Source organism: Micromonospora sp. NPDC049102, from assembly GCF_043197485.1.
Taxonomy (GTDB): Bacteria; Actinomycetota; Actinomycetes; order Mycobacteriales; family Micromonosporaceae; genus Micromonospora.
Genome location: NZ_JBICTE010000017.1, coordinates 1 through 57,671 on the forward strand (window position 1 = coordinate 1; position 57,671 = coordinate 57,671).

Annotated in this window: 49 protein-coding genes and 1 tRNA gene; 17 read left to right on the forward strand and 33 right to left on the reverse strand. The window is 71.0% G+C overall.

Going from position 1 to position 57,671, the window contains the following annotated elements:
• Positions 1-83: 83 nt before the first annotated feature.
• Positions 84-428, reverse strand: a complete 345-nt coding sequence (locus ACGFH9_RS17755; protein ID WP_393220238.1) for a sugar nucleotide-binding protein — start codon at positions 426-428, stop codon at positions 84-86.
• A 2,312-nt stretch (positions 429-2,740) separates the two neighbouring features.
• Here ACGFH9_RS17755 and ACGFH9_RS17760 point away from each other — a divergent pair.
• The 10 genes from ACGFH9_RS17760 (at position 2,741) to ACGFH9_RS17805 (ending at position 14,487) form a co-directional block, all read left to right on the forward strand.
• A complete protein-coding gene (locus tag ACGFH9_RS17760; RefSeq protein ID WP_393220240.1) occupies positions 2,741-3,367 on the forward strand; it encodes a tetratricopeptide repeat protein in 627 nt (208 codons plus the stop codon).
• 9 nt (positions 3,368-3,376) lie between these two features.
• On the forward strand, positions 3,377-4,642 hold the full coding sequence (locus ACGFH9_RS17765; protein WP_393220243.1) for a glycosyltransferase: 1,266 nt from the start codon (positions 3,377-3,379) through the stop codon (positions 4,640-4,642).
• Between the two features lie 245 nt (positions 4,643-4,887).
• Positions 4,888-5,532, forward strand: a complete 645-nt coding sequence (locus ACGFH9_RS17770; RefSeq protein WP_393220246.1) for a class I SAM-dependent DNA methyltransferase — start codon at positions 4,888-4,890, stop codon at positions 5,530-5,532.
• A gap of 90 nt (positions 5,533-5,622) precedes the next feature.
• Positions 5,623-6,480: a patatin-like phospholipase family protein gene (locus ACGFH9_RS17775; protein ID WP_393220248.1), complete on the forward strand. Its 858-nt coding sequence runs from the start codon at positions 5,623-5,625 to the stop codon at positions 6,478-6,480.
• Positions 6,481-6,674: 194 nt separating this feature from the next.
• Positions 6,675-6,929 carry a hypothetical protein gene (locus ACGFH9_RS17780; RefSeq protein WP_355235421.1) on the forward strand — a complete coding sequence of 85 codons (255 nt, stop codon included), beginning with the start codon at positions 6,675-6,677 and terminating at the stop codon, positions 6,927-6,929.
• Positions 6,926-8,254, forward strand: a complete 1,329-nt coding sequence (eccD, locus tag ACGFH9_RS17785; protein WP_393220251.1) for a type VII secretion integral membrane protein EccD — start codon at positions 6,926-6,928, stop codon at positions 8,252-8,254. The genes ACGFH9_RS17780 and eccD overlap by 4 nt, the downstream gene beginning before the upstream one ends.
• Before the next feature lie 13 nt (positions 8,255-8,267).
• Positions 8,268-9,206 (forward strand): hypothetical protein, encoded by a 939-nt coding sequence (locus ACGFH9_RS17790; RefSeq protein WP_393220253.1) that lies wholly within the window; start codon positions 8,268-8,270, stop codon positions 9,204-9,206.
• A 15-nt stretch (positions 9,207-9,221) separates the two neighbouring features.
• On the forward strand, positions 9,222-13,178 hold the full coding sequence (gene eccCa / locus ACGFH9_RS17795) for a type VII secretion protein EccCa (protein ID WP_393220256.1): 3,957 nt from the start codon (positions 9,222-9,224) through the stop codon (positions 13,176-13,178).
• Positions 13,178-13,537: a hypothetical protein gene (locus ACGFH9_RS17800; RefSeq protein ID WP_393220259.1), complete on the forward strand. Its 360-nt coding sequence runs from the start codon at positions 13,178-13,180 to the stop codon at positions 13,535-13,537. The genes eccCa and ACGFH9_RS17800 overlap by 1 nt, the downstream gene beginning before the upstream one ends.
• A complete protein-coding gene (locus tag ACGFH9_RS17805) occupies positions 13,534-14,487 on the forward strand; it encodes a DUF6177 family protein (protein ID WP_393220261.1) in 954 nt (317 codons plus the stop codon). The genes ACGFH9_RS17800 and ACGFH9_RS17805 overlap by 4 nt, the downstream gene beginning before the upstream one ends.
• Positions 14,488-14,717: 230 nt before the next feature.
• On the opposite strand, the gene ACGFH9_RS17810 is transcribed toward ACGFH9_RS17805, so the two are convergent.
• The 7 genes from ACGFH9_RS17810 to ACGFH9_RS17840 form a co-directional block, all read right to left on the reverse strand.
• Positions 14,718-15,410: a hypothetical protein gene (locus ACGFH9_RS17810; RefSeq protein WP_393220264.1), complete on the reverse strand. Its 693-nt coding sequence runs from the start codon at positions 15,408-15,410 to the stop codon at positions 14,718-14,720.
• A gap of 251 nt (positions 15,411-15,661) precedes the next feature.
• The gene (locus tag ACGFH9_RS17815) at positions 15,662-16,354 is read right to left on the reverse strand and encodes a hypothetical protein (RefSeq protein WP_393220267.1); all 693 of its coding nucleotides are present in this window, start codon (positions 16,352-16,354) and stop codon (positions 15,662-15,664) included.
• Positions 16,351-18,687, reverse strand: a complete 2,337-nt coding sequence (locus ACGFH9_RS17820) for a hypothetical protein (protein WP_393220269.1) — start codon at positions 18,685-18,687, stop codon at positions 16,351-16,353. The genes ACGFH9_RS17815 and ACGFH9_RS17820 overlap by 4 nt, the downstream gene beginning before the upstream one ends.
• A complete protein-coding gene (locus ACGFH9_RS17825) occupies positions 18,684-19,043 on the reverse strand; it encodes a DUF6507 family protein (RefSeq protein WP_355049251.1) in 360 nt (119 codons plus the stop codon). The genes ACGFH9_RS17820 and ACGFH9_RS17825 overlap by 4 nt, the downstream gene beginning before the upstream one ends.
• 38 nt (positions 19,044-19,081) lie before the next feature.
• Entirely contained in the window at positions 19,082-19,384 is a 303-nt protein-coding gene (locus ACGFH9_RS17830) for a pore-forming ESAT-6 family protein (protein WP_355049252.1), read from the reverse strand.
• A 17-nt stretch (positions 19,385-19,401) separates the two neighbouring features.
• Positions 19,402-19,737 (reverse strand): hypothetical protein, encoded by a 336-nt coding sequence (locus ACGFH9_RS17835; protein ID WP_393220272.1) that lies wholly within the window; start codon positions 19,735-19,737, stop codon positions 19,402-19,404.
• Positions 19,738-20,060: 323 nt separating this feature from the next.
• A tRNA-Thr gene (locus tag ACGFH9_RS17840) sits at positions 20,061-20,134 on the reverse strand.
• Positions 20,135-20,280: 146 nt separating this feature from the next.
• Between ACGFH9_RS17840 and ACGFH9_RS17845 the strand changes: the two genes are divergently transcribed.
• Complete coding sequence (locus tag ACGFH9_RS17845; RefSeq protein ID WP_393220275.1) at positions 20,281-22,017, forward strand: metallophosphoesterase family protein; 1,737 nt, start codon at positions 20,281-20,283, stop codon at positions 22,015-22,017.
• Positions 22,018-22,160: 143 nt separating this feature from the next.
• Here ACGFH9_RS17845 and ACGFH9_RS17850 read toward each other — a convergent pair whose 3' ends face one another.
• The 6 genes from ACGFH9_RS17850 to tmk form a co-directional block, all read right to left on the reverse strand.
• Positions 22,161-23,000, reverse strand: a complete 840-nt coding sequence (locus tag ACGFH9_RS17850; protein WP_393220277.1) for a stage 0 sporulation family protein — start codon at positions 22,998-23,000, stop codon at positions 22,161-22,163.
• A gap of 340 nt (positions 23,001-23,340) precedes the next feature.
• Complete coding sequence (locus ACGFH9_RS17855) at positions 23,341-24,021, reverse strand: hypothetical protein (protein ID WP_393220279.1); 681 nt, start codon at positions 24,019-24,021, stop codon at positions 23,341-23,343.
• Positions 24,021-24,326 (reverse strand): hypothetical protein, encoded by a 306-nt coding sequence (locus ACGFH9_RS17860; RefSeq protein ID WP_355235477.1) that lies wholly within the window; start codon positions 24,324-24,326, stop codon positions 24,021-24,023. The genes ACGFH9_RS17855 and ACGFH9_RS17860 overlap by 1 nt, the downstream gene beginning before the upstream one ends.
• A gap of 1 nt (position 24,327) precedes the next feature.
• Positions 24,328-24,657: a YbaB/EbfC family nucleoid-associated protein gene (locus ACGFH9_RS17865; RefSeq protein WP_203122400.1), complete on the reverse strand. Its 330-nt coding sequence runs from the start codon at positions 24,655-24,657 to the stop codon at positions 24,328-24,330.
• A gap of 123 nt (positions 24,658-24,780) precedes the next feature.
• A complete protein-coding gene (locus ACGFH9_RS17870; protein WP_393220282.1) occupies positions 24,781-26,055 on the reverse strand; it encodes a DNA polymerase III subunit delta' in 1,275 nt (424 codons plus the stop codon).
• Positions 26,055-28,118, reverse strand: coding sequence for a dTMP kinase (gene tmk / locus ACGFH9_RS17875; RefSeq protein ID WP_393220470.1), 2,064 nt, complete (start codon positions 28,116-28,118; stop codon positions 26,055-26,057). Before tmk ends, ACGFH9_RS17870 begins: the two co-directional genes overlap by 1 nt.
• Before the next feature lie 344 nt (positions 28,119-28,462).
• Here tmk and ACGFH9_RS17880 point away from each other — a divergent pair, with 344 nt between their 5' ends.
• The gene (locus tag ACGFH9_RS17880; RefSeq protein ID WP_393220284.1) at positions 28,463-29,668 is read left to right on the forward strand and encodes an amino acid deaminase/aldolase; all 1,206 of its coding nucleotides are present in this window, start codon (positions 28,463-28,465) and stop codon (positions 29,666-29,668) included.
• Between the two features lie 31 nt (positions 29,669-29,699).
• On the opposite strand, the gene ACGFH9_RS17885 is transcribed toward ACGFH9_RS17880, so the two are convergent.
• Positions 29,700-30,290, reverse strand: coding sequence for a TetR family transcriptional regulator (locus ACGFH9_RS17885; RefSeq protein WP_393220472.1), 591 nt, complete (start codon positions 30,288-30,290; stop codon positions 29,700-29,702).
• 226 nt (positions 30,291-30,516) lie between these two features.
• Here ACGFH9_RS17885 and ACGFH9_RS17890 point away from each other — a divergent pair, with 226 nt between their 5' ends.
• Positions 30,517-31,833, forward strand: coding sequence for a D-arabinono-1,4-lactone oxidase (locus ACGFH9_RS17890; protein ID WP_393220286.1), 1,317 nt, complete (start codon positions 30,517-30,519; stop codon positions 31,831-31,833).
• Between the two features lie 43 nt (positions 31,834-31,876).
• Here ACGFH9_RS17890 and ACGFH9_RS17895 read toward each other — a convergent pair whose 3' ends face one another.
• From ACGFH9_RS17895 to ACGFH9_RS17925, 7 genes are all read right to left on the reverse strand, one after another.
• Positions 31,877-33,091, reverse strand: a complete 1,215-nt coding sequence (locus ACGFH9_RS17895; RefSeq protein WP_393220289.1) for a CapA family protein — start codon at positions 33,089-33,091, stop codon at positions 31,877-31,879.
• A 79-nt stretch (positions 33,092-33,170) separates the two neighbouring features.
• Positions 33,171-36,008 (reverse strand): type I DNA topoisomerase, encoded by a 2,838-nt coding sequence (gene topA / locus ACGFH9_RS17900; protein WP_393220292.1) that lies wholly within the window; start codon positions 36,006-36,008, stop codon positions 33,171-33,173.
• Between the two features lie 335 nt (positions 36,009-36,343).
• A complete protein-coding gene (locus ACGFH9_RS17905; protein ID WP_393220295.1) occupies positions 36,344-37,153 on the reverse strand; it encodes a hypothetical protein in 810 nt (269 codons plus the stop codon).
• The gene (locus tag ACGFH9_RS17910; protein WP_393220297.1) at positions 37,144-37,686 is read right to left on the reverse strand and encodes a hypothetical protein; all 543 of its coding nucleotides are present in this window, start codon (positions 37,684-37,686) and stop codon (positions 37,144-37,146) included. The genes ACGFH9_RS17905 and ACGFH9_RS17910 overlap by 10 nt, the downstream gene beginning before the upstream one ends.
• A gap of 101 nt (positions 37,687-37,787) precedes the next feature.
• Positions 37,788-40,136: a sodium-translocating pyrophosphatase gene (locus ACGFH9_RS17915; protein ID WP_393220299.1), complete on the reverse strand. Its 2,349-nt coding sequence runs from the start codon at positions 40,134-40,136 to the stop codon at positions 37,788-37,790.
• Positions 40,137-40,458: 322 nt separating this feature from the next.
• The gene (locus ACGFH9_RS17920) at positions 40,459-40,896 is read right to left on the reverse strand and encodes an ATP-binding protein (protein ID WP_393220301.1); all 438 of its coding nucleotides are present in this window, start codon (positions 40,894-40,896) and stop codon (positions 40,459-40,461) included.
• The gene (locus tag ACGFH9_RS17925; RefSeq protein WP_355618246.1) at positions 40,893-41,249 is read right to left on the reverse strand and encodes an STAS domain-containing protein; all 357 of its coding nucleotides are present in this window, start codon (positions 41,247-41,249) and stop codon (positions 40,893-40,895) included. Before ACGFH9_RS17925 ends, ACGFH9_RS17920 begins: the two co-directional genes overlap by 4 nt.
• Before the next feature lie 131 nt (positions 41,250-41,380).
• Here ACGFH9_RS17925 and ACGFH9_RS17930 point away from each other — a divergent pair, with 131 nt between their 5' ends.
• From ACGFH9_RS17930 to ACGFH9_RS17940, 3 genes are all read left to right on the forward strand, one after another.
• Positions 41,381-43,723, forward strand: coding sequence for a DEAD/DEAH box helicase (locus ACGFH9_RS17930; protein WP_393220305.1), 2,343 nt, complete (start codon positions 41,381-41,383; stop codon positions 43,721-43,723).
• Between the two features lie 102 nt (positions 43,724-43,825).
• Positions 43,826-44,029: a hypothetical protein gene (locus ACGFH9_RS17935; protein ID WP_355235508.1), complete on the forward strand. Its 204-nt coding sequence runs from the start codon at positions 43,826-43,828 to the stop codon at positions 44,027-44,029.
• A 234-nt stretch (positions 44,030-44,263) separates the two neighbouring features.
• Positions 44,264-44,842 (forward strand): hypothetical protein, encoded by a 579-nt coding sequence (locus ACGFH9_RS17940; protein WP_355235511.1) that lies wholly within the window; start codon positions 44,264-44,266, stop codon positions 44,840-44,842.
• Positions 44,843-45,212: 370 nt separating this feature from the next.
• Here ACGFH9_RS17940 and ACGFH9_RS17945 read toward each other — a convergent pair whose 3' ends face one another.
• The 11 genes from ACGFH9_RS17945 to ACGFH9_RS17995 form a co-directional block, all read right to left on the reverse strand.
• Positions 45,213-45,590 carry an Rv3654c family TadE-like protein gene (locus tag ACGFH9_RS17945; protein WP_393220475.1) on the reverse strand — a complete coding sequence of 126 codons (378 nt, stop codon included), beginning with the start codon at positions 45,588-45,590 and terminating at the stop codon, positions 45,213-45,215.
• 191 nt (positions 45,591-45,781) lie between these two features.
• Entirely contained in the window at positions 45,782-46,159 is a 378-nt protein-coding gene (locus tag ACGFH9_RS17950) for a TadE family type IV pilus minor pilin (protein WP_393220478.1), read from the reverse strand.
• Positions 46,160-46,290: 131 nt separating this feature from the next.
• Entirely contained in the window at positions 46,291-46,458 is a 168-nt protein-coding gene (locus ACGFH9_RS17955; protein ID WP_393220307.1) for a DUF4244 domain-containing protein, read from the reverse strand.
• A gap of 22 nt (positions 46,459-46,480) precedes the next feature.
• Positions 46,481-47,119 (reverse strand): type II secretion system F family protein, encoded by a 639-nt coding sequence (locus tag ACGFH9_RS17960; protein WP_393220310.1) that lies wholly within the window; start codon positions 47,117-47,119, stop codon positions 46,481-46,483.
• Entirely contained in the window at positions 47,119-48,279 is a 1,161-nt protein-coding gene (locus tag ACGFH9_RS17965) for a type II secretion system F family protein (protein ID WP_393220313.1), read from the reverse strand. The genes ACGFH9_RS17960 and ACGFH9_RS17965 overlap by 1 nt, the downstream gene beginning before the upstream one ends.
• Positions 48,276-49,487, reverse strand: coding sequence for a TadA family conjugal transfer-associated ATPase (locus ACGFH9_RS17970; protein ID WP_393220315.1), 1,212 nt, complete (start codon positions 49,485-49,487; stop codon positions 48,276-48,278). Before ACGFH9_RS17970 ends, ACGFH9_RS17965 begins: the two co-directional genes overlap by 4 nt.
• The gene (gene ssd, locus ACGFH9_RS17975) at positions 49,484-50,584 is read right to left on the reverse strand and encodes a septum site-determining protein Ssd (RefSeq protein WP_393220317.1); all 1,101 of its coding nucleotides are present in this window, start codon (positions 50,582-50,584) and stop codon (positions 49,484-49,486) included. The genes ACGFH9_RS17970 and ssd overlap by 4 nt, the downstream gene beginning before the upstream one ends.
• Before the next feature lie 222 nt (positions 50,585-50,806).
• Positions 50,807-51,802: a CU044_5270 family protein gene (locus tag ACGFH9_RS17980; RefSeq protein WP_393220320.1), complete on the reverse strand. Its 996-nt coding sequence runs from the start codon at positions 51,800-51,802 to the stop codon at positions 50,807-50,809.
• A complete protein-coding gene (locus ACGFH9_RS17985; RefSeq protein WP_393220322.1) occupies positions 51,802-52,353 on the reverse strand; it encodes an RNA polymerase sigma factor in 552 nt (183 codons plus the stop codon). Before ACGFH9_RS17985 ends, ACGFH9_RS17980 begins: the two co-directional genes overlap by 1 nt.
• Positions 52,354-52,695: 342 nt before the next feature.
• Entirely contained in the window at positions 52,696-55,098 is a 2,403-nt protein-coding gene (locus tag ACGFH9_RS17990; RefSeq protein WP_393220325.1) for a tetratricopeptide repeat protein, read from the reverse strand.
• Positions 55,095-55,520 (reverse strand): hypothetical protein, encoded by a 426-nt coding sequence (locus tag ACGFH9_RS17995; protein ID WP_393220327.1) that lies wholly within the window; start codon positions 55,518-55,520, stop codon positions 55,095-55,097. Before ACGFH9_RS17995 ends, ACGFH9_RS17990 begins: the two co-directional genes overlap by 4 nt.
• A gap of 521 nt (positions 55,521-56,041) precedes the next feature.
• On the opposite strand from ACGFH9_RS17995, the gene ACGFH9_RS18000 reads away from it, so the two are divergent.
• Complete coding sequence (locus ACGFH9_RS18000; protein WP_088986731.1) at positions 56,042-56,419, forward strand: carboxymuconolactone decarboxylase family protein; 378 nt, start codon at positions 56,042-56,044, stop codon at positions 56,417-56,419.
• Positions 56,420-57,671: the final 1,252 nt, after the last annotated feature.

Below are 57,671 nucleotides of genomic sequence, written 5' to 3' on the forward strand. Positions count from 1 at the left end.
CAAGAGGGTGTCGAGGTCTTGCGTCACAACATGATCATCGGCACCCTCCCTTCATGCCCAGACATCGACCCCTGACATCGGAACTACTCGTCTAGTGCCGCACCTGCCGGGACCGTTCTCGCAGCCCCGGCCAGCTTCGCGAGCCCGGAGCCACGCAGGGCGGCACGAAGCTGGGCACGCCAGCCGTCCATCAGCTCAAGGCCGGCTTCCGCCCACCGTCGGCGGGTGAGCACGCTGAACGCCGGCCGGCGAGCCAGTCGCGGGAACGGGCCGGTGGTGATCGGCCGGACGCGGTTCGGGTCCAGACCGCACTCCTCGTATACGGTGCGGGCCAGGCCGTGCCAGGTGGTGTGTCCGCCGCCGACGTGTTGCGCGCCCGACCCGTCCGACAGGAGGCGCTGGGGTTCGCCAGCGCGAGCAATGGGCACGGCCCCCAGCGCCAAGACAGTGGTCGATCATCGTGCCCGGTAGGTGTGACACCGCACGGTCCTGCCATCAGACCCGCGCCAACGACCCGGCCAGATCCTTTGAGGGGAATCAGCCAGACCCTCGCGGAGCCTGCGCACCTCGACCACGTCCATAGTGGGAACGAGGCGGATTGCATCTCAACCCAAGCCGGTGCAAATCTCGTCCGGCAGAACGCTTGCGCGCTGATCGAGCCCCGGCCCGTTGGTAGGTAGCGCAGAGGCTCACCCACGGTGCGACTCAGAGGGGCCGCCGTATCCGGCGGTGCCAGAGCGTATGCGCTACCAGCGAAGAAGAATCGCATTAATCCTAATCCTACCCAAATGCGGCATAACGCGCTCATGCCGTAGGCCTGCCGCATACTCTGCAACTCGCCGACAACCGTGCGTTATGAGTAAGTAGCTCTGGGTGTATCTGGGGTGGCTCTGGAGGGGTCATGAGCAAAGACCGACGGCTACGGCGAGGACTTAAACATGGCCGCGCCGCTTCAGGGTTGAGTTCCGCCCTGCTTGTCTTCGGCATGACCGGTGGACCCGCAGCCGCTGCGCAACCTCGGGAAGCGGAATCGCCTCCCCAGGGCATACGCGTCGGCACCCCCAGTCCAGTCGGCCAGTTCGGCGGACTGCCGTTGTACTGGCCGACTGCCTACCGAGACGACGGCGAATCTGACGATTCGTGGAAACCCTCCCCCGACACGACAACGGACTGCGGCCCGCAGGGCTGGCAGGGCCCGTGGAGTGGGCACGACAAGGGCGGCAAGCAGCCGGATCGGGCCCACCCACATAGCCCCAAGGGCAAGAAGGGCCCCCAGGGCCCGCAGGGCCCGCAAGGCGACACCGGTGCCCAAGGAGACACGGGCGCGCAAGGCTTCCAAGGCGACGCCGGCGCCCAAGGCGCGCAGGGCAGCACCGGCGCCCAGGGCACCCAAGGTACCCAGGGCGCCACCGGTGCCCAAGGCGCGCAGGGCGAGTCCGGCGCACAGGGCCTGCAGGGAACCCAAGGTTTCCAAGGCAGCCAAGGCGACACCGGTGCACAAGGCGTTCAGGGAGCTCAGGGTTTCCAGGGAACGCAGGGGAACAGCGGTGCCCAGGGAACACAAGGCGCCCAAGGTTCGCAGGGAGTACAGGGCAACACCGGCGCCCAGGGCGCCCAAGGCACCCAAGGCGACACCGGTCCACAGGGAGCACAGGGCTTCCAAGGTGCACAGGGTGCCAACGGCGCACAAGGCAGCCAAGGCGCGCAAGGAAACACGGGCGCCCAAGGCACCCAAGGCGACAGCGGCGCACAAGGCGCACCGGGAAGCCAAGGCACCCAAGGCACCCAAGGCGACAGCGGCGCACAAGGCGCACCGGGAAGCCAAGGCACCCAGGGCGCACAAGGCCTCCAGGGAGCGCAGGGCGACACCGGCGCACAGGGCGCCCAGGGAGCGCAGGGAGCGCAGGGCGACACCGGCGCACAGGGCGCCCAGGGAGCGCAGGGAGACACCGGCGCACAAGGGGCGCAGGGAGTCCAAGGCGACACCGGCGTCCAAGGCGCACAAGGTTTCCAGGGCCCACAGGGCAGCCAAGGCGAGACCGGCGCTCAAGGCACCCAAGGCGACACCGGCGCACAGGGCACACAGGGCAACACCGGCGCTCAAGGCACGCAGGGCAACACCGGCGCTCAAGGCACGCAGGGCAACACCGGCGCACAAGGTTTCCAGGGCGCACAGGGCAGCCAAGGCGAGACCGGCGCACAAGGGGCACAAGGGGCACAAGGTTTCCAGGGCCCACAGGGCCCACAGGGCCCACAGGGCAGCCAAGGCGAGACCGGCGCTCAAGGCACACAGGGCGACTCCGGCGCACAAGGCTCACAGGGAGCACAGGGAGCCCAAGGCTTCCAAGGCGCACAAGGCGACACCGGCCCTCAAGGACCGCAGGGCCCTCAGGGTGTGGCGGGCAACGGGATTCAGGCTGCCTACATTCAAGGGCCGCTGACTGTAATCGCGGATACCCCCGTTGATTTCGGATGCCAAGCCGGAGACATTGCTGTCGGAACCGGATATCAGCTGTCAGGCGCGGGTGTCAATCCGGTGCTGATCCAGCCGCTATCGGTTAGTGGCTACCAGTTCACTTTCACTGGCGGAGGCGCGGACATCTGGGTGTCCTGCATTTCACTCGACACACCGGTCGCCTTTGGGCTTGGTGCCAAGACGTCAAGCAGCTCGGCCAACAGTGGTAGAGCCGCTACGACGAACAGTGAGTCGGACCGCCCCGTAACCGTTGAAGGAGAATAAATGAGCACGCGTCACATACTCGGGTCACTTGCCTGTGGTGCGATTCTGCTGACCGGGGCCGCGTCATGCAGCGATGAGCCCCCTGACAAGACGCAGCCAAGCAACTCCGGCAACAGCGACAAGGCCAAGAGCGGCACAAACACCGGGACCGCGCCAGCGGAGCTGCTGAAGCTCGGTGTCGAACAGGGCCAAGCTGGAAACCTCGACGCGGCGAAGGCCACGTTCGAGAAGGTGCTGGACGCCGACGCCAACAACAAGTTCGCCTGGTTCAACCTGGGCTTCATTGCCCAGTCACGCAACCAGAACGACGAGGCAATCAGCAGCTACGACAAGGCACTGGCCGCGGACGCCAGCTACAAGCCGGCTCTTTACAACAAGGCCATCGCACTGGAGAGTACGCAGCCGACGACGTCGGTGGACATTTACCGCAAGGTCGTGTCGATCGACAACAAGTCTTCGACCGCTTACCTTCGGCTGGGCATGCTGCTGTCCCAATCTGGTGACACCACCGAAGCGCGCAACGCGTTCAACGCGGCGATCCTGCTGGACAAGCGGCTCGCGTCGTCAGTTCCGGAGAAGTACCGACCGGTTCCGGCCGCTTCGTCCTCGGCGCGGGCTGGTAGGTGATTGAGGCCCATGCGTACACCGCGCGTAACGGTTTTCACAGGTAGCAACCGCACTCGTTTCATCGACGAGTGTTTCCAAGCGCTGGTCGCGCAGACCTTCACCGACTGGGAATGGGTGGTCGTGCTCAACCAGGGGTCCCGTTGGCGGCCCGAGAGGCACGACGATCGGGTCCGGCTGATTGTCCAGGACGATCTGAACGGCGTCGGCGCCATCAAGGGGTACGCCTGCGCCGAGGCTGCCGGGGACATCCTGGTCGAGCTGGACGACGACGATCTGCTCAGCAGCGACTGCCTGCAAGAGATCGTCGATGCGTTCGACCTCCACCCGGAGGTGGGGTTCGTTTACAGCGACACCGCGCAGATCCAGGAGGACGGCAGTCGCTGCGAAGACCGCTTCGCGAGTTCGTTCGGCTGGCGACACTACGACGAGAAGGTGGACGGCCGCGAGGTGCTGGTCTGCCGGGCGATGCCGCCGACCCCACACAACGTCAGCTACATCTGGTACGCCCCGAACCATGTGCGCGCCTTCCGCCGCGACATCTACGAGAAGGTTGGCGGGTACGACGAGTCGCTCGACGTGGCGGACGACGCCGACCTCATGGCCCGGATCTACCAGGTCAGCGAGTTTCACCACATTCAGAAGTGCCTGTACCTACAGCGCATGCATGCCAAGAACACGCAGCGCATCCCGGAAGTCAACGCCCGCATCCAGCAACGCACCGTCGCAATCTATGACCGCAACATTCAACAGAACGCGCTCACCTGGTCACGGCGACAAGGGCTCCTGGCGCTCGACCTCGGTGCGGCACACAACAAGCCGGAAGGCTATCTGGGTCTCGATCACCACGACGGGTCGGGCGTCGACATTGTCTGCGACATAACGAAGGGGGTCGACCTGCCCGACAACAGTGTAGGGGTCATCAGAGCTGTGGATTTCCTCGAACACGTACCGGACAAGATCGCTTTGTTCAACGAGTTGTACCGACTGCTCGCGCCGAACGGAATGCTCCTGTCGCTGACACCCAGCACCGACGGTCGCGGTGCCTACCAGGATCCGACCCACGTGGCGTTCTACAACGAGAACTCGTTCTGGTATTTCACGGATGCCAACTATTCTCGCTTCGTACCTGAAATCAAGTGCCGTTTTCAGACGTCACGGCTGGTCACCTACTATCCGAGCGAGTGGCACCAGACGCACAACATCCCGTACGTGTCCGCGAATCTGATCGCGATCAAGGACGACGCCCTGCGCAACGGCGGCCTGTTGAACATATGAGATCGGCCGGAGCGCAGCCAGCGCCTTCGTGCCGTGAAGCCCTTCGTTGACCACGAACTGCAACGGCTCCGGGATGCCGTCGTCGGCCAACTTCCCCGCCGTCTACAGGCCGAGGAAGTCGCGGTAGAACCGGTACGACGTCGTGTGGTCGGCGATGGGCAAACTGATGGTCAGGGGTGCGGAGAACATTAGCGGAGGCCTCCTGGGGATGTGGTGGCGACAGGACCGCGGTCTAACCTTCCCTCGTGGACGCGGACGACTGGCTGGCTGACACGCGCACGTCGTACGACACGGTAGCGGTCAGTTACGCGGACCTCGTCCGCGACTTCCTGGCGAGCGCACCCTACGAGCGGGCCGCGCTGACGCTCTTCGCCGACCTCGTGCGCGCCATGGGCGGCGGTCCGGTCGCGGACGTGGGCTGCGGAACGGGCCGCATCACGGCCCACCTGCACGAGCTGGGGCTCGACGTCTTCGGGATCGACCTGTCCCCCGGCATGCTGGCGGTGGCGCGACGGGACAACCCCGACCTGAGGTTCGAGGTCGGGTCCATGACCGACCTCGACCTGGCCGACGGTTCGGTGGCCGGCCTGATCGCCTGGTACTCGCTCATCCACGTCCCCGACCAGCGGCTCGGGCAGGTTCTCGCGCACTTCCACCGGGTGGTACGCCCCGGCGGCCCCCTGCTGGTCGGCTTCCACGTGGGTGACGAGACGACCCTCAAGACCGAGGGGTACGGCGGTCACCCGATGAGGGTCCACGTCCACCGTCGCCGGCCGGCGCGGCTGGCGGCCTGGTTACGGGACAACGGGTTCGCGGTCGAGGCCGAGATGACCGTCACCTCACCCGAGAGCAAGCTCGGCGGAATCATCTTCGGACGACGAGAGCCCTGAGCCGACGCACTCGTTGGCGGCCCTTCGCCTCCCCTGCTAGGTTCAAATTGCGAACACCGTTAGCAGAAACGTGACGGGGTAGGAGGAGCGATGGCGGACGACACGCGACCGATCTGGGTTCTCGGTGGTGGCGGGGTCGTCGGCATCGCCTGGGAGGTGGGAGTCCTCGCCGGCCTCGCGGACGAAGGGCTGATCGTGGGCGCGGACGCGGTGCTCATCGGCACGAGCGCCGGTGCCGTGGTGGGTGCCCAGATCGCCAGCGGCACACCCCTGTCCGAGCTGTACGAGCGCCAGCGTCAGGGCGTGTCTTACGAGACCGCGCCCGCGTTGGGCCCGCTCGCCCTCCTGCGACTCGCCCGGACACAGATGTTCGCCCGCAGCCCCGAGCAGGCCGCCCGCCGCCTCGGTCGACTCGCCCTCTCGGCGCGCATCGACGACCCGTCGCACCAGCGCCGGACCGCGGAGGCCCGCCTACCGGACCACCAGTGGACGAATGCCGACCTCCGCGTCACCACCGTCGACGTCGAGTCGGGAGCTCTGCGCGTCATCACGCGGCACGACGGCGTACCCCTCGTGGACGCCGTCGCCGCGAGCTGCGCCATGCCACAGTCCGCCGCTCCGGTGACGATCGACGGTCGCCGGTACATGGACGGCGGCATGCGGTCCGTCCTCAATCTGGACCTCGCACCCGGAAGCGGCCCGGTGATCGCCCTCGCGCCCAGCACCGCCGCCATCGCGCCGTGGGCCCGCCTCGAGAAGCAGCGGGCCGCGCTGGGCACGGGTCGACGAGTCGAGCTTCTGTTGCGCGACGCGGCCTCGAAGCGAGCGCAGGGCACGAGCGTGATGGACAGATCTGTCGTGCCCGCGCTCGTGGCCGCCGGACGTGACCAGGGACGGCGCGAGGCCCCGCGCGTAGCCGCCGCACTGTCGACGACGGACGATTCGTAGGCACGGGACGCCCGGCACGGACACCTGCCGGCGTGGGCGATCGGATTGGTCCGGCTTGCGGTGATCAGGTGTTCGGCGATGGGCGCTGCCGCCCCGGCAGGTTGACCACCGTCATTTCCGGTCGCCTAGCGCAGGCTCGGCACCCTCGTGATCGCGTCCCCAGCCGGATTAGCGTCCGTGGATAGAATCGAGCCGTGGCTCGGGAATTCGACACTCAGCTCATCGAGTCGGTCGCGGTTCGCCGCGCCCGCATGCGTGAGCTGCTGCTGTGGGGCAGGCAGCGCCGGGTCCGCGCCACCGGCGACGGTTTCCGGTGGCTGCGCACCGGTCTCGTGTTGTCGGCTGTGGCCTGCGCGGTGTGCGTGGGCTGGTCCTTCCTGCAGAACGTCGTCGCCGAGCAGCAGAAGGCACGCAACCCGCCAGCGGTCCAGCCGACGGGCCAGCGATGACCGGCCCGCAGACCCTCGCATCCGCCGGTCACCTCAGTCGGGTGACCCTCGCCGGGCCACACCGCCGCATCGACCTCGTACTGCCCGCCGACGAGCCGCTCGGCCTGCTGCTGCCCGAGGTCGTCGTCCTCGTCGGCCACCCGCCGACGGACGATTCGCGCGGCTACCAGATCAGCACACTCGACGGTACGGTGCTCGACCCGGCCGGCAGCCTGCGACAGGCGGCCGTCCCCGACGGCTCGCTGTTACGGGTCGACCCGATCTCCGAGGCGCCGCCGGCGGCGATCGTCCACGACGTCTCCGACGAGGTGGGCGACGACCTCACCCGTCGACGCGGCCGGTGGGGCGACGTCCCGCGAACGTGGACGGCCACCACCGCCTGCATGGTGGCCGCCACGATGGCGGCACTGCTCTCCGGCCCACGGCTCGGTCCCGCGGTGGTCGGCCTCGTCGGCGGCGTGGTCGCCCTGGCCGGCCTCCTCGTCTCGATGCTCGGGCGACGGACCGTCGGGGTGGCGGTGCTGCTCAGCGGTGCCGCGATGGTGATGACCGCCGTCCCCGGCTGGACCGACGACCGCACCGCCCGCTGGGCTCTGTGGGCCGTGGTGCTCGGCTGCACGGTCCTGGCCGTGGGCACGGCGACGGGCAATGGACGTGCCGGCGTCCTCGGGGGCGGGACGGCACTGGTCCTGGTCGCGGGCTGGAGCATCGCCCTACTGCTCGGCATGTCCGTCGAGCGGGCCGCGGCGGTGATGGCGATCGTGTCGGTGGGCGTGCTGGGGCTGCTACCCCGGTTCGCGATGATCGCGTCGGGCCTCACCCGTCTCGACGACCGACGCAGCAACGACGAGCCGGTGAGCCGCGTATCGGTGCAGGCCGCCGTCGACTCCGCGCATCGAGGCCTGGCCGTCGCGGCGATCACGGCGGCGACATCGGCAACACTCGCCGGGCTCGCCCTGGCGGCGACGCCCGGCCCGTGGCGGCTGGCGCTGGCGGTTCTGGTGGCCGCCGCCCTACTGCTGCGACTGCGCGCCTTCCCGCTGGCGGCCGAGGTGGTGGCGCTGGTGACCGGCGCGCTGGCCATCGTGGGCGGCCTGCTGCTGTGCTGGATACGCCAGCGGCCCGACACCTGGTGGGCCACCGCCGTAGCGGCCCTCGGCGTCTGCGCGGTGACCCTGGCGATCCTGGCGTACCGGCCACCGCCACACGTCCTGGCGCGGGGCCGGCAGATCGCCGACCGCGTCGAGGCCCTGACCGTGATGGCACTGGTGCCCGTCGCCGTCGGGGTGTTCGGGCTCTACTCGCGACTTCTCGACACCTTCTGAGGGAGGCGGTGGCATGAGCGCTCCACCGGTGCCGCGCACCGCGCCGCCGACCGGTCCCTCGGCGGCGGAGCCGGACGACCTGCCGATCTCGCGCCGGCCCCCCTCCGGCGACTCCGCGCTACGGCGTACGTGGCGCAGCGCCAGCCAGATGTTCACCAGTGGGCAGCAGACCCGGGAACTCGCCGATCTCGCCGCCGAGGTGCAGGCACCCGTACACACCGGCCGGCGCATCGCGGTGGCGTCCGTCCAGGGTGGCGCCGGGAAGTCCACTGTTGCGGCGCTGCTGGCATCGGTGTTCGCGGCACGACGCGCCGATCCGGTGCTCGCCGCGGACGCCGACCCGTACGAGGGCTCGCTGACCTGGCGGCTCGGGGTGCCGAGCGACCCGTCGCTACAGCGGCTGGCACCCGGCCTGCTCGCGGCGCGGGGCAGCGACCTTCGCGCGCTCGAACCACTCCTCCCACGCACCGGTACGGGTCTGTGGGTGCTGCCCGGCGGCACCACCAACCCCAACCTGTGCACCGCTGTCACGCGGGCCCTGTCGCGCCTCTTCGCCGTCACCGTCACCGACTGCCCGCCCGGCCTGGAGGCCCGCACCCCGGCGGGGGTGATGGCCGACGCGCACGCGGTGGTGCTCGTCGCGGCCGCGACACCCGACGGGGTTCGGGGCACCTACCAGGCGCTGCGCCGGATCGTCGACGACGGGTACGGGACGTGGTTGGAGCGGGTGGTCGTCGTACTGGGCGCGGGCAACCCGCACGGCCGCTCGACGTTGATCCACGGCGCGGCACGTGAACTGATCGGGCAGACCGGCGTGCCGGTGGTGGTCCTGCCCTACGACCGTCACCTGGCTGCCGGCTCGCTCATCACACCGTCGCGGATCGGCGAGGCGACGCTCGTGGAGGTGACCCGCGCCGCCGCGTTGGCCATGACCCGCGCTCGGCAGATGTGACCGGAGGACCCCTGTATGTCGACGCGCATGGTGCACCGCCCCGCCCGGATGGCCCGCCCGATGTCCACGATGGACCCGCTCGTCCTGGACCCGCCACCGCAACTGCCCGACGGCAGATCCGCGATGGGGATCCAGGCGCTGCTGCCCATGGCCGGTGCGGGTGTGGCCATGAGCATGATGATGTTCCTGCGCGGCTCCGGGTTCGCGGCGCTGGGTGCGGTGGTCATGGTGGCGGCGCTGGGCGCGGCCGGGGCGATGTACCTCACCCAGTTGGGCAAGGCAGGCCGACAGCGCCGGGCGCAGCGCGAGCGCTACCAGGACTATCTGGAGGAACTGCGCGACCAGTTGCGCGAGACCGAGCAGCGTCTCCGCGAGGAGGCGAATCTCCTCGACCCGCCGGTGAACCGCCTGCTCGACGTGATCCGCAGCCCGGCCCGGCTGTGGGAGCGCCGACGCGCCGACATCGACTTCCTGCACGTACGACTGGGAATGGGCGCACTGCCCGTACGGCCGATCGAGCTGCGCGAGCAGAGCACGCCCACCAACCCGCTCGATCCCTTCATGCGCCACGAGGCGCGTTCGCTGATGCGCCGCTTCGCGCTGACACCGGGGCTACCACTGCGGGCGAACCTCGACTGCGCCGGGGACGTCAGCGTGATCGCGCCGAACCACGCCGAGGCCGTCGCCCTCGCCAGGGCGATCCTCGTGCAGGTCGCCGCGTTCCACGCGCCGGACGACGTGACCCTCGCGATCATCACCACCCCGGAGCGGGCCCGGGACTGGCGGTGGGCCCGGTGGCTGCCACACCTGCTCGACCGGACCTCGATAGGCCCGTCCGGCCCGACCCCGCTGCTGGTCACCACGGCGCAGACGCTCGCCGAACTGCTCCGCGAGGACCTGGAGGAGCGGACCACGAACGCCCTCAAGTCGTTACGCCACGGTGTCGGACGCACGGAGGCGAAGGCCCGGCCGCGCCTGCTGGTCATCGACGACGCGCACGGCGAACTGGCCCGCGTACTGGCCAGCCCCGACCCGACGGTCGGTCTGGCCAGCCTCGGTGTCACCGTGGTACACCTGCTCGCCGACCGGCTGCACGAACCCGGCGACGTCTCTCGCCGGATCACCGTCGACGGCGACTCGGTCACCCTGGAAGACCTGACCGCGACCCCGGCGGTGACCGTACGCGGCACCCTCGACGAGGCACCGGGTCCGCTCGTGGAGGGACTGGCCCGCAGCATCGCCCCACTGCGGTTGTCCGCCGACTCCTACGACGACGGCACCGGCACACCACCGGCCGACTTCCAGGAACTGCTGGGCCTGTCCGACCTCGCCGACCTGGATCTGGTCAGCCTCTGGCGGCCCCGCGGCGAGCGGGACTTCCTCCGCGTCCCGATCGGGGTCGATCCCGCGGGGCGTCCGGTGCTGCTCGACCTCAAGGAGCCCGCGCAGCTCGGCATGGGGCCGCACGGACTGTGCGTCGGAGCGACCGGATCGGGCAAGAGCGAACTGCTGCGTACGCTCGTGCTCGCCCTGGCGGCGAGTCATCCGCCGGAGCGGATGGCGATGGTCCTCGTGGACTACAAGGGCGGTGCCACCTTCGCACCGTTCGGCGAGTTGCCACACCTGGCCGGGCTGATCACCAACCTGGCCGCCGACGCGGCCCTGGTGGAACGGATGTACACCAGCCTCGACGGCGAGGTGCAGCGCCGCCAGCAGATGCTCGCCGACGCGGGCAAGGTCACCGACATCACCGAGTACCACATGCTCCGCGCGGCGCAGGGCGAGCAGACCGACCTGCCCCCACTGCCCCACCTGCTGGTGCTCATCGACGAGTTCGGCGAGTTGCTCGCCGCCAAGTCGGAGTTCATCGACCTGTTCCTGCGGATCGGTCGGATCGGTCGGTCCATCGGTGTCCACCTGCTGCTGTCCAGCCAGCGCGTCGAACAGGGCAAGATGCGCGGCCTGGAGAACTACCTCGCCTACCGGATCGGCCTGCGTACGCTCACCGAGATCGAGTCGCGCACGGTGCTCGACACGGTCGACGCGTTCCACCTGCCGCCGCTGCCCGGTAACGGCTACCTGAAGGTCGACGTGTCGATCTACCAGCGGTTCAAGGCCGCCTACGTGTCCGGGCCACTCGACGACGGCGCGAACGACGAACTCGCCCCGATCGTCGGGCCACTGGCGAAGCCGATGCCGATGTTCGGCACCGCGTTGACCGACGTCGAGGACGTGCCGGACGAACCCAAGGCCACCCGGCGTACCACCGGGCCGACTCTGCTGTCCACAGTGGTACGCCAGTTGGCGGCGAGCGGGCAGAGCGTGGCGGCGATCTGGCTCCCACCCCTGCCACCCCTGCTCACCCTCGACGAGGTTGGCGGTGGAGTGATCACCACACCGGACGGCGTACGTCTGGAAGTCGCCGTTGCGTCCGGCGGTGGCCTGCCGGTTCCACTGGGCCGTCTCGACGATCCGGCCCGCCAGTGGCAGGGGCCCTGGGTGTTGAATCTGGCGGGGAGCGGCGGCAACCTGCTCATCCTCGGCGGGCCCGGCAGCGGCAAGACGACGGCGCTGCGGACCCTCGCGCTCGGCCTGGCCACCACCCACCGCCCCACCGACGTCGGGATCTACGGCATCGACCTGCTGGGGAACGGTCTGTCCGGGCTCACCGAACTGCCCCACGTCGGCGGCGTCGCCAACCGCGAGGACCGTGAACGCGTCCGCCGTGTCGTCGACGAGGTACACGCGATGCTCGCCCAGCGACAGCGCATCTTCAACCGGCACCAGTTCGACACGGTCGAGGACCTGCGCGGTGCCGACGAGAGCGTGCGGACCGAGGTCGGCTGCGTCGACGTGGTGTTGCTGATCGACGGGTACGGCCAGCTCAACGCGGAGTTCGAGAGTCTCGAGACCAAGGTGCACGCCCTGCTCGCCAGAGGCGGCCGCTACGGCATCCACGTGATCGGCACGGCCCGACGGTGGAGCGAGGTCCGCGCGGCGCAGCAGGTCGCCTTCGCCAACCGGGTCGAGCTGCGGCTCACGGACCCCGCCGAGTCGAGCATCGACGGCCGGCAGGCTCGCGCCGTCCCCAAGGATCAGCCCGGCCGGGCGTTGACCAGCGAGAAGCTGTTCGCGCAGGTCGCGCTACCCCGCCTGGACGGAGTCGCCGACCCGGCCAACGCCGGTCTGGTCGCGGCCGCCCGATCGGTGCGGGAAGCCTGGACCGGCGCGCTACCGCCGCCCGTGCGAGTCCTGCCCGCCGTGCTCCCGGTGGCCGACCTGGCCGGCACCCCCTCCGGCCACGGAGTGGTCCCGCTCGGGCGCTACGAGCACGACTTCTCCCCCGCAGCCCTCGACCTCTTCGGCCGCGACCAGCACCTCCTCGTGCTCGGGGACCCCCGGACGGGCAAGACGAACCTGCTGCGGCTCGTCGCCGAGGAGCTGATGAGTCAGTACGACTCCGAGGAACTGGTCTTCGCCGTGTTCGACCCCCGCCGCGCCCTCGCCGAGGTGGTGCCCGACTCCTACTGCGGTGGGTACGCCACGAACCCGGCGCTCGCCCAGCAACTGTCCCGGGCCGTCACCGACGAACTGGCGAAACGGCAGTCGCCCGAGGCCGCGCGTACCCGGATCGTGCTGCTCATCGACGACTACGACATCCTCGCCGCCTCGGCCACGCAGCCGCTCGGCGCACTGGTCCCGTACGTGGCGGCCGGGCGCGACACCGGTCTGCACGTCGTGATGGCCCGACGGGTGGCCGGCGCCTCACGCGGCCTGTTCGAACCCTTCCCGCTGGCCGTACGGGAGGCCGGCTGCCTCAGCCTGCTCATGTCGGGCGACCGGACGGAGGGCCAACTGTTCTCGGGCGTGCGGCCCATGGTCCTGCCGACCGGCCGCGCGCAACTGATCCGTCCCGGCGACACCCCCCGCGTGGTGCAGACCGCCTTCACCGGCGAGACCAAGGAGCACTGATGACATTCGACACGGTGGCGTTGTGCCGCGCCGAACCCGATGCCGCAACGATGCTCGGCGCCCTGCTCGCGGCCGGCTCCGAGCTGAAGATGGACACCGTCGAGGCGGCCGGACTGGTGCAACTGTTCGACCCTGTCGACGGCCGGCTGCTGCTGAGCGTCGAGGCCGCGCGTCTGGTGCGCGTACCCGGCGAGGCACAGCGACTACTGGGTCTGGCCGCCACCGACGACGTACCCCAGCCGATCTGGTGGGTGGAGAGCCGGGCGCCGGGCGCGGACCGGCAGGCGGCGGAGGTCGCCCGTCGCTTCACCGCCGCGCTGGTCGAGAGCACGGGAGGGCTGACATGGGAGAGCCGATGAACGGTGCGACCGACACGATCACCGATCGTGCGGTCGTCCTGCACCAGGACCGCGCGGTGGTCGGCCTTGCGCCGTGGCTCGCGCAGGCCGCCGTCGACGCGGTACGCGACGGTCTGCTGCTCCAGGTCGTCACGCCGGCCGACGGCGTCATCACGTACCCGTTCGAGACGATGCTCGCCCAGGCACAGGGGCAGTGGATCGTGCGGGCGGGCGACCAGTACCGCGACGGGCTGACCGGGCTGCCGTTGCAGTGGGACGGCCATCGCTTCGCCAGGTCAGACGCCGCGCAGCCCGCCGATTCGTTGCCCACCGACGAACCGTGGACGGGCGGCCTGGAAATCCAGGTCGTCACCGTGCACCCGGCCACCGAGGCCCTCCGGTTGGGTGCCAGCGCGGAAGCCGCCGTCCGCGCCCTCACCGGCGGCGATCCGGCCGGCTGGGGCGTCGCGGAACCCGTCACCGAGCCGTGGTCACGCAACGAGCTGACGGCGTTCTGTCGTACCCGCGCACCGGCACCCACCAGTCTGACCATCGTCGGCGGCGAGGGCGAATCGACGACGCTCGGGGTTCTGACGGTCGAGCGGGTGGACGTCGGTGTCCGCGAACAGCTCCGACTGGCCGGCCCACCACTGGCGGTCGTCGACGCGACGACGATCGAAGGGCTCGCCGAGAAACTGGCCGGTACCGCCCGCAGCATGATCGTTACCGTGCACCCGGGCCGGTCCGGCGTGCTGCGCTCCAGCACACCGAGCATGCCGGCACTGCCCTGGGGCATTCTGGTCGGCCATCAGGAGAGGCCCGTCGAGTCCGAACAGGAACTGGTCGTGGGCCGCGCCCTCGGGAGGGGTGCCCGGCGCGCGTGGTGGTATCGACTCGACGGTGGTCCGGGTGCACCGTACGAGACGCTCGGCGCGGTGCTGCGCCGCTACGGCCTGAACGTCCCCCGCTGACCGTCAGCCCAGTCGATGGAATCGAGAATCCGCTGAAGGCCCCGGACGAGGTACCTGGGCCGGTAGCCCAGCCCATCCAGCTCAGCCGGGATAGATCTCCACGTAGTTCGGCAGCAGCGCGTTGCCTGCCAATCCCGTCTGCTTCGTTCAGCCCTGCGCGACGTAGCTGTCGCTAGGGTGTCCTTCTCGGCCAGACGACGAGGGCTCGAGTCTCAAGAGCAACGACGTCTCTAGGTTCGCGCGCGCCCGCTGTCGATGAGCCACCGCTTGCTTGCCGCCTCGGCTCGGGTCTTTTCATGCAGGTCCGGATCATTCGCCAACTGGTCAAAATAGTCACGCTCATCCGACCCGCCGAGACTCAGAATCACCGGAATTGTCTCGATCGCGTAACGCCACGGCAGCCGCCGGGTGGCCGTCTTGAGGAGGTCGAGCGCCCTGGCACGCTCTACGACATCCAGATGGTCTCGTGCGACCCACCCGAGCCAACGGAGCAGATCCACGGTCAGACCGTTGACGATGAAAGTCGCCCACATCTGCCCGACCGCCTCGATGAACTCATCGGAGGGCTCGGTCCACGTGACGTCGAGGATCTCCGCCACGTCCCCCTCCCGCAGCCAGTCACGCACGTTCGCGCGCGTCACGTCGGCGAGGGTCGGCAGCCGCCGCTTGAGCCTCACCTGTAGCAGGAACCAGTCGTCGTCAGAGAACGCCTCGGGCAGCCCCCAGGTCGGGTCCTCGCCATAACGAACGGCCGAGTCCACCTGGAAAGCCAGACACGCCTCCAGGGCCGAGAGTGCCAGCGCCCGCTGCTCAGGATTGGGTGACAGGTCCCTGATCACGGGGTGACGTCGACCTGATTCCGCCGCCTGCCACGAGGGCGGCAGGCTGGCCAACAGTTCGGGCTCTACCAGAGCATCACTCACAGGAAGATCAACTCCATAGGGCTCGAGGGATCTCGTCGAACTCCGGGTCGTCGCTGAGCCGCTTACCAAGCCCCATGATCAACTTGCGAGACGGGCAGACCAGGTAGCTCGAGATACTCATGGCCCTCTCCAACCTGTGGCCGAGACGGTCGTCGATCGATCACCGCCGAGGCGGCAGGCTTGGCGTCCCAGCTGCACTTCTCAGGCGGACCGGCGACTGGCTGCGCCGAAAACCTCCAGATCTTCCCCCACTAGCTCGGTTCACGGCGGCCGATGAACGCGCTCACACTCTCCGCCTCGGCGCGGGTCTTTTCATGGAGGCCCGGATCGTTCGCCAGACGATCGAAGTAGCCCTTCTCCTCCGAGCCGTCAAGATCGAGAATCGCTGGAATGGTGACGATCGTCAGACGCCACTGCAGACGAGGTGTGGCCTCCTTGAGGAGGTTGACCACCCGGGCTCGTTCCGAATCGTCCAGTTGGTCGGGCCCCACACCGCGGAACCAGCGGACCAGGCTCTCTGTCGCTCCCTGCAGGATGAAGAAGGCCCATGATCGACCAATGCTGTCGATCACCTCGTCCGGTGGCGTCGTCCACGTCACGCCGAAGACGTCCTCCGGGTCCAGGTACGCGTCGGCCCAGGCGCGAACCTTCTCGGGCGTAACGTCGGCGAGAGTCGGCATCGACTGCTTCAGTCGCGTGTAGAGAATGAACCAGTAGTCGTCGAAAAACTCCTTGGGAAGTCCCCAATCGGTCTCGTCGCCGTAACGGTCCCGGACGTCCACCAGATAGGCGAGGCACGTCTCCAACGCCCGTAGGGCTTCGGCCCGCTGCGGTGGGCCGGGCGGCAACTCACGCGTCGCCCTTCCACGCTCGACGGGATCCGCCAGCCGCCACGGGAGTGGCACGGCCGCCAGCATTTCGGGGGCAACCCAGGGATCGGTCACAGAAAATCAACTCCGTAGGGCCTGAGGAAGTCACGTGCCGCGTCGAGATTCGGCAGGTGCTCGCCGAACCAGGCGCCCGGCTTGCGCATCGGATGCGCCGGGTCGGCTGCGGCCCGCTCCACCGCCTCCTGCAGCACGGTCAACTGCTGCGGGGTCAAGGTACGTCCGCCGATGGTAATCGGTACGTTCTGATCGGCGAGCCGTTCAATCGCCATTTGCGGAGGATCGCTGCCAGCGCGGCTGAAAAGTCCCGTCCAGCCCTCATCGGTGCCGACCCGGACGCTCACCTCACGTCCCGGGGCGCCGTTACGCCAGTCGAGCATGCGATCCAACTGAGCGGGATCGGATCGGAACTTGTTGGCCACGGTCTGTGCGGTGGCCTTGACCTCCGTCACGTGAACGTTGCCGTCAGCGGTCTGGTAGACGAGATCGCCTTCGGGGATGCGCCCGGTGTCGACGACCGTGCCGTTGCCCAGGTTGACCCGTTCACCGGCGACGACGTTCAGACCGATTTTGCTGCCGGGCGCTAGATCGCCGCTTTGCAGCACCTCGTTCGCGGCACGCAGCTCCGTCGCCGCCCCCTCGAAGGCAGACCGGTCCCCGCTGAGGTTGTTGAGCACGTCACGGAAAATGTCTCCCTGCCGGTCGACGCCCCCCGCCAGCCGCCCGGATTCCTGGAGGTCCATGAAGTCCCGCGCCGCCTGGTTGGCCACGCCGTCCGGCAGGTCGGTACGGGAGAGCAAATCCTGTACTTGAGCCCGCGCTGCAGGGTCGAGCCGGCCAGCCTGGTCGAGGAACCGCTGCTGCTCATCCGGTGTGAGATCCCGCCCGCGATCGGGGTTTCCTCCGCCCGGCGGGTTCCCGTCGGGGGCGTTGCCGTCCGGCAGGTTGCCACCAGGCCCATTGCCGTCCGGCAGGTTGCCACCAGGCCCATTGCCCTCTGGCAGGTTGCCGCCCGGGGTGTTGCCGTCCGGGATGTGCCCACCGGGGGCGTTGCCGTCCGGGATGTGCCCACCGGGCGTCAGGTCACCTGGGACGTGACCGCCTGGCGTGTTCCCGCCAGGCAGGTGGCCGCCCGGGCCGTTGCCGCCGTCCATGTGCATCGCGTCGCCACCGCGGACGGTGGGCATCTCGACGTCGAAGCCACGCCCGATCGGCACGTCGCCGGCGATCGCCGGGACCAGCCCGAGCTGCGGGATCTTGATGTCGAACTTCCTGGCGAAGTTGATGGCCACCTCGCCGACGGTGGGCAGCTTGTCGAGCCAGTTTCCGGTGCGCACCAGTGCGGCGCTGATCCGTGCGGCGGTGGCGCTGCCCCGAATGGTGTTGACCGCCGCGCCCGCGCCGCGCAGCCCGGAGGCGGCACCCTTGGTACCGACGATCGCCGAGACGATATTGAAGGTGGCCATGCCGGCCGCCTTCGACTTGTCCTCGCCCCACGTGTCGTACGCGATGATGGTCTTGCCCGCGTTGAGCAGGAGGTTGCCCGCCTCACGCTGCTCCATGAACGGCATGCCGACCGTCTGGTCGATCACGATCGTCACCGGGTTGACGTAGATGGAGACCGCCCACACGAACTTGCCGAGCCCCAGCCACGACTGACCGGCGGTGCCCCAGCTCCAGTCGCCGGTGGTGGGATCGCGGCCGATCAGCCCGCCCAGGTCTTGAAGCATGGTGACGAAACTGATGCCCACGCCGACGAAGTACGCCCCCACGTCGCCCAAGAAGCCGCGGTCGTGCTCCTCGTTGCTGCCCCACGGCAGAGCGCCGTCCTCACCGGCGGCGGCGTTCAGCGTGTCGGCGGTGAAGCCGTACTCGCCGTCCTCGGCCTGACCGTCGGCGTTGTCGGCCCGATACTGACGGCCGCCGTACAGCGCGTTGATGGTGTTGGCGCACTTGCGCTGCGCCTCGAAGAACGCGGCCACCTGTGTATTCACGGCGGTGATCAGGCCGTTGTGTTTGTCGACCTTGCCCTGGTCCTCGCGCCAGTCCTCGTCGTCCTTGATCGAGCCGACGAACTCCTCCGCCTGACCCTTCAGCGCGGCGAGTTGAGCCTTGATCTCCTTGACCTCAGTGGCGTACGTGGCCAGAGCGGCCCCGACGGCCTGGATGTCCTCGCCGACGGAGGCCGACACCGTACGCACCGGGCCGGTGGCGGCGAAGAGCTGCGCTGCCTCCGGCGCCTTGTACACCGCCGCCAGCCCCTGCCAGGTGCTGTCGACCGCCTGGCCGGTGTTGGCGAAGTCCACGCCGGCCGTCCGGACCGTCTGGGCATGGGTAGCCAGCGTGTCCATGTTGCCGGGGATCTGCGGAATCTCCCCCGGGTTGATCATCGGGGCACCGCCCCACCGCCCGGCCCCGGCATGGTGGCCGACGGGTCGGGTGCCGCCGCGGCGCTGCGCTGCGCGTTCGCGGCCATCTCCAGATCACCTTCGACGTAGGCGTTCGTCGCCTGCGCCGCTGCCTGCATGCACGCCCCCGTGCGAGTGAACACGAACTCGAGATCCGTCCGAATCGACTCGACGAAGCCCTGAAGCGCCTGGCCCACGATCTCCGAACTGGACTCGGTGGCGGATCCCTCCAACGCCGAGTTCAAGCTCGTCATCTGCCCCTCGAAGGGCATGGCCGCGGCATGTGTACGAGTCAGGACGTCGCGCACTCCACCGGGGGAGATATCCCACGCGCTCACGCTCGTGCTCCCTCGTCAACAACTCGTCGGATAACGACTCAACCGATCGACTGCACCGCAGAGCGGGCCCGGGACAGCGTGGTGTTCGCCGTCTCGTCGTTCTTGGTCATGGTGGTCTTGACCAGGTCGATGATCGTGCGAACCTCGCCCGCTGCCCGGTTCCACCGGTCCTCGACGGTCCGGTACTCCTCGGACACCCCATCGGCCTGGAAGTCGGCCATCGCGGCGGCGACGTCGGAGCTGCGCTGCGAGATCAACGACTCGAGCCGCCCGATGATGCCGGCGAGGTCACCCTGGACCTGCTGCGAGGTGCCGGTGTCGAAACTACGTCGGTCTGTCATGACTGTCACTCCCCGTGTCAGCGGCTGCTGGAGAACCTGGCGGCGTCGAAGTTCGCGGTGCCCTCGGACGACCTGGCGTTGTCCGACATTTCGGTGTCACCCTGGCCGAACGAGGAGTCCATTCCACTCTGGCCGCCCAGAATCGCGCCGAGAGCCGAGTTGAGTTCGGCGGTGACCGAATCGGCGTTGGCCTTGAACGAATCGAATGCCACCCGTCCGGCCCCGTTGAAGTTGCCCTGCAACGGCTCGGCCGCGGCGATCAGCTGCTTGATCAGAGAACCGAGATCATCGGATGATCCCTGCGTCTGCTTGGTCAGACTGCCGAGCGTCTGAGCTCCCATGTCGAACTTCATGCCACCACTCCCCGCTCCTCGACCGAACGTCCGACATCAATGCTACGAGATCCACGCCACATCATCCTCATTGGATTTCAGGTGGGACGGCGAAGGCCGTACATGGGCGGGGGTAACGTGGTGGGCGAGCCCGTCCGGCCCCCGCCCTGTCGCTTCCCATGCGCGCGAGAACCTCACCTGCAACCTCCGTCGCCCTCTGCCGGGTCGCGGGTCAGTGGCATCCCGATCGACGCCTCGGCAGCAGTCCGGGCGGGGCCGCCTGCGCGATTGTCGACCTCGAGAAACGGCGGAAGCCCAGGTCGATGACCTGGGCTTCCGTACCGAGCCGCCTGACGGAATCGAACCGTCGACCTACGCATTACGAGTGCGTCGCTCTAGCCGACTGAGCTAAGGCGGCAACGATCAGCAAGTATACGGCACCCGAAGGACCCGGGCGGAGCGGGATACCCCTGCGGCACTCCGGTCAGCACCAAACGGACAACCGCCCCCATCCGGCTAATTACCGGACAGCGCTGCATCCAGACCGGTACTACGCTGCGGCGGGTGACTGACGAACGCGACGATCACCCAGGACCGGCGGAGGAACAACCCGACGGGGAACCGGCTCCTCGCCGCCCGCTCTCGACCGATCCGCTCGAACTGGGCTTCACCCCGCGCAAGCCGGTGCCGTGGCTGGCGCCGTTCCTGCTGATCAGCACCGGCATCCGGACGCTGCTGGCGATCCTGTTCGGCGCGTACCTCGACAAGCGCGAGTTGCAGAACGCCTTCGGCGACGGCATCTTCCGCCAGGCCGGACCGGACGGTGGGCTCTGGCTCGACTACGTGGCCGACCTCGGGGACGGCTTCCACGCCACCTACTCCGTCGCGTACCTGCTGGCGCAGCCGGAGTTGACCGTGGACGGGCACCGGCTGCCCCGCGCGCAGACACTGGTGATGGGCGGCGACCAGGTGTACCCGTCGGCGGCCTACGCGGAGTACGAGAACCGCTGCAAGGGCCCCTACCAGGCCGCGCTGCCGGCGACGCCACCCGACCGTCCCACGCTGTTCGCGGTGCCGGGCAACCATGACTGGTACGACGGCCTGACCGCCTTCCTGCGGCTGTTCGTCCGTTCCCGGGACCGTAACTTCGCCGGCTGGCGTACCGGGCAGTCGCGGTCGTACTTCGCCGTCGAGTTGCCGGCCGGATGGTGGCTGCTCGGCGTCGACGACCAGTCCGGCTCGTATCTGGACGACCCGCAGTTGGCCTACTTCGACGAGGTGGCCCGGCGGCTCACCCCGGAGTCGAAGGTGATCATCGCGACGCCGTCGCCGACGTGGGTGAAGGCCGCCGACAGTCCGACGGCGTACGACTCGATCGACTACTTCGTCCGCACGATCATCGACCCGACGGGTGCACAGGTACGGCTGCTGCTCTCCGGCGACCTGCACCACTACGCCCGCTACAACGGACCCGAGCGGCAACTGATCACCTGCGGTGGCGGCGGGGCCTACCTGTACCCGACGCACAAGCTGCCCGAGCGCATCGAGGTGCCTCCGCGCGACACACTGGCCCGGCGGGCCAGCCGCACCCAGGCGTACGACCTGGTGGCCCGCTATCCGGACGTGGCCCGCTCGCGCCGCTACGGCTGGGGCATCTTTCCTCGACTGCCGTTCCGCAATCCCGGCTTCACCACGCTGCTCGGCACCCTGCACACCCTGCTGATGCTCGCGATGGCGGGCGCGACGGCGAACTGGGCCGACAGCAGCGACCAGCGACTGTTCAGCGTCCCGCTGGTGATGATGGTGCTCGTGACGGTGATCGCAGCGGTCCTGTTCGCCAAGCCGCCCAGCGCCAGCGGCAAGCGGCACGCGCGGCACTGGCTTCTCGGCGTCGGCCACGGTGTGGCCCATGTCGCCCTCGCCGCCGGCGGCGCCTGGGTCTGGTTGGCCCTGCCGTTCTACGACTGGCCGTGGCCGCTGCCGGCGGTCGCCGCAGTGGTGCTGTACGGCCCGGTCATCGGACTGGTGGCGAGCCAACTGGTGGCGGCGTACCTGCTGGTGGCAAGTGCGTTCGGGGTGAACGTCAACGAACTGTTCGCCGGCCAGGGCATCGAGGACTCCAAGTCGTTCCTGCGGCTACGCATCGACCCGGACGGCACGCTGACCGTCTACGCGATCGGCGTCGATCGGGTCTCCCGCGACTGGCAGGTCAATCCCGACCAGTCCCCGACGGCAAGCTGGCTGCTCCCCAAATCCCCCCTGACCCCGCACCTAACGGAACCCCCGGTAGTCCTCACCTGACCCACTCCACCGTCCCGCCTAGTTGATCATGAAGTTATTGCCCCGACACGCCGACAGCGGTGGCAATAACTTCATGATCAACCGGGTGGGGGTGGGTGGGGGACGGGGGGGTGGGGGGTGGGGGTGGGGGTGGGGGTGGGGTGTTAGGGGGTGTAGTGCTGGTCGTGGGCTTGGCGGGGGGCGCAGACGGAGGCTCGGGAGCAGGAGCAGCGGGAGCCGTCGGCGTCGAGGCGGACGGTCACCGCATCACGGGGGACGCTGTGGCCGACCACTCGACCACTACCCTCGGGCGTCGTCACCCGACTGCCGACGGCGGGCGCGGTCTCCTGGAAGCGCTGGTACAACGGGTGCTCGTACTTGAGGCAGCACATCAACCGACCGCATGCCCCCGAAATACGCAGCGGGTTCAGCGGCAGGTCCTGATCCTTGGCCATCCGGATCGTCACCGGCTCGAAGTCGGTGAGGAACGTCGCGCAGCACAGGTCCCGGCCGCACGACCCGATGCCGCCCTGGACACGGGCCGAGTCACGCGCCGAGAGCTGGCGCAGCTCGACCCGACAGTGCAGGGTGGCGCCCAGGTCGCGGACCAGCGAACGGAAGTCCACCCGGTGCGGGGCGGTGAAGTAGACGGTGCTGCGCTCGCCACCGCCGTCGGCGGAGCCGAGCACGTGGTCGACGGCCACCACCTTCATCGGGAGGCCGTGCGCGCGGATCAGCCGTTTCGCCGCCACCTTCGCCTCGGCCTTGCGGCGACGCAGCGCCTCGTCGCGGCGTAGGTCGTCGTCGCCGGCCACGCCCACGAGCCGGGGGAAGCCGTCGGTCTCCTCGCTCACCCACTGAGCGGCCCAGACGCACTCGGCCACCTCGGGCCCGTCGTCGGTCGGCACGAGCACCCGGTCACCCACCTGCGGACGCAACTCGCCCGGGTCGAGGTAGTAGAGGCGCCCGTACCGGTTGAAGCTGACCGCGCAGAGCATGCCCATCCCCCCACCCTACGACGGATCACCGCCAAGGACGCAGCGGCCGATGCCTCGACCACCATTCATCACCGTCGAATCGACCGATTGCCGGGCCACCCGTCGTGCCGATGACCCTCGCCCAGACGGTTGAATCCGCGCCCCAGGAGGGGACAAACACTCGCGAGCGGCGTTGAGTGGAGGCAGACCTGCGGGGGGTGCAGGGGGAAGACCACGGCGTCGCCGTGGGCGCCGACTCTGCTCAGGCGCCCACGAGCGACGCCGTGGCCTGTCCGCGAGCGAGCCCCATGGCCGGACCGAGCCACACACCAGGGCCGGAGCGCGACGACGTCGTGGCCGGATCTGGCTACCAGCCGACCCGGGTGGGCTGGTCGTAGCGGGGGCGGCCCTGGGGCGTCGGCCGCCAGGTGGACTCGGCCAGGCTCGGCGTCCACTGGCGCAGCAGGGTCTCGGCACCGTCGTACGCGACGCAGAGCACCGCCAGCACCCGCGCGGCGATCTCGGCCGCGTCGGCGACGCCCGGCCCGACCGGCGTCAGGCGGGTCGGTGGACCCGCCGCGGTGGCGGCGACCACAGCCACCGCCTCGGCCGAGCGCAGCACGTCGGCCACCGTCCGGGCGAGGGCGAGGCGGCTGCCCTCCACCCAGTCGGCGAGCGCGTCGGCGTATCCGGCGGTGGATTCCATCCGGCCGACCAGGCTCTCCGGGCCTTCGTCCAGGTGGCGCAGCAGCGCGGCACGCTCCTGCCCGTACGCCGAGGCGGCCGGCCCCGACCAGAGCACGGGGTCGGTGAGCGCGGCGCCGACGTCGTCGTACCCCCGGACCAGCCGGCGCACGGCGTGCCCGGCGCTGGCGAGCGGCGCGGGGTGCAGGTCGAGGAAGCCCCGGACGGCGTCGCCCGGCAGCACCTGCATCCGGCGTAGCAGCGGCCAGAGCCGGTGGCCTTCGGGGACGCCGGCCGCGAGCAACGCGTCCACCCGGCGAAGCAGATCGAGGCCGGGTTCGGCGAGCCGGTCCAGTGGATCCATCACGGCTCTCCGGTGATCCGGCGTCGTGCGGCGCGGTCGACCTCGGCGTAGCGGTCGGCGGCCTCGCGGACCGCCGACGCGGCGGCGGCGAGCCGGCCGGCGGCGGCTCGCGCCTCGCGGGCCCGGTCGTCGGTGGCGGCGGCCCACTGGCGGTACAGCGCGCGACCGATCTCGCCGGGGCGACCCGGGGCGTCCGCGCCGAACGCGGTCTGGGCCGGATCGCTGGCGGTGACGGTGTGGGACAGGGTGGTGAGCGTGGCGCTCGCCTCGTCCAGGCGGGCGGAGAGGGCGCGCAGTGTGTCCATCTCAGGCCCCCGCGAGCGGTCGGTAGGCGGCGAACGTCTCGTTGTGCAGCTTCTCCCGGGCCCACTCGGCGGCGTCCGCCGCCGCGGTGACAGCGGCCTGCACCGAGCCGGCCACGTCGCGCGGGCTGCGGGCGTGCAGTGGCCCCAGGAACCGGACGTCGGTGATCCGCCCGCCGGCGGTGACCACCACCTCGACCAACCCGTCCGGTGATCGTACGGTGACCTCGACCGTCGACACGGCCTGGTCGAACTCGGCCTGCAACGACTCGATACGGCGGTAGCGCCGCACCGCCTCCTCGATCCAGGCCTCGTCAATCTCCCCCCGCGGCATCGGCGACTCCTCCCGGATGGGCCATCACTGAGCGTGCTGTCGCCGTCACCACGGCACACCGGACCGTACCGCACACCAATCGCGCGTGTCGATGGCTGTGGACAACCGGGCGGGAGCTGCGGCTCAGTCCTTCCAGAGGGCCAGCATCATCGCCTCGACCGCGATGCGGGGCTTGACGTTCGCCTCGATCGCCGCCCGGCAGGCGAGCACGGCCTCCAACCGGCGCAGCGACCCCTCGGCGTCCCACTTCTGGGCTCCGGCGGCAGCGAGCGCGGCGGTGTCGGTGTGCACCGCGTCGACCGGGGCGCGCAGCGCCATGGTGAGCGCGTCGCGGTAGAAGCCGGCCAGGTCGACGAGCGCCCGGTCCAGCGCGTCGCGTTGGGCGCGGGTGGCCCGCGACTTCTGCCGCCTCTCCAGTTCCTTGAGCTGCCCGGCGGCACCCCGGATCGCGCCGGCCGCGCCCCGCCCGGTGCCGCCCGCGCCGAGCGCCGTCTCCAGCGCGGCCCGTTCGGCCGTGTCGGCCTCGGCGACCGACGCCTCGGCCTCCGCCTCGGCGGCCTCGATCAGCGCGGACGCCGCGTCGAACGCCGCGCCCACGCCGGTCAGCCGGCGCGGTACGGCCAGCACCGCCTCACGCCGCTTGCGGGCCTCCGGGTCGCGGGCGAGCCGGCGGGCCCGCCCCACGTGGCCCTGCGCGGCCGACGCCGCCCACTGCGCCACGTCGGGCGCGATGCCGTCCCGACGGACCAGCACCTCGGCCACCGCGGTAGCCGGCGGCTGCCGCAGGGGTACGACCCGACAGCGCGACCGGATGGTCACCGAGATGTCGTCCGGGTGGGTGGACGGGGCGCAGAGCAGGAAGACTGTCCGTGGTGGCGGCTCCTCGATGGCCTTGAGCAGCGCGTTGCCGGCCGCCTCGGTGAGCCGGTCGGCGTCCTCGATGACCACCACCTGCCAGCGCCCGCCGGACGGGGTGCTGGCCGCCCGCAGCACCAGCGCGCGCATCTCGCCGACGCCGATGGAGAGCCCCTCCGGCACCACCAGCCGGACGTCGGCGTTGGTCCCGCCCATCGTGGTGTGGCAGCCGGGGCACTCGCCGCAGCCGGTGCCGTACGTGCATTGCAGAGCTGCGGCGAAAGCGCGGGCGGCGACCGAACGGCCGGAGCCCGGAGGCCCCGTGAAGATCCAGGCGTGCGTCATCCCGGTGGACGGGTCCAGCACGCCGGGCCCGGCGTCACCGGCCTTGGAAGCAGCCTCGCCGGGAAGGCCGACGGCGACCAGCGCGGGTGCCCGGTCGGCGGCACCGGCGGCCAGCACGGCTGCCGCCGCGCCGGCGGCCCGGCGCAGTTCGGCGACCGCCTCGTCCTGGCCGACCAGGTCGGCGAAGACGTCGGGCATCAGGTCTTGTGCTCCATCGTCACCAGCTCCGCGTCCGATAACTCCGGTTGCACCGAGGTGTCCGGGCCCTGCGCGGGCCGGGGGTGCACGATACCGCCCGGCTTGCCGAGCATCTCCCGCACCCGCCGGACCACGAGCTGAGTGATCTCGTCGACCGGCTGGGACGCGTCGAGCACCAGGTAACGCTTCGGATCGGCGGCGGCGAGGTCCAGGAACGCGTAGCGGACGCGCTCGTGGAAGGCGATCGACTCCGCCTCGAGCCGGTCGGTGCCCGCGTTGCGCGAGGCCACCCGGGACAGGCCGGTCCGCGGCTCGACGTCGAGCAGCACCACCAGATCCGGCTTGAGCCCGCCGGTGGCCCAGGAGGAGAGCCAGGAGACCTCGTCGACCGGGAGCGTGCGCCCGGCGCCCTGGTACGCGAGCGACGAGTCGACGTACCGGTCACTGATCACCACGTCGCCACGGATCAGCGCGGGCCGGACGACGGCCGCCACGTGGTGCGCCCGGTCGGCGGCGTAGAGCAGCGCCTCGGCGCGCGGGGAGGGCGCCTCGTCGCCGGAGGTGTCCAGCACCAGCGACCGGATCCGCTGGCCGACGGCCGTGGCCCCCGGTTCGCGGGTGACCAGGACGTCGCGCCCCTCGGTACGCAGCCGCTCGGCGAGCGCGGTGAGCTGGGTGGACTTGCCGGCGCCTTCGCCGCCCTCGAACACCACGAAGAGCCCGGCGGAGACGAACGGCTCGGAGGGCATCAGCGGACGACCCCGGATCGAGCCCCACAGGTCGGCGAGGACAGGTACGCCCTTCTTGTCGTCCATCTGGCCGAACGCGCTGATCCCGGCGAAGATGCCGGCGGCACCGGCGGCGAGCAGCAGCAGGCGGGTGGAGGAGACGGAGATACCGAGGTCGGCGATCGTCAGTTTGCGGGAGCCGCCGACGCCGACCAGCACGCTGCTCAGCCCGATGGCCAGGATGAGCACCAGCCGGGTGCCGATCTGCACCACCGCGAACACCCGGCCACGCACCTCGTCGGCCACCTCGCCGCCGAGCAGCGTGGTGCCGGCCAGGAAGGCCATGCCGGCGCCGGCGCCGACCAGCACCGCGCCGACGATCGCCATGGACAGGTGGATGGCGAAGGCGAGGGTCATCACGGCGGCGCTGGCGAGCACGATGCTCATGCCGAACCACCGACGCCGGGACATCTCCTTGACGATCATCGGGCCCAGACCGATGCCGAGGGCCAGCCCGAGGAACATGGCGCCGAAGAGCAGCGAGAACGCGGCATCGCCAGCGCCCAGCGAGTTGGCGAAGAACTTGGCCGTGCCGACCACGATGCCGCCACCGGCGAACGCGCCGAAGATGCCGAGCACCAGGCCGCGGACGAGCGGGGTCTGGCCGATGTACTTCCAGCCCTCGGAGAACTGCCGGAACATGCTCTGCTCGGCACGCTCGACCTCACCGCGCTGCGCCTCGCTGATCTCCTTGATCCCGAACGCCACAACGAGCGCGGTGGCGAGCCGGGAGAAGGAGTTGATCCAGAGCGCGAGCTGGGCCGGCTCGGCCCAGGAGGGCAGGTCGCCGCCGACGGCGCCACGGACGCCACGGTCGAGCACGGCCAGGCCGACGGCGGCGGCGATCGGGGTGAGGCCGTACGTGGTGATCAGGGTGAGCTGGTTGGCCGCCTCCAGCCGGGCCCGCGGGATCAGGTTCGGGACCGCGGCCTCCTTGGCAGGGATCCAGAGCAGGGTGATCGACTCGATCAGGAAGGTGGCGATCAGCGCCCAGCCGACCACCAGGCCGCCCGCGGCGCCGCTGAGGGCGTAGAGCGGAATGGACGCGAAGAGGACGAAGCGCAGCAGGTCGCAGATGACCATCGTCCAGCGTCGGTCGAACCGGTCGGCGAAGACGCCGGCCACCGGGCCGAGCACCAACGCGGGCAGCAGCCGGATCGCGGTCACCCCGCCGAACGCGGCGCCCTGGGCGGTGCTGCCCTGCACCTGGGAGGCGGCGAACAGGGCGGTGGCCAGCAGACCGAGCCAGTCACCGAAGGAGGCCGCGCCGAGCACGATCCAGAGCCGCCGGAACGGCCTGATCCGCAGAACCGAGCGGATCGCGGCGTAGCCGGACGGGTCGACCTGACCGGAGCTGGACTGGTTGGCGGCGTTGCCCGACTGGTCACCCGCGCGCGACACGCCGGGCGACTCGCCGCTGTTCTGGCTTTCGATGGCCGTACCTCCACGTGCCGGCCCATCGCTGGGCACCCCCGGTGCAACACTCTAGACCCGGTGGGGGCCGCCCCACCGGCGACATTCTCCTGCTCGCTGAGCCTAGGCCGCCGAAGGCGTCGACCGCAGCCCAGGACGTATGCGAGGATATTTCGCATTCTTCGTCGGACAGTTAGCGTGCACACGTGGCCATCGAAAGCGACAAACTGCGCGAGCGCCTGGACCGGGCGACCGCCCATCTCGACCCCCCGTACGCCGTGGTGGATCTCACCGCCTACGACAGCAACGCGGCTGCCCTGGCCGACCGCGCCGCCGGCAAGCCGATCCGGCTGGCCAGCAAGTCGGTGCGCAGCCGGGACCTGATCGGCCGGGCACTCACCCGGGAGGGTTGGCGCGGTGTCATGGCGTTCACCCTGCCCGAGGCGATCTGGCTGGTCCGGGCCGGCCTCAGCGACGACGTGCTGGTGGCGTACCCGAGCGCCGACCGGGCGGCGCTCGCCGAACTGGCCGCCGACCCGACACTCGCCGACGCGATCACCCTCATGATCGACGGCACCGGCCAGCTCGATTTCGTCGACGCCGTCCGCGCCCCCGGGCAACGCGCCGAGCTGCGACTCTGCGTGGACCTGGACGCCTCCTGGCGGCCGCTACGCGGGGTGCACGTCGGCGTCCGCCGCTCACCGGTGCACAGCGCCCGGGCGGCCGGCGCGCTCGCCGCCACCGTCGCCGGCCGCGCCGGCTTTCGGCTGGTCGGGCTCATGTCGTACGAGGCGCAGATCGCCGGCCTGGGCGACGCGCCGCCGGGGCGGGCGCTGCTGGCCGGCGCGATCAGGCTGGCCCAGCGAGGCTCCTACCGCGAGTTGCTGGCCCGTCGTGGTGCGGCGGTGGCGGCGGTACGCGAACACGCCGACCTGGAGTTCGTCAACGGCGGCGGCACCGGCAGCGTCGCGGCGACCAGCGCCGATCCCGCGGTCACCGAGGTCACCGCGGGATCGGGCCTGTACGGGCCGACGCTGTTCGACGCGTACCGCGCCTGGCGGCCCACCCCGGCGGCGTTCTTCGCCTGCGCGGTGGTCCGCCGACCGACGCCGGAGTTGGCGACGGTGCTCGGCGGCGGTTGGATCGCCTCCGGCCAGGCTGCCGACAGCCGGCTGCCCCGACCGTGGCTGCCGGCCGGTCTGAAGCTCGTCGGCACCGAGGGTGCCGGCGAGGTGCAGACCCCACTCTCCGGCGCGGCGGCGGCCACCCTGCGCGTCGGCGACCGGGTGTGGTTCCGGCACGCCAAGGCGGGCGAGCTGTGCGAACGGGTCAACGAGCTGCACCTGGTCGAGGGGGACGCGGTGCTGGCGACCGTGCCCACCTACCGGGGCGAGGGCCACGCGTTCCTCTGAGGGCCAGCCCGCCCAGCCGGCCGCCGCTTGGTCAGGCGGGCTGGGCGGCCTCGGCGGACCGCTCGCTGTCGCACCCGTCGACCTGCCGGTGCAGGTACTCCCGGATCAGCGCCTTCGCCTCGAGCAGGACCCGCTCGTCGCCGTCGGACTTCCGCCGGAACGCGAGCTTGATCAACGCGTCGGCGGCCTCCACCGCGATCTCCAGGACGAAGCGCAGCTTCGGCACGTCGGTCAGGCCGAACCGCTCGGTGAGCACCCGCGCCAACTGGTCGGCGATGACGCCGTTGTTGTCGCGCTGCTCGTCGAGCAGGTGCAGGTCGACCACGTCGCCGAAGTGCAGGGTACGAAAGCCGGGAACGGTGCGGTGCATCGTGATGTACTCGTCGATCCCCGCGTCGACGCCGTCCCACCAGTGGGTCATCTCGTCGGAGGCGAATCGCTCGTCGAGCCGCTGCAGGTAGGACTCCATCGTGCGCAGGGTCAACGCCTGCACGATCGCCCGCTTGTCCGGGAAGAACTGGTAGACCGACCCGATCGCCACTTCGGCGCGCTCCGCGAGCAGGGTCGTGGTCAGCCCCTCGTACCCCACCTCGTCGACGAGTTCGGCGCAGGCGTCCAACATGCGCTGTACCCGCGCGACACTTCGACCCTGCACCGGTACGCGGCGCAGCGGCCCGGTCGTGGCGGCTGGTGTGGACACTCGGTGCCACCCCCCTTCGACGGATGAACATATCTCCACGTCACGAGTCCGTGACTACCGGTACAACGAGCGGACTGCAATTGCGGTATTTACCAGCGACAACGTTCCTGATATGAAGTCAGTTCATATTCATGAATGGGGAGAGCAGATGGTCGGCACCGCACCGCCCACCGCTCGCTGGTCCAACTGGGCAGGCAACCAGAGTGGCAGCGCCACCGCCGTCCTGCGCCCCGGCTCGCCGGACGACGTCACCAAAGCCGTCCGGGACGCCGCCGCCAGCGGAGGCCGTATTCGCGTCGCCGGCAGCGGCCACTCGTTCACCGCCGTCGCCCTCGCCGACGACCGGCGGATGGAGTTGTCCGAGCTGGAGACCAGCGTCAGCGTCGATGTCGCGCGCCGACTGGTCACCGTACCGGCGGGAATGACGCTGCACACGCTCAACGGGCTGCTCGCCCGGCACGGTCTGGCGCTGCCCAACCTGGGCGACATCGACGCGCAGACCGTCGCCGGGGCCATCTCCACCGGCACCCACGGAACCGGCCCCGGCTACGGCTGCCTCTCCACCTTCGTCGAAGCTCTCACCCTGGTCACCGGCACCGGCGAGGTGCTGCGCTGCTCCGCCGACAACAACCCCGACGTCTTCGCCGCCGCCCGGGTCTCGCTCGGCGCGCTCGGCGTCCTTGTCGAGGTGACCCTGCGCTGCGTCGACGCCTTCGTCCTGCACGCCCACGAACGTCCCGCCGCCCTGACCGATGTGCTCGGCGGCCTTCCCGCGCTGGTCGGTCGGCACGACCACGTCGAGTTCTACTGGTTCCCCTACACCTCCCGGGTCCAGGTCAAGGCCAACGACCGGTCGCCCGCGAACGACCGTCCGCTGCCCCGCTGGCGCGGCTGGCTGGACGACGACTTCCTGGCCAACAGGGTCTTCGCCGGCGCCTGCCGTCTCGGCCGCGCCGTACCGGCCCTCGCGCCCGGCATCAGTGCCGTATCCGCCCGCGCGCTCACCGAACGGCGGTACACCGGACGCTCCGACCGGGTGTTCTGCACCCCGCGCCGGGTGCGCTTCGTCGAGATGGAGTACGGCCTCCCCCGCGAGGCCCTGCCCGAGGCGCTGACCGCACTGCGGCGGATCGTGGACGGACTGCCGTTCAAGATCCTCGTCCCGGTCGAGGTGCGGTTCACCGCCGCCGACGACATCTGGCTGTCCCACGGCTACGGCCGGGACAACGCGTACGTCGCCGTGCACCAGTACGTCGGCATGCCGTACGAGCCGTACTTCCAGGCCTTCGAGAAGGTCGCCGCGGCACTGGGCGGTCGCCCGCACTGGGGCAAGCTGCACTACCGCGACGCGGCGTCACTCGCCGAGGCGTACCCCCGCTTCGCCGACTTCCAGGCCGTCCGCGACCGGCTGGACCCCCACCGCGTCTTCACCAGCCCGCACCTGGCCCACGTCCTCGGGGTCTGACGGCGCGCTGGAGCCCGAGGGGCCGCGTCCTCGGCGGTGGCGCTCAGCCGCCCGACGCCACCACCTGGTCCGGGCCGGCACCCAGGGCCCGGACGTAGCCGATCACCCGCTGGTACGCCGCCCGATAGTCGTCCCGCAGACCTGGTGGGGTGCCCGGGTCGGCAAGCGCTGCGGTCAGGTCGACCAGCCGGAGGGCCGGTGCCAGGTCGGTCCAGGTTGGCAGTGCCTCCATCCGGGTCACCGCCCAGCGCCCCGAGGCGGTCTCGGTGAAGGTCGACCGGACCATCACGCCCTCGCGGTTGTCGTCGATCGGCTCCTCGTGCCGGGCCAGCTCGTTGCCCATGCCGAACACCACCCACTTGTCGCCGAAGCGCTGGAACGGCTGCACCGCGTGGGCGTGATGGCCCAGGATGAGGTCCACGTCGGGCGAAGAGATCAACTGCCGGGCCCAGGCCCGCTGGTCGGCGTCGGGCAGGTGCTGATACTCCGTACCCCAGTGCAGGCTGAGCACGACGATGTCGGCGCCGACGGCGCGCGCCTTGTGGGCGGCGGCAAGGATCTTGGGCGGATCGATCAGGTTGGCCAGCCACGGCTGGCCCGCAGGGCGGCTCAGCCCGTTGAAGTTCAGGCTGTACGACAGGTGGGCGACGCGGACGTCGCCGACCTGGTAGATCCGGGGCCTGGCCGCTTCGGCGGCGCTGCGGGCGCTGCCGGTGTGCCCCAACCCGGCGGCGTCGAGTGCGCGGATTGTCCGGGCCACCCCGTCGGTGCCCTGGTCGAGAGTGTGGTTGGAGGCGGTCGAGCAGCCGTCGAACCCGGTGGTGCGCAACCCGTCGAGCACCTGCGGAGGCACGTTGAACGACGGATAGCCGGCGAACGGGCCGGCGGGATCGGCCAGTGGCGTCTCGAGGTGGCACAGCGCCAGGTCGGCGCCGCGGACCGCCGGGGCGACCCCGGCGAACATCGGGGCGAAGTCCATACCCCCGGCACGGGCAGCGTCCCGGCGTGCCTGGTCGGTCACCGCTGGATGGATCAGAACGTCACCCGCGGCGACGAGTCGCACGGTCCGCCGGCCGGCGGGATCCCGGGTCGGCCCGGGGGCGACGGTCTGCGGGGGAGTGTGCCAGGCGGTGGCCCCGGCCGGCTGGGAACTCCCGGCATCCATCGCCGAGAAGCCGACCGCGGCCACGGCGAGCAGCAACGCCCCCGCCGAGGCGCCGACGAGAACGCGGCGACGTGTGGCAGTGGAGGCGAACATGCCCTCACGTTAGGGGACCTCCACCAACCCCCTGTCCCAAATAGGACATTTCATCCATATGGGACAGGGGCGGCGATCGTCACTCCTGGGCGGGCCTGGCGGCGGCTTTCTTCGGGGCCGCCTTCTTCGCCGGGGTCGCCTTCCTGGCCGCCGTCGCCTTGGCGGTGGTGGTCTTCTTCGCGACGGTGGACTTGCTGGCGGCGGCCGTCTTCTTGGTGGCCGTGACCTTCTTGGCGGGCGCCTTCTTCGCCGCCGCCTTCTTGCGCGGCGCCGGACCCTTGGCACGCTTGTCGGCCAGCATCTCGGATGCTTCCTCGATGCTCAGCGCCTCCGGAGTCTGGCCACGCCGCAGGGACGCGTTGACCTCGCCGTCGGTGACGTACGGGCCGAAACGCCCGTCCTTGATCACCAGCGGTTTCTCGGTCAGCGGGTCGACGCCCATCTCGCGCAGGGGCGGCGCGGCGGCCCGCCGGCCACGGGTCTTCGGAGCGGCCAGCAGAGCCAGCGCCTCGTCCAGGGTGACCGTGAACATCTGCTCTTCGGACTCGAGCGAGCGGAACTCCTCGCCCTGCTTCACGTACGGGCCGTAGCGACCGTTGTTGGCGAACACCTCGACGCCGTCAGGCGCGACGCCCACCAACCGGGGCAGGCTCAGCAGCCGCAGCGCCTCGTCGAGGGAGAGCGAGTCCGGCGTCTGCGAGCGCAGCAGCGAGGACTTGCGCTCGCCGCTGGAGACGTACGGGCCGAAGCGGCCGGACTTGAGCACGATCGGCTCGCCGGTCGCCGGGTCGTCGCCGAGCTTGCGCTCGCCGCTGCCGCCCAGGAACAGCTCGTGCACCTTCTCCGGGGTCAGCTCGTCCGGGGCCAGGCCCTCGGGGATCGGTGCCCTGTCGCCCTGCGGGCCGGCCTCCTCGCCCTCAGCCGGAGCCGCCGGCGTCTCGCCGGGAACCGACCGCTGGAGGTACGGCCCGTACCGGCCGACCCGGACGACGACCTCCCGGCCGTCCTCGTCGGTGAAGAGCGGGATCGAGTTGACGCTGCGCGCGTCGATCTCGCTCAGGTCCTCGGTGACCAGCTTCTTGAGCCCACCGGAACGGGCGATGTCCTGGTCACCGGCGCCGTTGGAGCTGCCGAAGTAGAACGCGGTGAGGAAGTCGACGGCGGCGTGGTCACCACCGGCGATCTCGTCCAGCTCGTTCTCCATGCTGGCGGTGAAGTCGTAGTCGATGAGGCGGGGGTAGTGCCGCTCCATCAGCCCGATCACCGCGAACGCCAGGAACGTGGGGATCATCGCCTGGCCGCGCTTGGTGACGTACCCCCGGTCCTGGATCGTCTGCATGATCGACGCGTAGGTGGACGGGCGGCCGATGCCCAGCTCCTCCAGGGCCTTGACCAGCGACGCCTCGGTGTAGCGCGACGGCGGCTGGGTGTGGTGGCCCTGCGCGGCCAGCTCGTCCGCGGTCAGCGGCTGGTCCTTGACCAGGGTCGGCAGCCGGCGCTCGGCGTCCTCGGCCTCGGCGTTCTCGTCGTCGCTGGACTCGACGTACGCGCGCAGGAAGCCCGGGTCGGTGATGGTCTTGCCGGTCGCGCCGAAGTCGGCCTCCTCCTGGGAGGTGGAGACCGCCCGGATGCGCACCGACACGCTGGAGCCGACCGCGTCGGTCATCTGCGAGGCGATCGTGCGCCGCCAGATCAGCTCGTAGAGCTTGAACTCCTCGGCGGACAGCTCCTTGGCCACCTCGCCCGGCGTGCGGAAGTTGTCTCCCGCCGGGCGGATCGCCTCGTGCGCCTCCTGCGCGTTCTTCACCTTGCCGGTGTAGCGGCGGGGCTCCGGCGGGACGCTGCGCTCGCCGTACAGCTCGACGATCTGCCGGCGGGCCGCCGAGATGGCGGTCTCCGACAGGTTGACCGAGTCGGTACGCATATAGGTGATGTAGCCGTTCTCGTAGAGCCGCTGCGCGGTGCGCATCGTCTGCTGCGAGGACAGGCGCAGCTTGCGGGCCGCCTCCTGCTGGAGGGTCGAGGTGATGAACGGCGCGTACGGGCGGCGCCGGTAGGGCTTCTCCTCGACCCGCGTGACAGTGAACGGCCGACCTTCGAGTCGGGCCGCCAGCCCACGGGCGCCGCCCTCGTCGAGGTGCACGACCCCCGCGCCGGCACGGACGCGGCCGGTGGTCGGCTCGAAGTCCTTACCGGTGGCGATCCGGTCGCCGTTCAACGCGATCAGGGTGGCGTTGAAGTTTCGCGGCCCCTCGCCGGCGTCCGCCACGGCGAGCGTGGCCAGGATGTCCCAGTACTCGGCGGTGCGGAACGCCATCCGCTGCCGCTCCCGCTCGACCACGATCCGGGTCGCCACGGACTGCACACGGCCCGCCGAGAGCTTCGGCATGACCTTCTTCCACAGCACCGGGGAGACCTCGTAGCCGTAGAGACGGTCGAGGATGCGCCGGGCCTCCTGGGCGTCGACCAGGTCGCGGTCGATCTCGCGAGGGTTGGCCACGGCAGCCTGGATGGCCGGCTTGGTGATCTCGTGGAAGACCATCCGCTTGACCGGCACCTTGGGCTTGAGCGTCTCGACCAGGTGCCAGGCGATGGCCTCGCCCTCGCGGTCCTCATCCGTGGCCAGGAAGATCTCGTCGACCTCCTTGGCGAGCTTGACCAGCTTGCTGATCTGCTGCCGGCGGTCGGCGGAGACGACGTAGAGGGCATGGAAGCCGTTGTCGACGTCCACCCCGAGGCGGGCCCAGGACTCGCCCTTGTACTTGGCCGGGACGTCGGCGGCGTTACGCGGCAGGTCGCGGACGTGACCGAAGCTGGCCTCCACGACGTACCCCGGGCCGAGGTAGCCCGAGATCGTCTTGGCCTTCGCCGGTGACTCGACGATGACCAGACGGGTGGTTCCAGCGTTGCTCGGCACGTTTCTCCCCGACCTCACTCCTGCTCGTGGCCTGCCGGCGCCTACGACAGCGACCGCTCTCGACCCCGCCGTGGCACCGGCGGTCCGGATGTCCAACGTAACGCGCCGTCCGCGCTTCGGGTTTCGCGGGCGGCAATCCGCTGCGGCGCGACGGTCGAGTCCGTCCGCCGTGCTCGACACTGCCAGACGGCGCCACCGTACACCGTGGGTAGGGCTCGAAGCGGGTCACTGTGACGATGGCGGGCCCTCAACCAGCCCGTCCAAGCCCAGCTGTCCAACACCGGACACCCCACCCCACGCCGCCCCCGCACCCCTCGGGCCCGGCGCGGCGACGGTTACGGCCAGGCGTTCGCCGGTGCCGCCGTCGGCGGTCCCCCGACCAGTTCGGCGAGCCGCGCCAGGCGGCGGCGACCGGTGATCCGGTACGCCGGGCCGCCCTCGTCGGGGCCGAGCAGCGTGCCGGCCAGGCCGGCGGAGGTGAGCGCGGCACCTATCGCGTCCCACGACTCCTGGTCCCCCGCGCCGAGCCCCAGCAGGAAGCCGCTGGGCGGCTCCGGCGTCCCGGCTGCGGCGACCCAGAGCCGCAGCCGGCGGCCGGTCAGGTGGAAGGCCGCCGGAGGACGCTTCGCCGGACCGTTCAGCCAGGCGATCGCGAGCGGCTTCAACAGCCGGGTGTACGACGTACGCACGGCGTGTCGCTGGTCCTCGGTCGGTGCCCAGGTCGCCGCCAGCCCGCGCAGCGCCAACTCGGCGACGAGCACGTGCACCCGCCAGGCGGCGTCCACCCGTACCGCGAGACGGGCGGTGCCGCCCATCCGGACGACCTCGCCAGGCCCGGCGAGCAGCCCGGCCAGGTCGGCGACCACCGGTTCGGCGGCATCCGCGCCGAAGAAGACCAGTTGCCGCCCGGCGTCGTCGGCCCGGGGTGGCGCGGGGTGGCTCGACTCCGACCGGTCGGGATCACCGCGCCGCCGGCTCGGGCCCGACGTCGCCGGGCGGGTGCCCGACGGGTCGGCGCCCGACGGGTCGGCGCGCGACGGGTCGGCGCGCGACGGGTCGGCGCGCGACGGGTCGGGCTCGGGTACGGGGAACAGCGCCGGCAGCGACTGCGCGGCCGGCGTGTCACCGAGCCCGTTCAGCGACACTCGGGCACCTCGTCGAAGGCCTTCTTCAGCTCCTCGGAGTTGAGCTTGCTGGTGTCCAGCGCGCTGGCGTCGTACTCCTTGTTCAAGGTGTCGACGGCGGTCCGCACGCCGTCGTAGAAGGCGGTGGGTTCGCCGGTGCCCAACCCCGCGATGGTGTCCCGGGCCCGGCCGTAGGCGTCCCGCATCTTCTCCAGCGACCGGCGGAAACCGGCGGAGACGGCCTCGCCGTTGTCGGTCTCCGGGACGCCTGCCTGCTCGACCTTGCGACGCGCGGTCTCGCTGGCCTGTTCCGCGCCACCGAAGAGCCGCACCAGATTCTCCTTGGCCTGTGCCGGAGTGGTCTGCGCCGTCATCTGCTGGTCGGTGCTGCTGGTCAACTTGCTGATCTCGGAGCGCCACGGGGTGAGTGCGCCGCAGACCGACGCCGCCCAGGCCCGTGGGCTGGGACCACCGCCGCAGCCGGCGAGGACGACGACGAGCGTGGCCAGGACCACCGTGAGCTTTCCGGCGGCAGACGCCCGGCACGTACGCATGCGTTGCAGCGTACGACCTTCAGCCAGGTGTGGCACCGGTCCAGATGGCCACGGTCCCCGCCCGACGGGTGCGTCGAGCGGGGACCACGGTGCCGCTGGTGTCAGGCGTTGACCGTCTCCGGCCGGTGGTCGGCGCTGCCCGCGCCGGTGTCGGAGTCGTCCATCGCGATGCCCTTGCGCTTGCTGAAGACCACCGACGCCACGATGATCAGCGTCGCGACCAGCGCGATAGCGACCCGCAGGCCGACATTGCGTTCGTCACCGACGCTCCAGGCCACCACGGCGGGGGCGATCAGCAGCGAGACCAGGTTCATCACCTTGATCAGCGGGTTGATGGCCGGGCCGGCGGTGTCCTTGAACGGGTCACCGACCGTGTCACCGATGACCGTGGCGGCGTGCGACTCGGAGCCCTTGCCGCCGTACGCGCCGTCCTCGACCAGCTTCTTGGCGTTGTCCCAGGCCCCACCGGAGTTGGACAGGAACACCGCCATCAGGGTGCCGGCTCCGATCGCGCCGGCCAGGTAGGAGGCCAGCGCGCCCGGGCCGAGCCCGAAGCCGACCGCGATCGGCGCCAGGATGGCGAGCAGACCGGGGGTCATCAGCTCGCGCTGCGCGTCCCGGGTGCAGATGTCGACGACCTTGCCGTACTCCGGGCGCTGGGTGCGGTCCATGATGCCGGGCAGCTCACGGAACTGCCGGCGAACCTCCATCACGACCGCGCCCGCCGAGCGGGACACCGCGTTGATGGCCAGCCCGGAGAAGAGGAAGACGACGGCCGCACCGATGATCAACCCGACCAGGTTGCGCGGGTTGGCCACGTTGAGCGAGTTGAGGATCTCGGTCCCGACGTCGCCCACACCGGCGTCCGCGTACGCGGTGCGCAGGGTGTCCGTGTACGAGCCGAACAGCGCGGTCGCCGCCAGCACCGCCGTGGCGATCGCGATGCCCTTGGTGATCGCCTTGGTGGTGTTGCCGACCGCGTCCAGCTCGGTGAGGATGCGTGCGCCGTGCTCGTCGATGTCACCGGACATCTCCGCCACGCCCTGGGCGTTGTCGGAGATCGGCCCGAAGGTGTCCATGGCGACGATGACGCCGACGGTGGTGAGCAGGCCGGTGCCGGCCAGCGCCACCGCGAACAGCGACAGCGTGATCGAGCTGCCGCCGAGCAGGAACGCCCCGAAGACGCCGGCGCCGATCAGCAGAGCCGAGTAGACAGCCGACTCCAGGCCGACGCTGATACCGGCGAGGATGACGGTGGCCGCACCGGTCTGCGAGCTCTTGCCGATGTCCTGCACGGGCCGCTTGGTGGTCTCGGTGAAGTACCCGGTCAGCGCCTGGATCGCCGCGGCGAGCACGATGCCGATCACCACCGCGCCGATGGCCACCAGGCGCGGGTTGCGGTCGACGTCGGTGAGGCCACCCTCCAGGTCGGCGAAGGTCGCCGGCAGGTACGCGTACGCGGCGATCGCCACCAGCACCGCCGAGATCAGGGCGGAGATGTAGAACGCACGGTTGATCGCGGTGAGACCGTTGCGGTCGGAGGCGCGCAGCCGGGTGATGAACACGCCGACGATGGCGACCAGCACGCCGATGGTGGAGATGATCAGCGGGAAGACCAGACCGTCCTCGCCGAACGCGGCCCGCCCGAGGATCAGCGCGGCCACCAGCGTCACCGCGTACGACTCGAACAGGTCGGCGGCCATGCCGGCACAGTCACCGACGTTGTCGCCCACGTTGTCGGCGATGGTGGCGGCGTTACGCGGGTCGTCCTCGGGGATGCCCTGCTCGACCTTGCCGACCAGGTCGGCGCCCACGTCGGCGGCCTTGGTGAAGATGCCACCGCCGACCCGCATGAACATCGCCAGCAGGGCGGCGCCGAAGCCGAAGCCCTCCAGCACCGTCGGCGCGTCGCCCCGGTAGACCAGGACGACGAGCGCGGCGCCGAAGAGGCCGAGACCGACGGTGAGGAAGCCGACGACGCCACCGGTCCGGAAGGCGATCTTCATGGCCGCCTCGCGGCCACCCTGTCGCTCCCGGGCGGCGGCGGCCACGCGCAGGTTCGCGCGGGTGGCCAGCCACATGCCGGCGCCACCGATGGACGCGCTGAACACGGCGCCCACCACGAAGAAGAGCGAGCGGCCGAGCTTCACGGCCATCTCGCTGCCGTCGGTGTCGTGCACCGGCAGCAGGAAGAGCAGCACCACGGCGACGACGACGAAGATCGCCAAGGTGCGGAACTGGCGGAGCAGGTAGGCCGAGGCGCCCTCCTGGACCGCCCCCGAGATCTCCTGCATGTTGGTGGTGCCCTTGCCGGCTGCCAGCACCGTCTTCGTCAGCGCGGCCGCGAAGACGAGCGCCACCAGCGCGATGACCGCGGCGATGACGACGTACGTGACATTGCTTCCGGTAAGGGAAAGCCCGCCGCCATCGGCGGCCAAGGTCTCGGACATCTGCGTCCTCCTGTTACCGAACACTCGCGTCGACGGGTGGAGACGCACCGGTCGACGCCTGGATGCGGACTCGCAAGCGCGCGCCAACCCACCCCAGCGGACCAGCGATAACCACCCATACCCGCTGGCTGCGGGTTGGATCACTTGCTGACAACCCGGGTACTGTAGCCCTCCACAGTGTTCGAGGTCACACCGAGGTGGCACCGTGTCGTGATGATCTTCATCGCTGTGTTATGAAACGAAATCTGATATAGGGCCTGATCCATGACGACAAGGCCGCATCCCCGACGGGGACACGGCCTTGTGCGCAGTCGTTACAGGGTCAGCGCCCGACGGGCCACACCATCCGCACCTCGGTGCCGATGCCCTCGTCGACCGGACGTACCTGAAGGTCCTCGACGAAGCCCGCGAGCAGGGCGAACCCGACGCCTGTGGTCAGCGCCTCGTCAGTCAGCGACTCGTCGGCCAACTCGTCCGGCGGCAGCGCCGTCAGCCCGATGCCGGCCTCGATCGGTGCCCGGTCCACGACCCGCACCGCGTACGTGCCGCCGTCGGACATCTCCACCAGCACCGGATCGGCCAGGCCGTACTGCCGGTGCAGGGCGACCGCACGGGTGCACGCCTCACCGATGGCCAGGCGCACCTCGTCCAGCAGGTCCTCGCGGACACCGGCCCGCCGCGCGACGGCCACGCCGACCAGTCGGGCGGTGCGCACGTGCACCGGCGCCGGAGAGAAGGAGAGCCGGACCGTCGCCATCACGCGTTGGCGCCGCTCGGGCCCGCACCGACCGCTGCCTCGACCGTGGCGTGCAGCGGGAACACCTGGTCCAGCGCCGTGATCCGGAAGATCTTGAGTAGCGGCTCCTTGTCACAGACCAGGGCGAACGAGCCGCCGGCCGTGCGCAGCCGCTTGTGCGCGCCCACCAGCACGCCCAGCCCGGTCGAGTCGAGGAAGTCCACCCGCCCGAGGTCCACGACCACGTGCCGGGCACCGCCGTCGATCAACTCGAGGAGACGTTCGCGGAGCCGGGGCGCGGTGTAGACGTCCACCTCACCGCCGACCTCGAGCACCGTGTGCTCGCCCACGGTGCGCGTCGCCAGCGACAGCTCCATCGGTCCTCCTCGCCAGAGCCGTAAACTCTCCTGGGCATCTAACCACTACCGCCGGGACACCCTGCGGTCACCGGCGGAGGCTTTCCCTTACCCCCGGGCCCGACTTTTCATCTCCGAACACCAGTGCGAGAGTGCAGGACGTGACTTCCTCCCCGCCGGTCGACCTGCTGCGCCGCTTGCGCGCCCGGGGCGCCGGCGACCCGGTCACCCACGTCGAGCGGGTGGCGGCCCGCGTCGGGGTGCCCGCCGCCTGGCCGGACTGGGCACAGCCGGAACTACGGGCGGCGTTCGCCCGCCGCGGCGTCGTCGCGCCCTGGCAGCACCAGGCCGAGGCCGCCACCCTGGCGTACGGGGGCGGCCACGTGATCGTCGCCACCGGCACCGCGTCCGGCAAGTCCCTGGCGTACCAACTCCCGGCGCTGGCCACCCTGCTCGCCGACCCCCGGGCGACGGTGCTCTACCTGGCGCCGACCAAGGCACTCGCCGCCGACCAGTTGCGGGCCGTCGCGGGCCTGGAGCTGGAGGGGGTACGCCCCGCCTGCTACGACGGGGACACACCGCGCGCCGAACGGGAGTGGATCCGTCGACACTCCCGCTTCGTGCTGACCAACCCGGACATGCTGCACCACGGCATCCTGCCCGGCCACGCCCAGTGGTCCGGTTTCCTGCGCCGCCTGGCGTACGTGGTGATCGACGAGTGTCACACCTACCGGGGCGTGTTCGGCTCGCACGTGGCGCACGTGTTGCGCAGGTTGCGGCGGCAGTGTGCCCGCTTCGGCGCCAATCCGGTGTTCGTCCTCGCCTCGGCCACCTCCGGCGACCCGGCGACCGCCGCCGGCCGACTCACCGGCCTGCCGGTGACCGCCGTCACCGAGGACACCTCACCGCGCGGCGGCGTGACCTTCGCGCTCTGGGAGCCGCCGCTGCTGCCACCCGATTCGGGCACCGCAGCACCGGTCCCCCCGCAGCCGACAGGCGACCACGACGACCTCCGCCAGGTACGCCGCTCGGCGCTGCGCGAGACAGCGGACCTGCTCGCCGACACGGTCGCCGAGGGCGTACGCACGCTCGCGTTCGTCCGTTCCCGCAAGGGCGCCGAGGTGGTGGCGGCCAACGCGCGCCGGGCACTCGACGACGCCGTGCCCGGGCTCGGCGACCGGGTGGCCGCCTACCGGGGCGGCTACCTGCGCGAGGAGCGGCGCGAGCTGGAACGGGCGCTGCTGCACGGCGACCTGCTCGGCCTGGCCTCCACCAACGCGCTGGAACTGGGCGTGGACCTGGTGGGGCTGGACGCGGTGCTGATCTGCGGCTACCCGGGCACCCGGGCGTCGCTGTGGCAGCAGGCGGGCCGCGCCGGGCGTTCCGGCCAGGAGGCCCTCGCGGTGCTGGTGGCCCGCGACGACCCACTGGACACCTACCTGGTGCATCACCCGGAGGCGATCTTCGGTGCGCCCGTCGAGGCGACGGTGCTCGACCCGGCCAACCCGTACGTGTTGGCCCCGCAACTGGCCTGCGCCGCCGCCGAGGCACCGCTCACCCCGGCCGACCTGGTGCTCTTCGGCGACGGGGCGAAGGAGGCCGTCGACCAGTTGGTCGAGGCCGGTGCGCTGCGGCAGCGGCCCACCGGCTGGTACTGGCGGCATCGCGAGCGCCCGGAGGTGGACCTGCGCGGCGAGGGTGGCGCCCCGGTCTGCGTGGTGGAGTCGTCCACCGGCCGGTTGCTCGGCACGGTCGACGGCAGCTCGTCCCACTTCCTGCTCCACCCCGGCGCGGTCTACCTGCACCAGGGCGTCTCGTACGTGGTCGACGAGCTGGATCTCGCCGACGGCTGCGCGCTGGTGCACGTGGAGGAGCCGGACTGGTCCACCCATGCCCGGGACGTCACGGACCTGTCCGTGGTGTCGGTGCGCTCCTACGTCGACGCCGGGCCGGTCGGGATGTTCCTCGGCGAGGTGGACGTCACCAGCCAGGTGGTGTCGTACCAGCGGCGCAGGATCGCCACCGGCGAGGTGATCGACACCCGGCCGCTGGACCTGCCCACCCGGGAGCTGCGCACGGTCGCCGTGTGGTTCACGCTGTCCGATCGGTCGCTGGCGTCCGCCGGGGTGCAGACAGCCGACGTACCGGGTGCGCTGCACGCCGCCGAGCACGCCGCGATCGGCCTGCTCCCGCTGATGGCGACGTGCGACCGCTGGGACATCGGCGGCCTCTCCACCGCCCTGCACCCGGACACCGAGGCGCCGACGGTCTTCGTCTACGACGGGCACCCGGGCGGCGCGGGCTTCGCGGAGCGGGCCTACGGGACGGCGTCGGCGTGGCTGCGGGCCACCCGGGACGCGATCGCGGAGTGCGGCTGCGAGACCGGTTGCCCGTCCTGCGTGCAGTCACCGAAGTGCGGCAACGGCAACAACCCGCTCTCCAAGCCGGACGCGATCCGGGTCCTCGACGTGGTGCTGGGAAATCTGCCCGCCTGAGGCATCTTGCATGAATCCCGGCTGCACTGGGCACAATGATGTGGGAGCGCTTCCATCGATGCTTGTGTTGTAGTAGTTCGCCCCCGTGCCCGAGGAGAAGCCGTGGCCGACACGATCGCCGAGACCGTCGACCTGCTCTACACCATCGACCAGGAACACCTCACCCTCGACCAGCAGATCGCGCTCGGGTCCGCGCTGGCCGCGCTGGCCCAGGCCGAGCGGCTGGAGCAGATCAACGAGCGGCTGCGCGGCATCCACCAGGTGCTCAACACCTGGTCGTTGCGCTCGACGGTGGACGGCCGCTAAGGCCGTGTGTGGCCGGTCCGGCCGGGCGGACCGGTCAGCTCAGCTGATCAAGGGTGTACTGGGCGGGTCGATCGCGTCGGGTGGAGCCGGCCGGGGATGGGCCGGTCAGCGTTGGGAAGCCGCGGCGACGCGGGCAGGGTCGGGGTGGCCGGCGGATCTGTCGGTCGGGGCACGGGCCGACGGTGGTTGCCCGGCTGTGCGAGACTCCGGCGCGACACCCCCTGAGGAGATCAGATGCAGCTCGACAACTTGCAGACCCTGCAGCAGTTCCACATCCGCCAGCGGCTGCGGATGATGGTCAACCAGTACGAGGTTCGGGCGGTCGCGCCAGACGGCAGCGAGGGCGAGTTGCTTGCCTTCGCGCAGCAGAAGCGGCTCGCCTTCAAGGAGCAGGTGACGATCTACACCGACGACTCCAAGCAGCAGCCCCTGCTCGGCTTCAAGGCCCGCCAGCGCCTCGACCTCGGTGCCACGTACGACGTCACCGACGCGGCCGGCAACCCGATCGGCCTGTTCCGCAAGGACTTCGCCCAGTCCCTGCTCCGCTCCACCTGGCACGTCGAGCAGGCCGGCCTGCCGCAGGTGACGGGTCAGGAGCGCAGCCTGCCGGTGGCGCTGCTGCGCCGGTTCGTCGACTCGCTCTCCTGGCTGCCTTACCACTTCGACTTCCTCGCCGGCGGCCAGCCCGCCTTCTCGGTGATCAAGAAGTGGGGCCTGCGCGACAAGTACGTGGTCGAGGTGCAGAACCCGCAGATCGACCGCCGCCTCGTCATCGCCATGGCCGTCGCCCTGGACGCGCTCCAGTCCCGCTGACGCACCCGGCTGGCACATCGCCACCCGTTTCTCGGCTCCGCTGGCCGGGACAGGGCTCGGAGCCCCGTCCCGGTCAGCCGGCTGCCGCCCGGTTGATCCGGCAGCCTCTGGTCGACCTGGCTGCCCTCGTTCAGCCCGGCCGCCCCGCTCAACCTGGCCTGCCCCGTCCGACCTGGCCGCCCCGTCCGACCTGGCCGCCCCGTCCGACCTGGCCGCCCCGCTCAACCTGGCCGCCCCGTCCGACCTGGCCGCCCCGCTCAACCTGGCCGCCCCGTCCGACCTGGCCGCCCCGTCCGACCTGGCTGCGCCGTCCGACCTGGCTGCGCCGTTCAACCTGGCGTTTTCGCTCGGGACGGCCGTGCCCTGTCGTTCAGCCGCGCACCGGGCCGGCGCGGGCGGTCGATGTCGCGACCCGGGTCAGACCCGGCACCGGCGTGAACGCCACCTCGACAGTCACCAGCACGTCCAGTCCGTTGACGACACAGTCGACCATTCGACCAGCGTTGCGCTGCGCGATGTCCGATGCGGACGTGCACGCCACCACATCCCCGTCGAGCGCTCGCGCAGCCCCGGCCAGCGCGCCGAGATCAGCGGCCACCGCCGCCCGCTGTGTCGCCATCCCGGCAGCGGCGACTGCGGCACCGAACGACCCCACCAGCACGAACACGAGCCCTAACGCGAGCAGCAGAAGGGTCGCGCCACCCCGCTCCGCGTCTGCCCGGCCGTCATCGTGTCGCTCGGCAATCAGGCTGCGGCGTTCCCCGTGGCTGCGGCTCTGATCGTTGTCGCGGCTCTGATCGTTGTCGCGGCCCCGGCCGATGCCGCGGCTCCGGCCGATGTCGCGGCTCTGATCGTTGTCGCGGCCCCGGCCGATGCCGCGGCTCTGATCGTTGTCGCGACCCCGGCCGATGTCGGGTGACGGGACGTCCGGATGGGGCATCACCGACTCGTCCCGTCAGCGCCTGGTTCCACGGCTGCGACGGCGGTGGCGACCACGGTGATCCGTGGCAGCCGGCCGCCCAACGCACGGACGGGCGCACGCACCGTCGCCTGCACCCGATCTCCGTCGATCGTCACCGTCACCTCTGCCCCCGGCGGCGCGGCCCGCTGCTCGTCCTCGCCGCCGGCGCCTCGGGCGGCGGCCAGCGCGGCTTCTCGTGCCGAGTGGAGGCAACTCGCCTGGGTGCTGACGGCGTTGGTCGCGGTGAGACCGGCGAGCAGGAGTAGGAGGAGCGCCGGCAGGCCGGCCGCCAACTCGGCGGTGAAGGATCCCCTGTCGCCGCCGGCAATGTCGGCCTGGCGGCCGCCGCCGGTGATGTGGACCAGCCGGCCGCCATCGGCGGTGTCGGCTCGACGGCCACCATGGGCGACGTGGCACCGCCAGCCGTCGTCAGGGTCTCGCCCGGGAACGTCCGCCGTCCGTGCGCGGTCGGCCTGCCGGCGCCCGGTCACTTGAGCGCCCGGTCGATGACCGCGGTCAGCGCCGACTGGACGTTGCCTGAGGTCAGCACCTTCAACAGGATGCCGGCGAAGGCCACCGCGGCGAGCGTGCCGACGGCGTACTCGGCGGTGTTCATCCCGTCGTCGCCGCGCAGTCGGGAGATGAGTTTGCGCATGGGTCTTCCCTTTCTCGATGGGTCAGAGCACGTCGCCGAGGACGGCGACGATCACCGGCACCAGGCCGGCGAGAATGAACGCGGGCAGGAAACAGAGCCCCAGTGGCAGCACGATGAGGACGCCCGCCCGGCGTGCCGACGCCTCGGCGGCGGTGGCCCGGTCTGCCCGTAGGTCGTCGGCGAGACGGGTCAGCGCACCGGCCAGCGCCGCGCCGCTGTTGGCCGAGCGGAACGCCGCCGCGGCCAGGCGATCCGCTCCCGGCACACCCTCCAACGCCGACCACGCCTCGGTCGGGCCGCCACCGAGAAGCAGCGTGCGGCCCACCCGGGCCAGTCGGGTGGCCAGCGGGCCGTCCAACGCCTCGGCCACCGCCAGGACCGATCGGTCCACCGGAGCACCCGCCCGCATCGCCGCAGCCAGGAGGTCAGCGGCGAGCGGCAGGTCGGCGGCTTCCCGGAGCCGCCGGTTACGAACGGCGGGAGTCTCGATCCGCCGCAGCAGCACGTCCAGCACAACTGCGGTCGGGACCGCGCCGAGCAGCCCGAACCAGCCTCCGACCACCACGGCCACGGCGAGCCCGGCCATACCTGCCGCGAGCCGGATCGCATCCGGTCGTCGGCGTTTGTCCGTCCCGCCGCCGGCGAGCAGCACCGGGGACATCAGGCGGCCCGGGCCGGCGCAGTGCTCAGCCGCTCGGCCCAGAACAGGCCGACGGACTGCAGGGCGACGGCGAGGACCGCACAGACCCCGCCGACCGTGCTGTGCAGGAGCACGGCCAAGGGATCGACCCCGATCCCGTAGCCGAGCCCGATCCCGCCGACCGGCAGAGCCGCCAGCAACCAGGCCGTGGCGCGTGCGCCTGCTGCCTGCGCCGATGCGGCGGCGAGCCCACGGTCGGTCGCCCGGGCGTCCGCCTCGATCCGCTCGATCAGCTCCGCCAGTGGCGCGCCGGTCCGATCCGCCAGGCGCACGGCGGCCGAGGTCAGGTCGCGTAGCCGGTTGGTCGAGGCAGATGCCTCGACGGCCGCGATCTCAAGAGTCGACGGCACCGGCAGGCCCGCCCGGAGGTCCGCCGCCAGACCACACAGCAGGTCGAGGGAGTGCCGTCGAATCAGCTCGGCCTGCCGGTTGGTCCTCCACCGCAGCAGTGCACGCGTGGCGAGCGTGCCGTACCCGGCCACCGCCACCGCGGCCACCGGCCCGGCGACCACGGCACCGACACCTGCCCCCACCAGGACAACCAGCAACAACACACGGCGCGACGACCGTCGGGCGCGTACGGCGAGGTTCGCGAGCGGTCTTCCGGGCATCTCGCCCGTCCGCTCCGCGAGCAGCCCGCCGGCTTCGCGGACCGGCAGGTGGTCCCGGTGTTCGACGGCCGCCAGGGTCTCCGGTCGGACGGTGGCGGCGGGCCGACGAGAGTCCCGGCGGGCCGGTGGACGTGCCGGGCCCGCCGGCCGGGTGGGTCCCTCCGGCCCACCGGTCGCCCGCGAACGACCCGGGCTGTCGTCGAGATCCCGAGTGGACCAGGCGACAGCGGTTCGCCCGCTGCTGATCGCCGACGCGGCCGTGGGGCGTGCGAGTACGTCCGGGTGGACCGAGACCGGCACCCCGCCGAACTCATCCGTCGGCCCGTCCTGGGCGCGGGCGAGTTCCTTGATCCACTCGACCAGGGCGTCGTCCGGGGTGACGCCGGTGGCACCCCGGGACGACGACCCCAGTACCCGGCGGCGACGGGCTCGGATGCGCTGCGCCGGCCAGACCACCAGGATCGCGGCGACCAGCGGCAACGCCGCCATCAGCATCGTCGTGTCGTTCATGCCGGACCCGCCGATCCCGGCCACGGCTCGCTGAGGATCGGCGGAACCGCCACACCCCGGTCCCGCAGCAGCGCACCGAACGTACGGGCGGCCAGGCCCAGCCCGCGTCCACGTACCCAGGCAGGCACCACACTGGCCACCCGCTCGGGCCCCTCGGGCAGCAGCAGACAGATCGATTCGAGGACTCGACCCTGGTCGCCGCGACGTACCTGGAGCAGCACCTGGAGCGCGGCGACCACCTGCGCGTGCAGCGCGGCGCGGGGCAGCCCGCCCAGCATGCCGAGCGCCTCCAGCCGGGCCGGGACGTCGGACGGGGTGTTGGCGTGCAGCGTGCCGGCGCCGCCGTCGTGGCCGGTGTTCAGTGCGGCCAGCAGGTCGACCACCTCCGCGCCCCGGCACTCCCCGACCACCAGGCGGTCCGGGCGCATCCGCAGCGCCTGCCGGACCAGGTCGCCGAGGCTGACCACGCCCGTCCCCTCGACGTTGGCGGTACGCGCCTGGAGCCCGACCACGTGCGGGTGCCCCGGTTGCAGCTCCGCCGCGTCCTCGACGAGGACGATCCGCTCGGTGGCGGGCACCAACCCGAGCAGCGTGTTGAGCAGGGTGGTCTTGCCCGAGCCCGTGCCGCCGGTGACCAGGTACGCCAACCGCGCCGCGACGACGGCGGCGAGCAGTGGTGCCACCGGTCGCGGCACCGTCCCCTGACGCACCAGCTCGTCGAGGGTGAACGGGCGGTGCCGGAACGTCCGCAGGGACAGGTAGGGGCCTTCCGTCGCCACCGGCGGCAGCACGGCGTGCAAACGGGTGCCGTCGGGGAGTCGAGCGTCCGCGTACGGGGAGCCGTCGTCGAGCCGCCGACCAGCGCTGGCGATCAGTCGCTGTGCCAGCCGACGGACGTCCTCGACGGATCCCACCGGGACCGCCACCTGGTGCAGCCCGGCACCCCGGTCGACCCAGACGCGGACACCGTTGACCAGGACGTCGGTGACCTCCGGATCGGCCAGCAGGGAGGCCAGCGGCCCCGCGCCGACGAGGTCGTCGTGCACGCGATCGGCGATCCGCAGGACGGCGGTGTCGCCCAGAACCGCCGCCGTCGGCTCGGCGCGTACGGCGGACACGATCGCCGCCGGGGTGACCGGGTCGGTGGCGGCGACGATCCGCTGTCGTACCCGGGCGGCGAACGTGGCGTCCTCCGGCCGGCCACTCATGCCGCACCCGTCGTGGCGCCGGTGAGATCCGCGACGATCCGCTGGCACAGGGCGGCGAGCGGGCCCTTGCCGCCCGCCGCCGGGGCCTCGCCACGTTCGAGGCCACGGCAGAGGCCGGGCTCGGGGCGCAACGTGCCGGCGAGGGGCAGCCCGAGGGCCCGCGCCACCTCGGTCGCGCGCAGGCGGCCCGGGGCGGGCCCGCGCACCACCACCGAGAGCGCGTCGCAGTGTGGTGCGGCCACAGCCACCACCCGGGCGGCGGCCGCGGTGGCACGCAGCTCCGCCGGTACGACGACGAACGCCTGGTCGGCGGCCTGCAACGCGACCACGGCGGCGTCGTCGAACTGCCGGGGCAGATCGATCACGACGAAGTCCCGCCCACGGTGGGCGGCGTCGACGGTCGCCGCCATCGCGGCGGCGGGAAGTGCCAGCATCTCGCCGCGATCCCAGGAGAGCACCACCAGGTCTCCCCGGCTGGGCAGGGCCTGGACCAGCGCGGGCGCGTCCACCCGCCCGTCCGCACTGGTGAGCGACGGCCAGCGCAGCCCTTCCAACTGCTCCCAGCCGAGGACGAGGTCGAGGCCACCGCCGAGCGGGTCGGCGTCGATGAGCAGGGTGCGCAGTCGGGCTCGCGCGGCGGTCACCGCGAGCCCGCCCGCGAGCACGCTCGCCCCACCGCCGCCCCTGCCTCCGAACAGCGCGACGACCCGCGCGCCCGGCCCGTCCGGCTGGTCGGGGCCGTGCTCGGCCAGACGGTCCACGAGCCACGGCTCGGCGGCGGGCAGCGCGGCGACGTGTTCGGCACCGATCAGCTCGGCGATCTGCCAGCCGGGGTCGATCTGACCGGCCCTGCCGACCAGCACCAGCCGGGGCCGCTTCGGCAGGCGGGCCCGCAGGCACGCCTGGGCCTGGTCGACACCGAGCAGCACCAGCGGCGCTGGCCCCCAACGGGTGCGAGCCGCAGCGGGGTCGGCGGCAAGCTCCACCTCGGTGCCGCCGGCGGCGGCGAGCCGGAGCAGATCATCGAGCAGGTCGCCGTCCGCCGTGACGACCAGTGGGAGCCGTCGGATCGGCGGAACGGAGGTACGGGGTGCCATCGCGGCCTCCAGCGGTCGGGATCGGGTGCACCGCCGACCCTGCTCGCGATGGACCCCGCTCAGCGCCCTCGACCGGGTTGCCTGTGGATAACTCCGGGGCCTGTGGACAACGCCCGTCGAGACCGTTGATCTGCTACGCGTACGGGCATTCGTGCAGCTGGTAGCGCTGGCCGGAAAACGCGAAGGGGCCGCTCCCGAGAGAGCGGCCCCAGAAAACGCCGGTCAGCCGACGTGGTCGGTCCAGGAGCTGTCGAGGATCACCTGGTACGCGCTGAGCCGTACCGGCGCGAGCGTCAGCATCTCGTGGGCGAGCAGACCACCCGTGCCCTCGTCGAAGATCAGGAGAAACTGGACGTCGTGTTCCCGGTCGTCGTAGGTGACCGCCACACCGGCTCGACCCGCGCGATCGGTCACCTGCCCTCGCCAGCGAAGGCCGGGCAGGTCGGCGAGGACCCGCAGGATCTGCGCTCGGACCGGACGCGCTATGACGTACCGCGCATAGAGCGTGCCCACCGCTCTGCTCGACGACCCCGCGTCGTACTCGATCTTGAGTAGTTCCCGCAGTCGCGCCGGATCGGCCGGCGGTGGCGTCAGCTCCATCGGCGGCAGAGGGATCAGCGACGGATCGCCCCCCGGGCCCTGGGGTAGCTTGCGCTGCCAGTACTCCCGGGACTCCTCGTCGGGGTACTGCGGCTCCAACTGGCTGTTGGCCTGACTGCCGGTTCCGTCGGCGGCCTGCCAGACCTTCGTCTCGCCGACGAAGGCCACATGGTGACGGTCGTCGGGCGAGCTCATCACCGGGTCACCCCAGACCTTCGTGTGGTGGTACATGTAGCGCCCGGTGCGGTGGTCGTACCCCGCGTCCTTGATCGTGTTGGCCAGCGCGCGCAGCCGCGGGCCGGCAGCCGGCGGGTCGGCATCGAACTGGTAGGTGACCGGCACGAGCACCAGGCCCGCCGCGCCACCGGGCCCACCCGTGGCGTCCCGCGTGCTCTCGCCGGACGGCCGCAGGACGGCCACCGCACCCGCGGCCGCCGCCAACGTCCCGGCCGTCAGGACCAGCCGGCGGGTGGGGCGCGCACGACGATGCGCCGCCGGCTCGACGACGCCGGCACGGTCGATCAGCTCGCGGGCCGCGACCGACGGCGGCGCGACGGTCACGCTCCGCGCCGGGTCGGCCAGGCCGATGAGGGTACGGGTACGTGCCACTGGGAACATCACAGCTCCTCTCGCGCGGTCGCCAACAGTGGGTGGGAGGTGCGGACCGGCCGGCTCGACATCGCCACGGCCAGGCGGCGGCGAGCACGGTGCAGGCGCACCGCGGCTGTCGCACGGGTACAGCCGAGGACCTGGGCGGCCTCGGACACCGTCAGCTCCTCCCAACCGACGAGCCGCAGGACCTCCTGGTCGAGGTCGTTGAGCGTGGCCAGCGCGGCCCGGATGTCGGCGATTACGACTGTCGTGTCCGCACCGGACGGATCGGCCACCTGCGTCAGGTCGGCGTCCGCGATCGGCAGGACGTCCGGCGCGGCGCGCCGCGCCCGCCACTGGTTGGCCAACAAGCGCCGGGCCACCCCGTACAGCCAGGGCAGGCTGCGGTCCGGCACCTCGCCACGCCGCCGCCACGCGACGACGAACACCTCCTGGGCAAGTTCCGCCGAGGCGTCGGAGTCACCGAGGCGGCGCAGGCCGTACCTCACGATGTGCGCGTACTCGGCGGCGTAGAGGCTGGTGAACCAGACCTCGTCGCGCTTCCCTGGTGGACCCACCCGAACCCCCACTGCCTCGGCGACCCTCACCCTGACTTGTGTCGCGAAAGGCCCGACGATTACCGCGCCGCAAACTGTCGGAGCCGACGGGCACACTCCCGGCCGTGGACGTGGAGGAGTTCTGGAGTGTCGTGGAGCGGGCACGGGCTGCGGCCGGCGCGGCGGCGGACCAACCGCAACGCGACGGTTCAGCCGAGTGCGGTGGCTGACGCCCTGGTGACGGAGCTGACGCGACTTCCGTTGTCACACATCGTGGCGTTCGACCAGATGTTCGGCGAGGTAGGAAAAGCGGGGGCGTCTCGGCATTGTCGGTTGCCATCCGGCAACGTCTCGTGGTGACGATCATGGTGGCCCTGGACGCTCGTGCGGTCTGTTGTCACCCGCCGGTGATGCCTTCGCTGACTCCTCGCTGCCTCTTCCGGGGCCGACCGTCCGCTGGAGAATCGCTGCGATCGTCGGGTTCAGCTGATGCGTGTCGCCGAGGACCCGCCGACCGATGGCCAGCGCCTGCTCGAACAGGGCAGTCGCCTCCGCGACACGTCCCGCCGACCCGTAGGCGCCGGCCAGGTTGTGGACCGAGACCAGGGTGTACGGGTGGTCGTCGCCGAGGGCCCGCCGACAGTCGGCCACCGCCTGCTCGTACAGGGTGACCGCCTCCGCGACCCGCCCCGCCGACTCGTACGCGCCCGCCAGGTTGTTGATCGAGGTCAGGCTGTCCGGGTGGTCGTCGCCGAGAACTCGCCGACGGTCGGCCAGCGCCTGCTCGTACAGGGTGACCGCCTCCGCGACCCGCCCCGCCGACTGGTAGGCGACAGCCAGGTTGTTGATCGAGGTCAGCGTGTCCGGATGGTCGTCACCGAGAACCCGCCGACAGTCGGCCAGCGCCTGCTCGTACAGGGTGACCGCCTCCGCGACCCGCCCCACCGACTGGTAGGCGCCAGCCAGGTTGTGGACCGAGGTCAGCGTGTCCGGATGGTCGTCACCGAGAACCCGCCGACAGTCGGCGACCGTCCGCTCGAACAGGGTGACCGCCTCCGCGACCCGCCCCACCGACTGGTAGGCGCCCGCCAGGTTGTGGACCGAGCCCAGGGTGTGCGGATGGTCGTCACCGAGAACCCGCCGACAGCCGGCCAGCGCCTGCTCGAACAGGGTGACCGCCTCCGCGACCCGCCCCACCGAACGGTAGGTGACGGCCAGGTTGTTGACCGAGGCGAGGCTGCGCGGGTGGTCGTCGCCAAGAACCCGTCGAGAGTCGGCCAGCGCCTGCTCGTACAGGGTGATCGCCTCCGTGACCCGCCCAACCGTCTGGTAGGCACTCGCCAGGTTGTCGACCGAGCTCAGGGTGTAGGGGTGGTCGTCGCCGAGGACCCGCCGACAGTCGGCCCACACCTGCTCGAACTGTTTGATGGCGAGGGCGTGTTGTCCCTGGCCCTGCCGGAAGGTCGCGGCGTGCCCGAGCAGATACATCTGCTCGGGTGTACGGGCGTCGGCGGAAACCACGGCAGTGAGAGCGTCGATATGTGGGAGCAGTGCTGTCCACCGGGGCCAGCCTGCCGGGTTCCTCAACGGATCATCCGGAATGGCTGCCAGCAGTAGTTCGGTCGCTACATCCGCTGGACTGTCGGTGTCGTTGGCGTGTTCGGCGCGGGTGACCGCTTGCACCAGACGGTGCACCCCGATCGTCGCGTCGGCGTAGCTGAGCATGTTGTAGGAGGCGAGCAGGGCAATCGCGTCCCGGACATCCTCGGGATCGTCAGCCAGGGGATACACCACGTCCGCCGGTAGCCCCTCGGGTGCCAGCCAGGCAAGCACGTCCAACACGCGTGCGGCCAGCGGCATCTGACCGGCGACGGCATCCATGGTGACCGCCCACACCCTGGCGATGGTCCGCTCCGACCCACCGCGCAGGCCGGGATAGGCCGCCGTGCGGGGAAACCGGGTGGTGAGCCGTTGCCGGTAGCCGTCGAAGTCGACATCCGAGTGGCGGCTGATGAATGCGGCGGCCTGCTCCAACGCCAACGGCAGATCACCCAACTCGTCGGCAAGCCTGCCCGCACCCTCCGGATCATCGAGGCCGGTCAACTGGTGCAGCAAATCCACACTTGCCGTACGGGCGAGCACCCCCAACCGCAGCGGCGCCAACCCCGAACGTCGACTCCACGCCCCACCCACGTCCCGGCGCGTCGTCACCAGCACGTCACCGCCGCCGCGAACCATTCCGAGTAGACCGAGGATGTGCTCGACGTCCTCAACGTTGTCCAACACCAACAGCCAGCCCGGGTTGGTCTGCAACCAACCCACCGCCCACTCGTAGGCATCCGCCAACGTCGCCACCGGATGCAACCGCCGCGTCAACCCACCCAGACCCGCCGCAATCGCCTCCGGGCTGTCAGCAGTCAGCCACCACACCAGCTGGTACCGCTCCAGCCGGTGGCGGGCGTAATGCAGCACCAACTCCGACTTACCGATCCCACCCAGACCGTGCACCGCCGCCTGCCCGACCGCCACCCCCGAGGCATCACCGGCCAGCAACGCGTCGATCTGCTCCAGGTCCCGGCCCACGAACACCTGCGACTCGACCGGCAGGTTGTGCACCACGACCCCACCGTCACCAACCCGCTGCGGCGGCGGCAACCGTGCCGGGTCCAGTCCCACATTCGTCTGGGTGTTGTTATTACCGATCTGTGTCCCCGACGAGTTGTCCACCCGCACCGACCAGGGCACACCCTTTGGTGGTGTGGTCAACGCGAGCCGCCCAGGGCCGGGCCGAAGTGGTTGGTCTGCGTGTTGTACGACCCCACCTGCACCCCCTGGGACCCCAGCGTCGTGACCGACCAACCCGACATCCCAGCGTCGGCCAAGACCTGCGCCACATCCCTGGTCAGCTGGGTGTCCTCGGACAACACCTCGACCACCACCGCCCGCAGCCGCTCCCGGCTCGCCGCATCGTCAGGCCGCTCCCCCACGTCCGTCACCGCCTGCCCGATCTGCGCTGACCGGCTCGACCCCAGCAACCGCTGAAGCAGCTGCCGCCCCACCCTCACGCCCGCGTCCGCGGTCGCATCCGCGGACTGATCCACCACCCGCTGCACCACCGCCCCGCCGTACGCCCCCGCCACCGCCGTCAGATGCGGCACGAGCACAACCGCCAACTCAGGAACATCCACGAGCCGCCCCTTTTCGACCATCAGCCAACAAGACCACGATCGCCACTGACGCCCCAACGACGCGACGAACAGACAGCAACCCGACTCACTCCCACCCACCCGGCAGGATCCCGGTTACCGCGCCGGCCCGCGCCGCCCGGACCGTGCTCTCGCCTCGCCCCTGGTTGGCCGCCACCCGCGCCCGCCAGTTGGCCTAGCCTCTTGGGGCGCGCCGCCAGCCGGCAGCGCGCCCAAGCCTGGCCAGCCCGTCGAGCCTCTGAGCGGCGGCAACCTCCACCGCTGCCGACCCTTCAGGCGTGGCTGACGCACCGGACGCGGGTAGGTGCTTGACCACGCGACCGTTCGACCCGCCTGGGTGACCGCCGCAGGTCGTCCGCATCCTGCGCAGCGCCGGGCACGACGCGCTCGGACACTCGCAGTCGACCGGCGGTTACCCGGAACGGCCGACCGAACGCCGGGGTAGGCACGATGCTGGAACCGAACGGCAGTCAATCGGCTGACACGTGCGGAGGTGGCAACGCATGCCCGACGATCCCCGATACCAGCAGGCCCTCGACACCGCGGAGCGCCTCCTCGGCCAACCGTTGACCCTGCCGCTGGCCGACGGGGAACCCGCGGTCGGTCAGGACTTCCGGCGGCTGGCGACCGAGCACACCTTCGGCGACTCGTGGCCGCGACCGGGCCTGGACCTGCGGAGCCGCTGCCTGATCTCGGTGGCCGTCGCGGCGGCGCTGGGCACCCACGAGCCGCTGCGGGGGCAGTTGCGCATCGCGCTGACGTCCGGCGTGACCAAGGAGGAGATCGTCGAGCTCTTCATCCACCTGGAGGCGTACGCCGGGGCGGCCCGGGCGTTCGACAGCTACCAGGTGGCCGCGGCGGTCTTCGGCGAGCACCGCTGACGACGCTGCCACCAGCCTGTCTGCCGCCGACCCGTCGCGCCCGCGCCGGAGGCGCAGTGACCGCGACCTCGTCGGCCGGCTGCCGGCCCACCCCTCACCCGTCAACGACCTGTCGTTCTGCGGCGGCCTCCGGCCGTAAGGCCGTAGAAACGCCGCCCTTGAACGGGTCCGGACGGACCGGAGGATGACCTGTGACCAGTGGTGGAGCGCTTCCAGCACAAAGGGACGACCCCCGTCGGGGGGAAAGTGACCTGATGTAGCAGCGAGTGTGATCAAGTGCCGTACCGCGTGGTCAGACGCATCGGTCGTGCCGTCGAGCATGATCGAGTCGGATCACGCGGTACGGCGTTCGCTGACGATCCGCTGACTTGCGCGCGGCTGCCCGGCGGCGTGCGGCTTACCGCCCCCGACCTTCGGGTCGGGGGCGGCTTGCCGTGTCGCCGGCTTTCGGCGCGCCTGGACCTCGATAACCGGTGGCAAGCCGCGCAGCGGCGCGGCAGCCGATCGCCCCAACCCCCACGGCGGCCCTGTCCCTCGCGATCGTCACAGGCCGCAAACCATTGGCCCCACGGAAGACTCTCGGCAAAGATGCCCTACGTGGCCGATGACGAGGAGCTGCCTCTAGCGGACACGCTGGCACTCGGGAAATTGGCCTACCTCCGCCAGCGCTCACTGAGCAACCCGCGCTACCGAAACGCCAACTACGTTCGGCTCCATGTGACGCGGGGCTATCTCCGCTGGAGCCGACCCTCAGTCTTTGATTCACACTTGGAGTCGGTGCAACGTAGCATCGCCACCTTCGAGCGACTCGCGAAGCGCCACGATCCAGCAGCCACCCAGGCCTGGCGAGCAGTCCTCGCTGCCGTGGACCGCCTGTTGGCCGAGGGGCAGCACCGGGCCGGACACCGCATCCGACCTAGACGAATCTGATCGGTCGCTGTCGTCGGCATCGTGCGGCCCGCCGCGCCGGCCGATGCCGGCCGGAGGCCGCCAGCAGGCCGAGTGCGAGCGGGCCGCTGCGCCGCGCTTGCGCGGCACCTTGATCCTAAAGAGACTGTTTCGGCAGTGGGTACCGCCATCACCCCCGGATCAGACGTTGCGTCAGGTCTAGGCGACGTCTCGTTTACAAGCTCTGTGCGTCGCGTCCGGACACGTCCGGCAACGGCTGCACGCTCGGAGCTTCGTCTGTCCCGGCCCTCGTCAGGGTGCCGGCGTCCGGCGGCGTTGCTGTCAGCGTTGCTGTCGACAGCCG

Bases quoted from the DNA above. Each gene is read 5' to 3' on its own strand.
- ACGFH9_RS17760 (WP_393220240.1), top strand. From the start codon at position 2,741: ATGAGCACGCGTCACATACTCGGGTCACTTGCCTGTGGTGCGATTCTG.
- ACGFH9_RS17765 (WP_393220243.1), top strand. From the start codon at position 3,377: ATGCGTACACCGCGCGTAACGGTTTTCACAGGTAGCAACCGCACTCGT.
- ACGFH9_RS17775 (WP_393220248.1), top strand. From the start codon at position 5,623: ATGGCGGACGACACGCGACCGATCTGGGTTCTCGGTGGTGGCGGGGTC.
- eccD (WP_393220251.1), top strand. From the start codon at position 6,926: ATGACCGGCCCGCAGACCCTCGCATCCGCCGGTCACCTCAGTCGGGTG.
- ACGFH9_RS17790 (WP_393220253.1), top strand. From the start codon at position 8,268: ATGAGCGCTCCACCGGTGCCGCGCACCGCGCCGCCGACCGGTCCCTCG.
- eccCa (WP_393220256.1), top strand. From the start codon at position 9,222: ATGTCGACGCGCATGGTGCACCGCCCCGCCCGGATGGCCCGCCCGATG.
- ACGFH9_RS17800 (WP_393220259.1), top strand. From the start codon at position 13,178: ATGACATTCGACACGGTGGCGTTGTGCCGCGCCGAACCCGATGCCGCA.
- ACGFH9_RS17805 (WP_393220261.1), top strand. From the start codon at position 13,534: ATGAACGGTGCGACCGACACGATCACCGATCGTGCGGTCGTCCTGCAC.
- ACGFH9_RS17820 (WP_393220269.1), bottom strand. From the start codon at position 18,687: ATGATCAACCCGGGGGAGATTCCGCAGATCCCCGGCAACATGGACACG.
- ACGFH9_RS17830 (WP_355049252.1), bottom strand. From the start codon at position 19,384: ATGACAGACCGACGTAGTTTCGACACCGGCACCTCGCAGCAGGTCCAG.
- ACGFH9_RS17835 (WP_393220272.1), bottom strand. From the start codon at position 19,737: ATGAAGTTCGACATGGGAGCTCAGACGCTCGGCAGTCTGACCAAGCAG.
- ACGFH9_RS17850 (WP_393220277.1), bottom strand. From the start codon at position 23,000: ATGGGCATGCTCTGCGCGGTCAGCTTCAACCGGTACGGGCGCCTCTAC.
- ACGFH9_RS17855 (WP_393220279.1), bottom strand. From the start codon at position 24,021: ATGGATCCACTGGACCGGCTCGCCGAACCCGGCCTCGATCTGCTTCGC.
- ACGFH9_RS17860 (WP_355235477.1), bottom strand. From the start codon at position 24,326: ATGGACACACTGCGCGCCCTCTCCGCCCGCCTGGACGAGGCGAGCGCC.
- ACGFH9_RS17865 (WP_203122400.1), bottom strand. From the start codon at position 24,657: ATGCCGCGGGGGGAGATTGACGAGGCCTGGATCGAGGAGGCGGTGCGG.
- ACGFH9_RS17870 (WP_393220282.1), bottom strand. From the start codon at position 26,055: ATGCCCGACGTCTTCGCCGACCTGGTCGGCCAGGACGAGGCGGTCGCC.
- ACGFH9_RS17885 (WP_393220472.1), bottom strand. From the start codon at position 30,290: ATGTTGGACGCCTGCGCCGAACTCGTCGACGAGGTGGGGTACGAGGGG.
- ACGFH9_RS17890 (WP_393220286.1), top strand. From the start codon at position 30,517: ATGGTCGGCACCGCACCGCCCACCGCTCGCTGGTCCAACTGGGCAGGC.
- ACGFH9_RS17895 (WP_393220289.1), bottom strand. From the start codon at position 33,091: ATGTTCGCCTCCACTGCCACACGTCGCCGCGTTCTCGTCGGCGCCTCG.
- ACGFH9_RS17910 (WP_393220297.1), bottom strand. From the start codon at position 37,686: ATGCGTACGTGCCGGGCGTCTGCCGCCGGAAAGCTCACGGTGGTCCTG.
- ACGFH9_RS17915 (WP_393220299.1), bottom strand. From the start codon at position 40,136: ATGTCCGAGACCTTGGCCGCCGATGGCGGCGGGCTTTCCCTTACCGGA.
- ACGFH9_RS17925 (WP_355618246.1), bottom strand. From the start codon at position 41,249: ATGGAGCTGTCGCTGGCGACGCGCACCGTGGGCGAGCACACGGTGCTC.
- ACGFH9_RS17940 (WP_355235511.1), top strand. From the start codon at position 44,264: ATGCAGCTCGACAACTTGCAGACCCTGCAGCAGTTCCACATCCGCCAG.
- ACGFH9_RS17955 (WP_393220307.1), bottom strand. From the start codon at position 46,458: ATGCGCAAACTCATCTCCCGACTGCGCGGCGACGACGGGATGAACACC.
- ACGFH9_RS17960 (WP_393220310.1), bottom strand. From the start codon at position 47,119: ATGTCCCCGGTGCTGCTCGCCGGCGGCGGGACGGACAAACGCCGACGA.
- ACGFH9_RS17965 (WP_393220313.1), bottom strand. From the start codon at position 48,279: ATGAACGACACGACGATGCTGATGGCGGCGTTGCCGCTGGTCGCCGCG.
- ACGFH9_RS17970 (WP_393220315.1), bottom strand. From the start codon at position 49,487: ATGAGTGGCCGGCCGGAGGACGCCACGTTCGCCGCCCGGGTACGACAG.
- ssd (WP_393220317.1), bottom strand. From the start codon at position 50,584: ATGGCACCCCGTACCTCCGTTCCGCCGATCCGACGGCTCCCACTGGTC.
- ACGFH9_RS17980 (WP_393220320.1), bottom strand. From the start codon at position 51,802: ATGTTCCCAGTGGCACGTACCCGTACCCTCATCGGCCTGGCCGACCCG.
- ACGFH9_RS18000 (WP_088986731.1), top strand. From the start codon at position 56,042: ATGCCCGACGATCCCCGATACCAGCAGGCCCTCGACACCGCGGAGCGC.